53 protein-coding genes and 1 tRNA gene (1 of these 54 cut by a window edge) are annotated in these 55,112 nt (G+C 67.4%); 31 read left to right on the top strand and 23 right to left on the bottom strand.

Annotation, left to right across the window (positions count from 1 at the left end; translation table 11 throughout):
• Both ACMGEZ_RS08165 and ACMGEZ_RS08160 read right to left on the bottom strand, forming a co-directional pair.
• A protein-coding gene (locus tag ACMGEZ_RS08165; protein ID WP_436821753.1) for an FUSC family protein crosses the window boundary here: on the bottom strand, positions 1 to 1,046 show its 5' portion. The gene continues 1,189 nt to the left of window position 1, outside the view; only the first 1,046 of its 2,235 coding nucleotides appear in the window; its start codon is at positions 1,044 to 1,046; its stop codon lies beyond the left edge, outside the window.
• The gene (locus ACMGEZ_RS08160) at positions 1,046 to 2,074 is read right to left on the bottom strand and encodes an inositol monophosphatase family protein (protein WP_436821752.1); all 1,029 of its coding nucleotides are present in this window, start codon (positions 2,072 to 2,074) and stop codon (positions 1,046 to 1,048) included. The genes ACMGEZ_RS08165 and ACMGEZ_RS08160 overlap by 1 nt, the downstream gene beginning before the upstream one ends.
• Before the next feature lie 124 nt (positions 2,075 to 2,198).
• Between ACMGEZ_RS08160 and ACMGEZ_RS08155 the strand changes: the two genes are divergently transcribed.
• Complete coding sequence (locus ACMGEZ_RS08155; RefSeq protein ID WP_436821751.1) at positions 2,199 to 2,963, top strand: RNA methyltransferase; 765 nt, start codon at positions 2,199 to 2,201, stop codon at positions 2,961 to 2,963.
• Between the two features lie 36 nt (positions 2,964 to 2,999).
• Entirely contained in the window at positions 3,000 to 3,773 is a 774-nt protein-coding gene (gene cysE, locus ACMGEZ_RS08150; RefSeq protein ID WP_436821750.1) for a serine O-acetyltransferase, read from the top strand.
• A gap of 12 nt (positions 3,774 to 3,785) precedes the next feature.
• Here the strand turns inward: cysE and mog are convergent, their stop codons facing one another.
• Entirely contained in the window at positions 3,786 to 4,385 is a 600-nt protein-coding gene (gene mog, locus ACMGEZ_RS08145; RefSeq protein ID WP_436821749.1) for a molybdopterin adenylyltransferase, read from the bottom strand.
• Positions 4,382 to 5,038 carry a ribosome biogenesis factor YjgA gene (gene yjgA / locus ACMGEZ_RS08140; RefSeq protein ID WP_436821748.1) on the bottom strand — a complete coding sequence of 219 codons (657 nt, stop codon included), beginning with the start codon at positions 5,036 to 5,038 and terminating at the stop codon, positions 4,382 to 4,384. The genes mog and yjgA overlap by 4 nt, the downstream gene beginning before the upstream one ends.
• A gap of 66 nt (positions 5,039 to 5,104) precedes the next feature.
• On the opposite strand from yjgA, the gene pmbA reads away from it, so the two are divergent.
• Positions 5,105 to 6,475 carry a metalloprotease PmbA gene (gene pmbA, locus ACMGEZ_RS08135; RefSeq protein WP_436821747.1) on the top strand — a complete coding sequence of 457 codons (1,371 nt, stop codon included), beginning with the start codon at positions 5,105 to 5,107 and terminating at the stop codon, positions 6,473 to 6,475.
• A 3-nt stretch (positions 6,476 to 6,478) separates the two neighbouring features.
• Here the strand turns inward: pmbA and ACMGEZ_RS08130 are convergent, their stop codons facing one another.
• The 12 genes from ACMGEZ_RS08130 to nirB form a co-directional block, all read right to left on the bottom strand.
• A complete protein-coding gene (locus ACMGEZ_RS08130) occupies positions 6,479 to 7,207 on the bottom strand; it encodes an alpha/beta fold hydrolase (protein WP_436821746.1) in 729 nt (242 codons plus the stop codon).
• A gap of 94 nt (positions 7,208 to 7,301) precedes the next feature.
• Entirely contained in the window at positions 7,302 to 8,258 is a 957-nt protein-coding gene (locus ACMGEZ_RS08125) for an AraC-like ligand-binding domain-containing protein (RefSeq protein ID WP_436821745.1), read from the bottom strand.
• Between the two features lie 68 nt (positions 8,259 to 8,326).
• Positions 8,327 to 8,773 carry a GatB/YqeY domain-containing protein gene (locus tag ACMGEZ_RS08120; RefSeq protein ID WP_436821744.1) on the bottom strand — a complete coding sequence of 149 codons (447 nt, stop codon included), beginning with the start codon at positions 8,771 to 8,773 and terminating at the stop codon, positions 8,327 to 8,329.
• Positions 8,774 to 8,882: 109 nt separating this feature from the next.
• Entirely contained in the window at positions 8,883 to 9,095 is a 213-nt protein-coding gene (gene rpsU / locus ACMGEZ_RS08115; protein WP_007833691.1) for a 30S ribosomal protein S21, read from the bottom strand.
• 98 nt (positions 9,096 to 9,193) lie between these two features.
• Complete coding sequence (locus tag ACMGEZ_RS08110; RefSeq protein ID WP_436821743.1) at positions 9,194 to 10,438, bottom strand: BaiN/RdsA family NAD(P)/FAD-dependent oxidoreductase; 1,245 nt, start codon at positions 10,436 to 10,438, stop codon at positions 9,194 to 9,196.
• Positions 10,438 to 11,568 (bottom strand): sterol desaturase family protein, encoded by a 1,131-nt coding sequence (locus tag ACMGEZ_RS08105; RefSeq protein ID WP_436821742.1) that lies wholly within the window; start codon positions 11,566 to 11,568, stop codon positions 10,438 to 10,440. The genes ACMGEZ_RS08110 and ACMGEZ_RS08105 overlap by 1 nt, the downstream gene beginning before the upstream one ends.
• Before the next feature lie 79 nt (positions 11,569 to 11,647).
• Positions 11,648 to 12,442 carry a uroporphyrinogen-III C-methyltransferase gene (gene cobA / locus ACMGEZ_RS08100; RefSeq protein ID WP_436821741.1) on the bottom strand — a complete coding sequence of 265 codons (795 nt, stop codon included), beginning with the start codon at positions 12,440 to 12,442 and terminating at the stop codon, positions 11,648 to 11,650.
• The gene (gene ybiB / locus ACMGEZ_RS08095; protein WP_436821740.1) at positions 12,439 to 13,353 is read right to left on the bottom strand and encodes a DNA-binding protein YbiB; all 915 of its coding nucleotides are present in this window, start codon (positions 13,351 to 13,353) and stop codon (positions 12,439 to 12,441) included. Before ybiB ends, cobA begins: the two co-directional genes overlap by 4 nt.
• Before the next feature lie 98 nt (positions 13,354 to 13,451).
• A complete protein-coding gene (locus ACMGEZ_RS08090) occupies positions 13,452 to 16,247 on the bottom strand; it encodes a nitrate reductase (protein WP_436821739.1) in 2,796 nt (931 codons plus the stop codon).
• Positions 16,240 to 16,356 (bottom strand): hypothetical protein, encoded by a 117-nt coding sequence (locus ACMGEZ_RS08085; RefSeq protein WP_436821738.1) that lies wholly within the window; start codon positions 16,354 to 16,356, stop codon positions 16,240 to 16,242. The genes ACMGEZ_RS08090 and ACMGEZ_RS08085 overlap by 8 nt, the downstream gene beginning before the upstream one ends.
• Before the next feature lie 18 nt (positions 16,357 to 16,374).
• Entirely contained in the window at positions 16,375 to 16,800 is a 426-nt protein-coding gene (gene nirD, locus ACMGEZ_RS08080) for a nitrite reductase small subunit NirD (protein WP_436821737.1), read from the bottom strand.
• Positions 16,801 to 16,812: 12 nt separating this feature from the next.
• Positions 16,813 to 19,269, bottom strand: a complete 2,457-nt coding sequence (gene nirB, locus ACMGEZ_RS08075) for a nitrite reductase large subunit NirB (RefSeq protein ID WP_436821736.1) — start codon at positions 19,267 to 19,269, stop codon at positions 16,813 to 16,815.
• Positions 19,270 to 19,336: 67 nt separating this feature from the next.
• Between nirB and ACMGEZ_RS08070 the strand changes: the two genes are divergently transcribed.
• Entirely contained in the window at positions 19,337 to 21,103 is a 1,767-nt protein-coding gene (locus ACMGEZ_RS08070) for a bifunctional protein-serine/threonine kinase/phosphatase (protein ID WP_436821735.1), read from the top strand.
• Between the two features lie 32 nt (positions 21,104 to 21,135).
• Here ACMGEZ_RS08070 and ACMGEZ_RS08065 read toward each other — a convergent pair whose 3' ends face one another.
• Positions 21,136 to 22,413 (bottom strand): MFS transporter, encoded by a 1,278-nt coding sequence (locus ACMGEZ_RS08065; protein WP_436821734.1) that lies wholly within the window; start codon positions 22,411 to 22,413, stop codon positions 21,136 to 21,138.
• 266 nt (positions 22,414 to 22,679) lie between these two features.
• Between ACMGEZ_RS08065 and ACMGEZ_RS08060 the strand changes: the two genes are divergently transcribed.
• Complete coding sequence (locus tag ACMGEZ_RS08060; protein WP_436821733.1) at positions 22,680 to 23,963, top strand: type IV pili methyl-accepting chemotaxis transducer N-terminal domain-containing protein; 1,284 nt, start codon at positions 22,680 to 22,682, stop codon at positions 23,961 to 23,963.
• A gap of 142 nt (positions 23,964 to 24,105) precedes the next feature.
• Here ACMGEZ_RS08060 and ACMGEZ_RS08055 read toward each other — a convergent pair whose 3' ends face one another.
• From ACMGEZ_RS08055 to ACMGEZ_RS08040, 4 genes are all read right to left on the bottom strand, one after another.
• On the bottom strand, positions 24,106 to 24,912 hold the full coding sequence (locus ACMGEZ_RS08055; RefSeq protein WP_436821732.1) for an ABC transporter ATP-binding protein: 807 nt from the start codon (positions 24,910 to 24,912) through the stop codon (positions 24,106 to 24,108).
• Positions 24,909 to 25,838 carry a nitrate ABC transporter permease gene (gene ntrB / locus ACMGEZ_RS08050; protein ID WP_436821731.1) on the bottom strand — a complete coding sequence of 310 codons (930 nt, stop codon included), beginning with the start codon at positions 25,836 to 25,838 and terminating at the stop codon, positions 24,909 to 24,911. Before ntrB ends, ACMGEZ_RS08055 begins: the two co-directional genes overlap by 4 nt.
• Positions 25,839 to 25,848: 10 nt before the next feature.
• Complete coding sequence (locus tag ACMGEZ_RS08045) at positions 25,849 to 27,093, bottom strand: CmpA/NrtA family ABC transporter substrate-binding protein (RefSeq protein WP_436821730.1); 1,245 nt, start codon at positions 27,091 to 27,093, stop codon at positions 25,849 to 25,851.
• A gap of 326 nt (positions 27,094 to 27,419) precedes the next feature.
• A complete protein-coding gene (locus ACMGEZ_RS08040) occupies positions 27,420 to 28,709 on the bottom strand; it encodes a nitrate- and nitrite sensing domain-containing protein (RefSeq protein WP_436821729.1) in 1,290 nt (429 codons plus the stop codon).
• A gap of 91 nt (positions 28,710 to 28,800) precedes the next feature.
• On the opposite strand from ACMGEZ_RS08040, the gene tsaD reads away from it, so the two are divergent.
• Positions 28,801 to 29,853 (top strand): tRNA (adenosine(37)-N6)-threonylcarbamoyltransferase complex transferase subunit TsaD, encoded by a 1,053-nt coding sequence (gene tsaD / locus ACMGEZ_RS08035; RefSeq protein WP_436821728.1) that lies wholly within the window; start codon positions 28,801 to 28,803, stop codon positions 29,851 to 29,853.
• On the opposite strand, the gene ACMGEZ_RS08030 is transcribed toward tsaD, so the two are convergent.
• Complete coding sequence (locus ACMGEZ_RS08030) at positions 29,798 to 30,544, bottom strand: alpha/beta hydrolase (protein ID WP_436821727.1); 747 nt, start codon at positions 30,542 to 30,544, stop codon at positions 29,798 to 29,800. The genes tsaD and ACMGEZ_RS08030 overlap by 56 nt on opposite strands.
• A gap of 207 nt (positions 30,545 to 30,751) precedes the next feature.
• A complete protein-coding gene (locus ACMGEZ_RS08025; RefSeq protein ID WP_436821726.1) occupies positions 30,752 to 31,111 on the bottom strand; it encodes an Hsp20/alpha crystallin family protein in 360 nt (119 codons plus the stop codon).
• Between the two features lie 120 nt (positions 31,112 to 31,231).
• Between ACMGEZ_RS08025 and ACMGEZ_RS08020 the strand changes: the two genes are divergently transcribed.
• The 25 genes from ACMGEZ_RS08020 (at position 31,232) to ACMGEZ_RS07900 (ending at position 55,099) form a co-directional block, all read left to right on the top strand.
• Positions 31,232 to 32,515 carry a branched-chain amino acid ABC transporter substrate-binding protein gene (locus ACMGEZ_RS08020; RefSeq protein WP_436821725.1) on the top strand — a complete coding sequence of 428 codons (1,284 nt, stop codon included), beginning with the start codon at positions 31,232 to 31,234 and terminating at the stop codon, positions 32,513 to 32,515.
• Positions 32,475 to 33,704: a pyridoxal phosphate-dependent aminotransferase gene (locus ACMGEZ_RS08015; protein WP_436821724.1), complete on the top strand. Its 1,230-nt coding sequence runs from the start codon at positions 32,475 to 32,477 to the stop codon at positions 33,702 to 33,704. The genes ACMGEZ_RS08020 and ACMGEZ_RS08015 overlap by 41 nt, the downstream gene beginning before the upstream one ends.
• Before the next feature lie 111 nt (positions 33,705 to 33,815).
• On the top strand, positions 33,816 to 34,082 hold the full coding sequence (gene rpsO / locus ACMGEZ_RS08010) for a 30S ribosomal protein S15 (protein WP_007837783.1): 267 nt from the start codon (positions 33,816 to 33,818) through the stop codon (positions 34,080 to 34,082).
• A gap of 220 nt (positions 34,083 to 34,302) precedes the next feature.
• Positions 34,303 to 36,603, top strand: a complete 2,301-nt coding sequence (gene pnp, locus ACMGEZ_RS08005) for a polyribonucleotide nucleotidyltransferase (RefSeq protein WP_436821723.1) — start codon at positions 34,303 to 34,305, stop codon at positions 36,601 to 36,603.
• Between the two features lie 79 nt (positions 36,604 to 36,682).
• Entirely contained in the window at positions 36,683 to 37,681 is a 999-nt protein-coding gene (locus tag ACMGEZ_RS08000) for an NAD(P)H-quinone oxidoreductase (RefSeq protein WP_436821722.1), read from the top strand.
• 14 nt (positions 37,682 to 37,695) lie between these two features.
• On the top strand, positions 37,696 to 38,448 hold the full coding sequence (tpiA, locus tag ACMGEZ_RS07995) for a triose-phosphate isomerase (RefSeq protein ID WP_436821721.1): 753 nt from the start codon (positions 37,696 to 37,698) through the stop codon (positions 38,446 to 38,448).
• Between the two features lie 38 nt (positions 38,449 to 38,486).
• On the top strand, positions 38,487 to 38,921 hold the full coding sequence (gene secG, locus ACMGEZ_RS07990; RefSeq protein WP_436821720.1) for a preprotein translocase subunit SecG: 435 nt from the start codon (positions 38,487 to 38,489) through the stop codon (positions 38,919 to 38,921).
• 158 nt (positions 38,922 to 39,079) lie between these two features.
• Positions 39,080 to 39,164 (top strand) — tRNA-Leu (locus ACMGEZ_RS07985).
• A gap of 57 nt (positions 39,165 to 39,221) precedes the next feature.
• Complete coding sequence (locus ACMGEZ_RS07980) at positions 39,222 to 39,581, top strand: NADH-quinone oxidoreductase subunit A (protein ID WP_068678761.1); 360 nt, start codon at positions 39,222 to 39,224, stop codon at positions 39,579 to 39,581.
• Positions 39,582 to 39,593: 12 nt separating this feature from the next.
• Positions 39,594 to 40,073 (top strand): NuoB/complex I 20 kDa subunit family protein, encoded by a 480-nt coding sequence (locus ACMGEZ_RS07975; RefSeq protein ID WP_021008163.1) that lies wholly within the window; start codon positions 39,594 to 39,596, stop codon positions 40,071 to 40,073.
• A gap of 13 nt (positions 40,074 to 40,086) precedes the next feature.
• On the top strand, positions 40,087 to 40,695 hold the full coding sequence (locus ACMGEZ_RS07970) for an NADH-quinone oxidoreductase subunit C (protein WP_436821719.1): 609 nt from the start codon (positions 40,087 to 40,089) through the stop codon (positions 40,693 to 40,695).
• Positions 40,696 to 40,702: 7 nt separating this feature from the next.
• The gene (locus tag ACMGEZ_RS07965; RefSeq protein ID WP_436821718.1) at positions 40,703 to 41,956 is read left to right on the top strand and encodes an NADH-quinone oxidoreductase subunit D; all 1,254 of its coding nucleotides are present in this window, start codon (positions 40,703 to 40,705) and stop codon (positions 41,954 to 41,956) included.
• An 8-nt stretch (positions 41,957 to 41,964) separates the two neighbouring features.
• Positions 41,965 to 42,495, top strand: coding sequence for an NADH-quinone oxidoreductase subunit NuoE family protein (locus ACMGEZ_RS07960; protein ID WP_436821717.1), 531 nt, complete (start codon positions 41,965 to 41,967; stop codon positions 42,493 to 42,495).
• Positions 42,492 to 43,835 carry an NADH-quinone oxidoreductase subunit NuoF gene (gene nuoF / locus ACMGEZ_RS07955; RefSeq protein WP_436821716.1) on the top strand — a complete coding sequence of 448 codons (1,344 nt, stop codon included), beginning with the start codon at positions 42,492 to 42,494 and terminating at the stop codon, positions 43,833 to 43,835. The genes ACMGEZ_RS07960 and nuoF overlap by 4 nt, the downstream gene beginning before the upstream one ends.
• Before the next feature lie 15 nt (positions 43,836 to 43,850).
• A complete protein-coding gene (gene nuoG, locus ACMGEZ_RS07950; protein ID WP_436821715.1) occupies positions 43,851 to 46,007 on the top strand; it encodes an NADH-quinone oxidoreductase subunit NuoG in 2,157 nt (718 codons plus the stop codon).
• A complete protein-coding gene (gene nuoH / locus ACMGEZ_RS07945; protein WP_436821714.1) occupies positions 46,004 to 47,080 on the top strand; it encodes an NADH-quinone oxidoreductase subunit NuoH in 1,077 nt (358 codons plus the stop codon). Before nuoG ends, nuoH begins: the two co-directional genes overlap by 4 nt.
• A gap of 11 nt (positions 47,081 to 47,091) precedes the next feature.
• Positions 47,092 to 47,610: an NADH-quinone oxidoreductase subunit NuoI gene (gene nuoI / locus ACMGEZ_RS07940; RefSeq protein ID WP_162586500.1), complete on the top strand. Its 519-nt coding sequence runs from the start codon at positions 47,092 to 47,094 to the stop codon at positions 47,608 to 47,610.
• A 38-nt stretch (positions 47,611 to 47,648) separates the two neighbouring features.
• A complete protein-coding gene (locus ACMGEZ_RS07935) occupies positions 47,649 to 48,296 on the top strand; it encodes an NADH-quinone oxidoreductase subunit J (protein ID WP_436821713.1) in 648 nt (215 codons plus the stop codon).
• A complete protein-coding gene (gene nuoK / locus ACMGEZ_RS07930; protein WP_286371385.1) occupies positions 48,293 to 48,601 on the top strand; it encodes an NADH-quinone oxidoreductase subunit NuoK in 309 nt (102 codons plus the stop codon). The genes ACMGEZ_RS07935 and nuoK overlap by 4 nt, the downstream gene beginning before the upstream one ends.
• Before the next feature lie 10 nt (positions 48,602 to 48,611).
• On the top strand, positions 48,612 to 50,639 hold the full coding sequence (nuoL, locus tag ACMGEZ_RS07925; RefSeq protein WP_436821712.1) for an NADH-quinone oxidoreductase subunit L: 2,028 nt from the start codon (positions 48,612 to 48,614) through the stop codon (positions 50,637 to 50,639).
• Positions 50,640 to 50,663: 24 nt separating this feature from the next.
• Entirely contained in the window at positions 50,664 to 52,142 is a 1,479-nt protein-coding gene (locus ACMGEZ_RS07920) for an NADH-quinone oxidoreductase subunit M (protein WP_436821711.1), read from the top strand.
• A gap of 24 nt (positions 52,143 to 52,166) precedes the next feature.
• Complete coding sequence (gene nuoN, locus ACMGEZ_RS07915; RefSeq protein ID WP_436821710.1) at positions 52,167 to 53,654, top strand: NADH-quinone oxidoreductase subunit NuoN; 1,488 nt, start codon at positions 52,167 to 52,169, stop codon at positions 53,652 to 53,654.
• Between the two features lie 4 nt (positions 53,655 to 53,658).
• A complete protein-coding gene (locus tag ACMGEZ_RS07910) occupies positions 53,659 to 53,964 on the top strand; it encodes a DUF2818 family protein (RefSeq protein WP_436821709.1) in 306 nt (101 codons plus the stop codon).
• Positions 53,965 to 54,053: 89 nt separating this feature from the next.
• Complete coding sequence (locus ACMGEZ_RS07905) at positions 54,054 to 54,644, top strand: NUDIX domain-containing protein (protein WP_436821708.1); 591 nt, start codon at positions 54,054 to 54,056, stop codon at positions 54,642 to 54,644.
• An 11-nt stretch (positions 54,645 to 54,655) separates the two neighbouring features.
• Entirely contained in the window at positions 54,656 to 55,099 is a 444-nt protein-coding gene (locus ACMGEZ_RS07900; RefSeq protein WP_436821707.1) for a DUF1178 family protein, read from the top strand.
• Positions 55,100 to 55,112: the final 13 nt, after the last annotated feature.

The raw sequence follows: 55,112 nt of genomic DNA, 5'->3' as shown, positions 1-55,112 counted from the left end.
CGGCTGGCCAGGCCGCGCGCGAGCATCGCAGGCGTCGGCCCGGCGGCGGGGGCGGGCCGCGCCGCATCGCCTTCGAGATGGATGGCCGCGAGCTCCGGGCGGCGATCGGGCACGGGGTCGGGTCGGCGGCCGAGCAGCAAGGTGTCGGCTAGCGCGACCGTCTCGTCGGCCAGTTCGTCGAGGATGCGCTGCATCTCGCGCAGCGCCGCGGCATGGCCGGGGTGCGCCTTGAGCGCGTCGAGGTCGAGCTCGCTGGCCAGCAGCATGTCGCGCAGTTCGAGGACGGTGACCAGCATCCCTGCGAGCCGTTGGCGGCGCGGCGTGCGGGGCGATTCGAGCACGATGTCGCGCGTTGCCTGCAGCTGGTCGGCCAGCGCCGCCTGCGCGCGCAGCAACTGGCCCAGCAGCGGCGCGGGTACTTCGCGCACGTCGCCGGATTCGTCGCGCGGCGTGAACTGGCGGGCCTCGGTGCGCATCAGCGCGGCCAGCGAGAACAGCAGGTCGGCCATCGCCTGCACGCGGTAGCGGCCGTTGAGCGCATGGTTCGCGAGCAGCGCGTAGATCACGTAGAGCCCGGCGCCCAGGCCGAAGTGCAGCGTGCGGTCGACGATCTCGTGCATGCCGGTGGGCGCCGGCGTGGCCATCGAGAAGATCATCGAGAACATGATCGCGATGGCGATCGGGATGCCGCGCTTGCCCCATGCCATCGCCACGAAGGCCAGGAAGGTCGCGGGCACGAGCAGCAAGCCGAGGCGCAGCGGCGCGGAATGCAGCAGCTGCACGCAGAAGAAGAGCGGCAGGCCGACCAGCGGCGAGGGCACCATCTGCCAGAACTTGCCGCGGCGCGGGCCGGGCAGGTCGGGCGGTGCGGTCACGATCACGCCCACGCCGGCTGCTGCCGCGGCGGCGCTGCCAAGCGCCAGGTGGACACCGCCCGAGATCAGCAGCAGCCCGAAGGCAACCGAGAGCCCGTTGGCGATGTAGTGGGAGAGCACCACGCGCAGCGCGGCGCGGCCCCGTTCGGTGGCGGCGCGCTGCGCCTGCATCACTCGGCGGCGTCGTCGCCCGCGGCCGGCGTGACCGGGCTTTCTTCACGGCGCAGGCGGGTGAGCTTGCGCGGGGCCGGGGTGGCGGCGGGTTGACCATCCAGTGCTGCTTCGACGTCGCTCGATGCGCCGGGCACGGTGCTGCGCGCGTAGACGCTGCCGGCGGAGGGGTCGACCTCGCGCGCGCGCTCGCTGGCAGCGAACTTGTCATCGACGCTTGCGAACTTCGAGTACTTGGCCAGGAGCGGGACCAGCTGGCCGTAGATCTTCGGCGCTCCGGCGAGGCATTCGCGCTGCTCGAGAAAGTCGGGTTCGCCGGTGAAGTTGCCGATCAGTCCACCGGCTTCCGTCACCAGCAGCGAGCCGGCCGCCACGTCCCAGATGTTGAGGCCGGTCTCGAAGAAGGCGTCGCTGAAGCCGGCGGCGACGTAGGCCAGGTCCAGCGCCGCGGAGCCCGGGCGGCGCAGCCCGGCAGCGCGCGGCATCAGGTCGGCCATGATGGCCAGGTACTGCTTGAAGTTGTCGCCGGTGCGGAAGGGGAAGCCGGTGGAGATCAGGCACTCGTTCAGCCGGATCCGCTTGCTCACGCGGATGCGGCGCTCGTTCATATAGGCGCCGCGCCCGCGGGTGGCGGTGAAGAGGTCGTTGCGGGTGGGGTCGAAGATGACGGCCTGCTCGACCTTGCCCTTGATCGCGAGCGCAATCGAGACGCAATAGACCGGGAAGCCGTGAATGAAGTTGGTGGTGCCGTCCAGCGGATCGATGATCCACACGTAGTCGGAATCGCGGGCGCCGTGCTCGGTGCCCGATTCCTCGGCCAGGATGCCGTGCCCCGGATAGGCGCCGAGCAGCGTCTCGATGACGGCCCGCTCGCTCGCGTGATCGACTTCGGTCACGAAGTCGTTGACCTGCTTCTGCGAAACGCGCACCGCCTCGATGTCGAGCGCGGCGCGATTGATGATGGCGCCGGCGGCGCGGGCGGCCTTGACGGCCACGTTGAGCATGGGGTGCAGGTTGGGAGACGGCATCGGATTGGGGGAAGAACGGCGGGCGGGGCCCTGGGGAGGCGGCCCGGCGATGCAGGCGGCGAGAATCGTGGATTTTACCGGGTCGGACCCCGGCCTTCGGGCCCGCTCCCTTTTGGCCTTCCCCATGCGCACCCGCTTCATCCTGATCCAGACCAGCCATGCCGGCAATGTCGGCGCCGCCGCGCGCGCCATGAAGACCATGGGCTTCGACGAACTCGTGCTGGTGGCCCCGCGCTGGGCCAACGTGCTGCGGCGGGACGAAACCATCCAGCGCGCGAGCGGAGCACTCGACGTGCTGGAGCGGGCCCGCATCGTCGATACGCTGGACGAGGCGCTCGATGACGTCACCCACCTCTGCGCCACCGCGATGGTGCCGCGCGACTTCGGTCCGCCGACGCGCACGCCGCGCGAGCACCTGGTGCCGCTGGCCCAGGGCGAAGCGCAGCACGTGGCCTTCCTGTTCGGCTCGGAGCGCTTCGGCATGCGCAACGAGGACGTGTACCGCTGCCATGTGGCGCTCACCATTCCCACCGACCCGGCCTTCGGCTCGCTGAACCTGGGCGCGGCGGTCCAGGTGATCGCCTACGAATGGCGCCTGGCGCTGGGTGGCTTCGAAGTGCGCGAGGCCGCCGAGCCGGTCCGGGCGGCCGACGCGCGGGCCGTCGCGGGCATGCTGGAGCACTGGGAACGCTCGCTGGTGCAGATCGGCTTCCTCGATCCCGAGGCGCCCAAGAAGCTGATGCCACGGCTGCAGCAGCTCTTCAACCGCGCCCAGCCGACGCCGGAAGAGATCCACATCCTGCGCGGCATCGCCAAGGCCATGGCCGACGCGGCGGCGGGCGGCAGCTACAAGACCCCATCGCCTGCGCGCGATGATCCGAGCCCTTAGACTGCGCAGCCCATATCGTCATAACAAGAACATCCCATGTTCTCGCGACTGCGCTCCGACATCCAGTGCATCCTCGACCGCGATCCGGCGGCGCGTTCGCGCTGGGAAGTGCTGACCCTCTATCCCGGCCTGCATGCCCTGGTGCTGCATCGCATGGCGCACTGGTGCTGGGGCCACGGCCTGAAGTGGGCGGGGCGCTTCGTTTCGTACGTCTCGCGCTGGCTCACCGGCATCGAGATCCATCCGGCCGCGGTCATCGGCGATCGCGTGTTCTTCGACCATGCGATGGGCGTGGTGGTCGGCGAGACTGCCGAGATCGGCGACGGCTGCACCATCTACCAGGGCGTCACCTTGGGTGGCACCTCGCTCTACAAGGGCGCGAAGCGGCACCCGACGCTCGGCAAGGACGTGGTGGTGAGCGCCGGTGCGAAGGTGCTGGGCGGCTTCGTGGTGGGCGATGGCGCCAAGATCGGAAGCAACGCGGTGGTGATCAAGCCCGTGCCTGCGGGCGCGACCGCCGTGGGGATCCCGGCGCGCATCATCCCCGCCAAGGCTGCGGCCGGTGGCGCATCGACGGGCAGCGCCGGGAAGTTCGAGGCCTACGGGATCACGCAGGAAGACGATCCGCTGTCGCTCGCCATGCGCAGCCTGATCGACAACGCGTCGAGCCAGGAGCACCAGATCGCGCTGCTGTGGCGGGCGATCGAGACCTTGTCTGCACAGCCAGGCAAGAAGGATTGCGTGCCCGGGGATGCCGCGACCAAGGAATGCTTCGAGGCGCAGCGCCTGACCGAGCTCGTCGGCAAGTGACGGTCTTGCGCCTCAGGGCGTCGAAGGGCGGATCGCCGACTTCGGCCTGAAGGCCTTGCAGACCGAATCGTCGGTTTCCAGGTACGGCCCGCCGATCAGGTCGATGCAATAGGGCACCGCCGCGAAGATGCCTGGCACCACCTGCGTGCCATCGGGGTTCTTCAGCCCTTCCAGCGTCTCCGCGATGGATTTCGGCTGCCCGGGCAGGTTGATGATGAGGCTCCGGTCGCGGATCACCGCCACCTGCCGCGACAGGATGGCGGTCGGCACGAAGCGCAGGCTGATCTGGCGCATCTGTTCGCCGAAACCCGGCATTTCCTTGTGGGCGACGGCCAGCGTGGCTTCGGGCGTCACGTCGCGCAGGGCCGGACCGGTGCCCCCGGTGGTCAGCACCAGCGAGCAGCCGGCATCGACCAGTTCGATCAGCGCGGCGCTGATGGCGGCTTGCTCGTCCGCGATGAGCCGCGGCTCGAAATCGATGGGGTTGCGCAGCGCGCGCTTCAACCATTCCTGCAGCGCGGGCAGGCCCTTGTCCTCGTACACGCCGCTCGACGCACGGTCGCTGATCGAGACGATGCCGATGCGCACCGGGTCGTAAGGATGGCTGGTCATGCGTCTTCCTCGCGTGCTTGCGCAGCGGCTTCGGCCGCATGGTCTGCGGCGCCATGGACTTCGAGGTGCGCGCGCAGCAGCTGGAACAGCTCCCGGTAGGCCTTGCCCTGGCGCGGCGCCTCCCCGGGCGGGCCTTCCTTGAGATCCTTGCGTGCCTGGCGCACCAGCGCGCGCAGTTGCTGGGCGTCGGTGCCGGGGTGGGTTTCGATCCAGCCGCCCAGAGCGTCGTCGTCGGCGATCAGCCGGTCGCGCCAGCGCTCGGCGTCGTGCAGGATCGCGGCTTCCTGCGCCGGACCGCGGTTCTGCTCGTCGAGCGCCGCGCGGATGGCATCGAGCGTGGCGGCGTCGAGGCCGCGCATCAGCTTGCCGATGAACTGCATCTGGCGGCGCTTGCCCTCGAAGTTGGTGATGCGCTTGGCCTCGTTGATGGCGTCGCGCAGCTTGTCCCCGAGTTCCAGCTTGTCGAACAGGCCGGCGCGCAGGCCCAGCAGGGCCTCGCCCAGGGTCTGCAGTTCGGCGCTCTCGCGCTTGAGGTCGGTCTTGCTCGCCGCGTCGGTGCCTTTGAGCTCGCGCTTGAGCTCGAGGTCGAGTTCGCTGCCTTCGGCGACAAAGGTGCCGCGGACGAAGTAGCCTTTCTTGGGTTTGCGGGGCATGGAGGCAATCGTTAGGCCGTAAGCCGCTCCATCGAAAACGGAGGGCGCAAGTATCATAGCCGCCACATGAGCACCTCTTCCTCGCGCGCCGACTCCGGCTTCGCCTACAGCCGTTCCTTCTTCGAAAACCTGGTCGACTCGGCCCTGGCCCATGCCAGGAAGCTCGGCGCCACCGACGCCGGCGCGGAGGCCTCCGAGGGCTGCGGCCTCAGTGTCTCCGTGCGCAAGGGCGAGCTCGAGAACGTCGAGCGCAACCGCGACAAGTCGCTGGGCGTCACGGTCTACGTGGGCCACCGCCGCGGCAATGCCAGTACCTCCGATTTTTCCGAAGCGGCCATCGCCCAGACCGTGCAGGCCGCCTACGACATCGCGCGATTCACGGCCGAAGACCCAGTCAGCGGACTGCCCGACGAGGCCGATATCGCGACCGAGCAGCCCGACCTGGATCTCTTCCATCCCTGGGACATCAGCAGCGAGCGGGCGGCTGCGCTGGCGCTGGAATGCGAGGCCGCGGCCCTGTCGACCGACAAGCGCATCACCAACAGCGAGGGCGCCGGGGTCTCGGCGCAGCAGAGCCACTTCTTCAGCGCGCACACCCGCGGCTTCCGTGGCGGCTATGCGAGCTCGCGGCATTCGATCTCGGTGGCGCCGATCGCGGGCAAGGGCAACGACATGCAGCGCGACGCCTGGTACAGCTCGATGCGCTCGGCGCAAGAGCTCGCGAGCCCCGAGGCCGTCGGGCGCTATGCCGCAGAGCGGGCGCTGAGCCGCCTCAAGGCGCGCAAGATCAAGACGACCGAATGCCCGGTGCTGTTCGAGTCGCCGCTGGCCGCCGGCCTGCTCGGCGCACTGGTGCAGGCCACCAGCGGCGGCGCGCTCTACCGCAAGAGCAGCTTCCTGCTCGACTCGCTGGGCAAGCCCGTGCTGCCCTCGCACATCGACGTGCTGGAAGACCCGCACATCCCGCGCGGCAAGGGCAGCTCGGCCTTCGACGACGAGGGCGTGGCCACCCGCAAGCGCAAGGTGGTCGACGGCGGCCGGCTCGAAGGCTACTTCCTGAGCACCTATTCCGCGCGCAAGCTGGGCATGAAGACCACCGGCAATGCCGGCGGCTCGCACAACCTCACGCTGAGCTCGCGCAAGACGAAGAAGAGCGACGACCTCGACGCCATGCTCGCGAAGCTGGGCACCGGCCTGTTCGTGATCGAGCTGATGGGGCAGGGCGTCAACTACGTGACGGGCGACTATTCGCGCGGCGCAAGCGGCTTCTGGGTCGAGAACGGGAAGATCGCCTTTCCGGTGCAGGAGATCACCATCGCCGGCAACCTGAAGACCATGTTCATGGGCATCGAGGCGGTGGGTGCCGACGCCTACAACTACGGGGCCAAGACCACGGGCTCGGTGCTGGTCAACCGAATGAAGGTGGCCGGCAGCTGATCGCTAGTCTCGCCCGGCTTCGACGATCTTGCGCGCCAGCAGCGCGGGGTCGGTGAAGCACAGCTCGTGGCTGCCGGGGCATTCGACCAGCCGGTAGAGGCCCAGGCGCTCCGACAGGCGCGGATGCCAGGGCAGGCTATGCGGCAGCGCGATGTCCTGCTGGCAGTTCAGGTAGGACTTGCCCACCGGGAGCTCCGCCAGCTCGGCGGGGAGGGCTGCGGGATCGGTGAACGTCCGGTAGGGATGCGGATTGAGCAGCCCGTAGGCGCGTTCGGCCGTGGCCAGGTCGGCATCGTTGATGAAGGCATCGCGCCAGATCGGAAAGGGTAGCGTGATCGCACCGTCGTTCTGCGCTGCGATCTCGTCGAACATGGCCTTGTAGCGGGGCGGCACCAGGTCGACCAGGGCTTCGCCGCGAAGCGGCACGAAGGCATTCCAGTACACCAGCCGGCGCACACGTTCCGGCACCAGGCTCATCGCGCCCGAGATCACCATGCCGCCGTAGCTGTGGCCGACCAGGCGCACATCGCGCAGGTCGCTCTGTCGGATGAAGTCAGCCAGCGACTGCACCGCCTCGGCCAGCCCGGTGGTCGCGCGCGAGTCGCCCGGCCGGTTGCCGGCCAGCGTCGGGCAATGCACGGTATGGCCCTGGCCCCGGATGGTCTCGGCCACGGGCTCCAGCAAATCGCCCGTGTGCCATGCGCCGTGAACGAGAGCGTAGGTGTCCGCCATTTCAGTCTCCTCGTGGTTGTGAACAGGGTCGGAAGGTAGCTGCGACGGACTCGGGCCGCTGGCCGATGCGTGCCGCGCGCGTAGCCGTTGCGCGTCAGCCGGGTGCGCCGGCAAGCGATCGACGCCAGGCGCCGGGCGCGAGGCCGTGTCCGCCGCGGAAATGGCGCACGAAATGCGAGGCGTCGAGGTAGCCGCAGCGGCGCCCGATCTCGGCCACACCGAGGCGCGCGAAACGCCCGCAGCCCAGCAGGCGGGCGGCCTCTTCCATTCGCAGCCGGCGCAGCGTGCGGGCGAAGCTCTCGCCCGGCGTGAAGGCCCGGTGCAGGCTGCGCAGGGAAACGCCAAGGGCGTCGGCCACGTCCTGGCCGCTGAGGCCAGGCTCGCCCAGGCGCTGGCGCAGCAGGTCGGTGGCAAGCCGGCGAAGGCTCTCTGCATGGCGCTCGGGGCCTGCGGCCGGCCCTGGCACCGCCAGGCTCAGCAGCACCCCGAGCTGGTCGACGATCAGCGCGGGCGGCAGCCCCGGCGCGGCGGCGAATTCCGGCGACAGGTTATGCAGCAGGCCGCGCAGCGCCAGGCCCCAGCCCGTGTCGCCGGGGATGCGCCGCGCCACGCCTTCCGGGCCTGCCGGCAGCCAGCGCTCGACCCAGTCGATGGGCAACTGCATCGAGGCGCAGTGCACGCCCTCGCGAAAGTGGAATTGATAGCGCTCGCGCGAATCGACCAGCACCGCGTCCCCGGCGGCAAGTGCCGCACTGCGCCCGCCCTGTGCCGCGCCCCAGGGCCGGTCGAACTGGCTGATCAGGTAGTAGAAGTTGTGACGGCTGCGGCCGATGGCCGCGTGAGTGCGGTAGACGTCCTGCGCGCTGGCGCGGACCCGGTTCACCGCGATCGGGCCGAGCGGCTGGTGCAACAGGCTGGCATCGAAGCCCTCCGGCTGCGAGCTCGTGACGTCCATCTCGAGAAAGGCCTCGCAGACCGCGCCCACCCAGTAGTCCAGGCGACGCGAGCGGGGCACGGCATCCGTGCTCCATCGGCGGTGAGGGATTTCCATGCGCGCACTTTCCGGCCGGTGTGGACGTCCGGACTATAGGGCGCGCCCATGCGAAAGCCAACTCTCCACTAGGAAGCGAGTGCGCTCTTGACGGCGGCGCTGACCAATCCCATGTCGGCCTTGCCGGCCAGCCGCGTCTTGACGGCGCCCATCACCTTGCCCATGTCGCCGGGGCCCTTGGCGCCCAGCTCCGCAACGATCGCCTTGACCTCGGCCGTGATCTCCTCGGCGCCCATGCGCTGCGGCAGGTAGGCCTCCAGCACCTTGATCTCGGCCGTTTCCTTGTCGGCCAGGTCGGTGCGCCCGCCCTGGGTGAAGGCTGCGACCGAGTCCTTGCGCTGCTTCACCATCTTGTCGACGATGGCGACGACCATCGCATCATCCAGCTCGACGCGCTCGTCGACTTCTTTCTGCTTGAGCGCCGCCATCAGCAGGCGGATGGTGCCCAGGCGCTCCGAGTCCTTGGCGCGCATGGCGTTCTTCATGTCTTCGGTGATCTGATCCTTGAGGCTCATGGCTTTGCTTTCTGGGGCGGAAATGACAAGAGCCGCGGCAGGGTTTCCCTGGCGCGGCTCGGAGGCTCGAACTGGGCGTCGGTACGAGTCCGACGCGGCGGGTGCCAGCTCAGTACAGCTTCTTGGGAAGCTGCATGCTGCGCACGCGCTTGTAGTGGCGCTTGACCGCAGCGGCCTTCTTGCGCTTGCGCTCGGCGGTCGGCTTCTCGTAGAACTCGCGGGCGCGCAGGTCGGTCAGCAGGCCGAGCTTTTCGATGGTGCGCTTGAAGCGGCGAAGCGCGACGTCGAAAGGCTCGTTTTCTTTAACGCGGATAGTGGTCATTTAAAAATCGGTTGCTTGATTTTTGGCTTGGGGAAGATCGGGCCCCGGGCCGGGTTTCCTCAACACGAAAGGGGTAGGCCGTTGAGGGGTGGCCAAAGTTAGCCGGGCATTATAGCCTGATCGGAGCGTGCCGCCAGTGCCTGCGCGCAGGCATGCGCGCTGGCCCAGGCCCACTGGAAGTTGTAGCCGCCCAGCCAGCCAGTTACATCCACCACCTCGCCGATGAAATACAGGCCCGGCTGCTTCGATTCCATCGTTTGCGAGGACAGGTCGCGGGTATCGACGCCGCCGGCCGTGACTTCCGCCTTCTTGTAGCCCTCGGTCCCGCTGGGCGTGATCTGCCAGCGCGCGATGCGCTCGGCCAACGCCGCCAGCGCCCGGTCGGCCGCCTCGTTGATCGGGCGCTGCAGCGCAGCGTCCTGCCCGACCCAGGCGTCGGCCAGCCGGGCCGGCACCAGGCCGGCGAGCTCGTTGGCGATGCGCTTGCGCGAGCGCTGCTTGGCCTCGGCCAGCGCGGCCTGCATGTCCACGCCGGGCGCGAAGTCGATGTCGAGCGGGGCGCCCGGCTGCCAGTAGCTGGAGACCTGCAGCACCGCGGGGCCGGAGAGGCCGCGATGGGTGAACAGCAGGTCCTCGAGGAATACCGCTCGGGCCTTCTTGCTCCCCGTCGCGATCTGCACGGGCAGCGCGAGGCCGGCCAGGTCGGCATACGGTGCCCAGGCTTCGCCGCCGAAGGTCAGTGGCACCAGGGCAGGGCGGGGCGGGACCACGCGCAGGCCGAATTGGGCCGCCAGCCGATAGCCGAAGTCGGTCGCGCCGATCTGGGGAATGGACAGGCCGCCGGTCGCCACCACCAGCCGGGGCGCACCCACCTCGCCGCGGCTGGTCTGGAGGCGATAGCCCTCGTCCGGCGCAAAGGCGGCTTCCCCGACGCTGCAAGGCTGCCAGTGCGTCACGCCCCCGGCCGCGCACTCGGCCAGCAGCATGTCGATGATCTGCTGCGACGAACCGTCGCAGAAGAGCTGTCCCTTGTGCTTCTCGTGGTAGGCGATGCCGTGGCGCTGGACCAGCTCGATGAACTGCTGCGGCGTGTAGCGCGACAGCGCCGAGCGGCAGAAGTTCGGGTTCTCGCCGATGAAGTGGCGCTGCGGTGCGCGCACGTCCAGGTCGCGGTTCGTGAAATTGGCGCGGCCGCCGCCGGAGATGCGGATCTTCTCGGCGATGCGCTCGGCATGATCGATCAACAGCACCTTGAGCCCGCGCTGGCTCGCCAGTCCCGCGCAGAACAGGCCGGCCGCGCCGGCACCGACCACGATGGCGTCGAACGTGCTCGATGCCGCCATCAGCCCTTCCACAAGAACGGAAACTTCAGCTGCTTGAAGAACCCGTTGGGCACGTAGTCGCCGACCACCCCGTAGCGCTCGGGCCAGAGCCGCGTGCTCTTCACCGCGGTGCCGAAGAGATAGTCGAGGAAGGCAAAGTGCGCGGCATAGTTCTTGTCGATTGCCTCGTCGTCCTGGCTGTGGTGCCAGTGGTGGAAGTTGGGCGTGGCGATCACATAGCGCAACGGCCCGAGGCGCACGCTAACGTTGGCATGGTTGAACACGGCCTGGAAGCCCACCACCACGATGTAGGCGTCGATCACTTCCTTGCTGAAGCCCAGCACGTAGATCGGCGCCAGCACCAGCGTGCGGGTGATCAGCAGTTCGAGGATGTGCTGGCGCGAGCCGGCCAGCCAGTCCATGCTCTTCACGCTGTGGTGCACCGCGTGCAGGCGCCACAGCAGCGGCACCTCGTGGTAAGCGCGGTGCGTCCAGTACTGCACCAGGTCGGCCACCAGGATGATCAGCAGCAGTCCGGCCCAGAACGGCAGCCCCGCGATCCAGCCGCGGATGCCGTCGTTGGCGGCCCAGCCGAAGAGCTTGTGCACCAGCAGGTTGGTGGCCAGCAGCACGAAGCCCACGATCATGTGGTTGACCACGAAGTGGTGGAAGTCGGTCTGCCATTCGGCGCGGAACACCGGCTGTTCCTTGCGGTGGGCGAACAGCTTCTCGATGAAGATGAAGATCAGCGAGGAGCCCAGCAGGTCGAGGATGAACCAGTCCAGCCCGATGTAGGGCGTGTTGTCCGCGAAGTCGTTGACCGGCACCTTGTGCCCGCCCAGCAGCGCCGCCGCCGCCACCAGCAGAAACGCGAAAGCTGACAGCCAGCGCGAGCGGTTGAAGATGATGTTGACCAGCGCCAGCCCGCCGGCCACCACCATGGCCGCGAGCAGCACCATGCGCATCACGTCGACGTCGTAGCTGCGGCGCAGCTCGGGCGTGCTCAGGTATTGCGGGAAGTGAAAGACCAGCACGCCCAGGAAGCAGAGGACGCCCAGCGAGAGCGCGATGGTGCCGGTGACCAGGCCGCGGCCGCGCTGCAGTTCGCCGTGGCTCTCGACGAATTCGTTGAGCTTCTCGAGTTCCAGCATGCCCATCTCCGCCCGTTGTTCTTCAGGCCGGAGATTCTAGGGCGCTGGCCTGGATGTGCCGACTGGCCGAATGGCTGGTTCAGGTGCCGAACCGCGTGACCGGAAGGCCCGCAGCCGCCAGGCCGCGCAGCACGTCGCCCACGACGATCACGGCCGGGCTGCCCAGCCCGGCGGCCGTCAGGTCTTCGGGCAGGCGCGCCAACGTGGTCGCCACATGGCGCTGCTGCGGCAGGCTGGCGTGCTGGATCACTGCTACCGGCGTCTCGCCTCCGAGGCCGTGCAGCAGCTCGTGCTGGATATGCGCCACCCCGCTCACGCCCATGTAGATCACGAGCGTGAGGCGTGCGTCGCGCGCCGTCACGGCCAACTGGCGCCAGTCGGTAGGGTGTTCATGGGCCGCGTGCCCGGTCTTGGCATGGCCGGTCACGAAGACCACGCCCTGCGCATGATCGCGGTGCGTGAGCGGCACGCCCAGCGCGGTGACCGCGGCAAGGCCGGCGGTGATGCCGTTGATCACCCGCACTTCGATGCCTTCCTCGCGCAGATGCTCCACCTCCTCGCCGCCGCGGCCGAAGATGAAGGGGTCGCCGCCCTTGAGGCGCACCACGGTCTCGCCCTCGCGCACCGCGGTGATCATCAGCCGCTCGATGAAGGCCTGCGGCGTGCTCTTGCAGCCGCCGCGCTTGCCCACGTGGACGATGCGCGCCACGGGCCGGGCGTAGCTGGCCAGGATCTCATCGCTCACCAGGTCGTCGACCAGCAGCACCGTGGCAGCCTGGATCGCCCTGACGGCCTTGATGGTCAGCAGCTCGGGGTCGCCGGGGCCGGCACCGACCAGGGTGCAGCTGCCTTGCGAAAAGGAAAGAAGGCTCATGCGTGCTCCATGCCATGGGTCAGTTGCAGGACTTGCTGCACCTGTTGGGTGATGGCCGCCGGCGCCGGCGTCGTGCCGTCCAGAACGCGCCTCGTGTAGTCGGCCGTGGTCTGGACATCGATTTCCGCCGGCAGGCCCGGAACCTCGGACTGCGTTCCGGGCTGCTGCGCCTGCAGCGAGATGCGCCGTCCCCGCACGAAGCCGTCGACCTGCGCGGTGCGGCGCGGGTCCGCCACGCTCTCGCCCTCCAGCCCGCGCGAGAGCAGGGCGTTCATGTCGAGCAGCTCGAAGGTGGCGGCCATCGACTCCGCATAGGCCGGGTGGGTATAGCTGCCGACCACGATGCAATCGCCTTCGCAGGGCTGCATCAGCTTGACCACGCTGTGGCCGGGATTGCGCAGGCCCACCACGCGGCGCACGTCGAGCAGGCGCTTGAGGCCGGGGCTCAGCAGCCCGGTCGGCGCGAACACCACCTCGCCGTCGGCGATGGGCCGCACGCGCTCGAGCGGCTGCACGTCGAGGGCGGCAAGCACGCTGGAAGCGAGGACCCGCGCGGACTCGGTGGCAGCGCCGTGCACCAGCACGGGCAGCCCTTCGCGTGCCAGCAGCAGCGCGAGCAGGGGCGTGAGCACGGGCAGCCGGCGTGCGCCGTTGTAGCTGGGCAGCACCACCAGCGGCCGGCCCGTGGCCGGGAAGCGCGCGAGCCGGGCGTGCGTTGCATCGAGGAAACCCGCCATCTCCTCGGGCGTCTCGCCCTTGATGCGCATGGCCAGGCAGAAGGCGCCGGTCTCCAGGTCGGTCACGCTGCCGTCGAGCACCTGACCGAAGAGATCGCAGGCCTGCTCGCGGTCGAGTGGTTTCGCGCCGCGCGCGCCGCGGCCGATTTCCTTGATGTAGTGGCTGATTCCCATGGGTGCGCGAATTGTCCTGCAAGCCTTATGCCGCACGGCGCGGTCGCTTATGCCCCGGCGTGCAGCAGGGGCGAGGGGTGCGCCGTGCATCGAAAGCCTCATGCGGCCCTCGCCAGCGCCGGGCTCGCCCGCACCATGCGCTTGAGCTCGGGCAGGCAGGAGCCGCAGTTGGTGCCGCACTTCAACGCGGCCTGCAGCGCGCCGAGGCGCTCGCCGTCCGAGCCCTGCGTGTCCGCCAGCGTCGCCTCGATGGCGGTCTGCGTAATGCCGAAGCAGCTGCAGATGATCTTGCCCCGCGCTGCAACGCCGGCCGGGGCCGTGGCGCCCGGCTTCAGCAACTGGCGGCCGTACGCCTGGGCGGGCAGCCCGTCCTGGAGGATCGCCTTGATCCAGGCCTCGGCCCGCGTATCGCCCGCCAGCAGGAAGGCTTCGAGGCGCGCGTCCTCGCCATCGCGCACCAGCCGCGCCGCCCGGCGCTGACCGTGCTTCCTGTCGGCATAGCGCAGGCTGTCGGCGCCGTCGAGCGCGAGCAGCGCCTCGATGCGGGCCAGCAGCTCGTCGGGAGGCGCCTCGTACGCGGCGGCGCGCAGCAGCACGCCGGTGCGTTCCGGTCCGCTGCCCTGCAAGGCGCCGCCGGCGCCGAAGGGCACGCAGCTCGCGAATGCGAAGGAGGGCATCAGCGCGCGCAAGGCCTCTTGCACCCGCAAGGCTGCATCCTCGGGCAGCCAGCCCACCGCCAGCAGGGACCAGGGCAGCTCGGCCTTGAGGATCTTCACGGCCGCGTGCTTGAGCTCGGGCTGCTTCGAATCGGGGCAGAAGGCCGGCGTGGTGAGCACGTTGACCCCGGCCAGCCGCTCGCCGGTGCTGGAGCGGCCGCTCAGGTATTCACTGCCCCAGTGCATGGCGATGAAGGCCTGGCTCAGGCCGAGGTCCGTGCTGCCGGCCACGGGCAGCACGATCGAGCCGCGCCGCGAGGTGACGTGCACCAGCTCGCCTTCGCGCAGCTGCCGGCGCGCCATGTCCTGCGGGTGCATCTGGACCGAAGGCTCCGGCACGTGGCCGAACAGGCGGCCCAGGGTGCCGGTGCGGCTCATGCCGTGCCACTGGTCGCGCAGCCGGCCGGTGGTGAGCGAGAACGGATGGCGCGCATCGCGCGGCTCGGCCACCGGCTTGTAGGCGACGTCGGCGAAGCGCGCGCGGCCGTCGGGCGTCGGGAACACGCCGTCCTCGTAGAGCCGCGCGCGGCCGGTGGATTCGCCTTCGCGCAGCGGCCACTGCCGTGGCGCGGCGTCCAGCATGGCGTAGCTCATGCCGGTGATGTCGAGGTCGCGGCCGCGGGTGCTTTCGCGATGCTCGTTCCACACCGACTCGGCGTCGGCGTACGGAAAGAGCGTGTCGGTGCGCCCGAGCCGCGCTTCGAGCCGGCGCGCGAAGTCGACGGCGATCGCCCAGTCGTCGCGCGTCTCGCCGGGGCGCGCCACGGCGTTGCGCACGCGCGAGATGCGGCGCTCGCTGTTGGTGACCGTGCCGTCCTTCTCGCCCCACGTGGTGGCCGGCAGCAGCAGGTCGGCGTAGTCGCAGGTGGCGGTGGTCAGGAAGGCCTCCTGCACCACCACGAACTCGCAGCGCTCGAGGGCGCGCCGCACGGTGGCCTGGTCGGGCAGGGACTGGGCGGGGTTGGTGCAGGCGATCCAGAGCGCGCGGATCTCGCCGTCAGCTGCGGCCTGGAACATTTCGATCGCGGTCTTGCCGGGTTTCTCCGGCACCGACGGCACGCCCCACAGCGCGGCCACCTCCGCGCGGTGCGCGGGGTTGGCCAGATCGCGGTGTGCCGACAGCAGGTTGGCCAGCCCGCCGACTTCGCGCCCGCCCATCGCGTTCGGCTGGCCGGTCAGCGAGAAGGGGCCGGCGCCCGGCTTGCCGATCTGGCCGGTCGCGAGATGCAGGTTGATCAGCGCCGCATTCTTGGCGGTGCCCGAACTGGACTGGTTGAGGCCCTGGCAATAGAGGCTGAGCGTCGTGGCCGAAGTGGCGAAGAGGCGCGCGGCCTCCAGCAGGTCCTCCTTGGCGATGCCGCAGACCTGTGCCACGCGCTCGGGCGTGCAGTCGCGAACCGTGCGCTTGAGTTCGTCGAAGCCGCTGGTGTGGGCCGCGATGTAGGCCGCATCGGTCCAGCCTTCCCACAGCATCAGGTGCAGCATGCCGTGGAAGAGCATCACGTCGGTGCCGGGCTGCAGCGCGAGGTGCAGGTCGGCGATCTCGCAGGTGTCGGTGCGGCGCGGGTCGGCCACGATGATCTTCATCGCAGGGTTGGCCGCCTTCGCATCCTCGATGCGGCGAAACAGGATCGGATGCGCCCAGGCCGTGTTGCTGCCGGTGATGAAGAGGCACTGCGCGTGCTGGAAGTCGTCGTAGCAGGCCGGCGGCGCGTCCGCGCCCAGCGTCTTCTTGTAGCCGGCCACCGCGCTGCTCATGCACAGGCGCGAGTTGGTGTCGATGTTGTTGGTGCCGATCAGGCCCTTGGAAAGCTTGTTGAAGACGTAGTAGTCCTCGGTGAGCAGCTGGCCGGAGACGTAGAAGCCGACCGCGTCGGGGCCGTGCCCGTGGATGACCTGCGCAAATTTGTCCACGGCTGCGTCGAGTGCCGTATCCCAGCCGATGGGCTGCGGCGTTGCGCCGCGCTGAGCACGGCGCATCGGCTGCAGGAGGCGCGTCTGCATCGTGACCGCCGCGCTGGCGGTGAGATGCAGGGTCGAGCCCTTGGTGCAGAGCCGGCCGAAGTTGGCAGGATGATCCGGATCGCCGCGCACGCCGGTGATCTGGTCGCCTTCAGATTGAATGACGACGCCGCAGCCCACGCCGCAATAGGGGCAGGTGGATCGTGTTTCAGTCATGGCAATCGACGTACAGGCTGCGGCGTTCACATGCACCGCGAAGCGGACCGCCGAAGGCGTGTCCGCAGCCCACGCCGCAGTACGGGCAGGTGGAGCGGGTTTCTTTCATAGCCGTATGCCCTCTGCCCTACGCGCTGTGGGGCGCCTGCACGTCGAAGCTCTCGTCGCCCAGCTTGCCGGCCGTTGCAGCGCCGGGGCCCGCGCGTGGCGGGGCCAGGTCCAGCGCCAGCGTTGCCAGTTCGCGTGCGTCCAGCATGACCTGGTCGCCTTCGACCTTGCATGCGAAGCGCGGCGTGCAGCCGTCGTCGGGGGATTTCGCGCAGCCGTCGTCCAGGCCAACCGTCCAGTTGTGCAGCGGGCAGGCCACGCTGGTCCCGAACACGATGCCCTGCGACAGGGGGCCGCCCTTGTGCGGGCAGCGGTCGAGCAGCGCGAACACCTGGTTGTCGGCATTGCGGAACACCGCGATGTCGACGCCCACGGGCCGCGCCACGCGGCGTGCGCCGAGCACGGGGATGTCGTCGACGCGACAGATGACTTTCCATTCGCTCATGGTGTCTCCCCTTCAAGCCGGCTGGGCGGCGTTGTCCACCACGGCCACCGGCGTGAACTGCCGCACGTCGACCGAGGCCTGGCTGGACTCGAACCACGGATCGGGCTCGCCGTCGAGCGCGAACTGAAGCCGCTCCCACAGGGCCTGGCGGCCCTCCGCGTCCTCGACGATGCGCTTCTTCACGTAGTCCAGGCCCACGCGCCCGATGTAATGCACCGTGCGCTCCAGGTACCAGCCCTCCTCGCGGTAGAGCTGAAGGAAGGCGCCCGCGTACGCCATTACTTCCTCCGAGGTCTTGAGCTTGACCAGGAACTGCGCCACCTCGGTCTTGATGCCGCCGTTGCCGCCCACGTAGATCTCCCAGCCGGAATCGACGCCGATCACGCCCACGTCCTTGATGCCGGCCTCGGCGCAGTTGCGCGGGCAGCCCGAGACCGCGAGCTTGACCTTGTGCGGCGCGTACATGGCCCACAGGGCGCGCTCCAGGTCCTTGCCCATCTGGGTCGAGTCCTGGGTGCCGAAGCGGCACCACTCGCTGCCCACGCAGGTCTTTACCGTACGCAGCGACTTGGCGTAGGCGAAGCCCGAGGGCATGCCGATGTCCTTCCACACGTTCGCCAGGTCCTCCTTCTTCACGCCCAGCAGGTCGATGCGCTGGCCCCCGGTGACCTTGACGGTCGGGATCTTGTACTTGTCCGCCGCGTCCGCGATGCGGCGCAGCTCGTCGGGCGTGGTGTGGCCGCCCCACATGCGCGGAATCACCGAGTAGGTGCCGTCCTTCTGGATGTTGGCGTGGCTGCGCTCGTTGATGAAGCGGCTCTGCGGGTCGTCCTTCGCCTCCTTGGGCCAGGTCGAGATCAGGTAGTAGTTGATTGCGGGCCGACAACTGGAGCAGCCGTTGGGCGTGCGCCATCCCAGGCCGCGGTAGACCTCCGCGTGGGTGAGCCAGTGCTCCTTGCGGATGGCCTCGCGCACGTCCTGGTGGCTGGTGTCGGTGCAGCCGCAAAGCGCCTTCTTCTTGGGCGCGGCCGAGTAGTCGCCGCCGGCGGTGAACATCAGGATCTGCTCCACCAGCCCGGTGCAAGACCCGCAGGAGGCGCTGGCCTTGGTGTGCTTCTTGACTTCTTCCAGCGTGAACAGGCCCTTGTCCTTGATCGCCTTGCAGATGGTGCCCTTGTTGACGCCGTTGCAGCCGCAGACCTCGGCGTCGTCCGGCATGCTGGCCGCCTTGCTGTGCCCCTCGTGGCCCGTGTCGCCGATGTTCGACTCGCCGAACATCAGCTTGTCGCGGATGTCGTGCACGCTGCGGCCGTCGCGCAGCAGCTTGAAGTACCAGCTGCCGTCCACCGTGTCGCCGTAGAGGCAGGCGCCGACCAGCTTGTCTTCCTTGATCACGAGCTTCTTGTAGACGCCGCCGAAGGGGTCGCTCATCACGATCTCCTCGCAGCCCTCGCCGCCCATGAAGTTGCCGGCGGAGAAGAGATCGATGCCGGTCACCTTGAGCTTGGTGGAGGTGAGCGAGCCCGAGTAGCGCCCGATGCCGAAGTGCGCCAGGTGGTTGGCCGCCACCTTGGCCTGCTCGAACAGCGGCGCCACCAGCCCGTAGGCGATGCCGCGATGGGCCGCGCATTCGCCGACCGAGTAGATGCGCGCATCGGTCACCGTCTGCATGGTGTCGTTGACCACGATGCCGCGGTCGCAGTGCAGGCGCATCTTCTGCGCGAGCTCCACGTTGGGGCGGATGCCGACCGCCATCACCACCAGGTCGGCCGCGACTTCGGTGCCGTCCTTGAAGCGGATCGCCCTGACGCGGCCGTCCTCGCCGCCGACCAGCTCCTGCGTCTGCGCGCCGATCAGGAACTTCAGCCCACGGTCCTCCAGCGACTTCTGCAGCAGCTTGCCGGCAACGTCGTCGAGCTGGCGCTCCATGAGCCACGGCATAACGTGCACCACCGTCACGTTCATGCCGCGCAGCATCAGGCCGTTCGCGGCTTCCAGGCCCAGCAGGCCGCCGCCGATGACGACCGCGTTCTTGTGCGTCCTGGCCGTCTCGATCATGTAGTCGGTGTCGGCGATGTCCCGATAGGCGATCACGCCCTTCAGGTCCTTGCCGGGCACCGGCAGCATGAAGGGGTTGGAGCCGGTGCACATCAGCAGCCGGTCGTACTCGGCCTCGGTGCCGTCCTCGGCGCGCACGATGCGCTTGACGCGGTCGACCTCGGTGACCTTCTTGCCGGCATGCAGGGTGATGTTGTTCTCGGCGTACCAATCCCAGCTGTTCAGGATGATCTCGTCCACCGTCTGCTCGCCGGCCAGCACCGGGGACAGCAGGATGCGGTTGTAGTTGGGATGCGGCTCGGCGCCGAAGACGGTGATGTCGTAGAGCTCGGGCTCGATCTTGAGCAGCTCCTCGACGGTGCGCACGCCGGCCATGCCGTTGCCGACCATCACGAGTTTCATCTTCTTCATGGGGTGGACCTTTCTGGACTCAAGCAAGTTGGGTGTGCATGGCGTACTGCGTGGACAATCGCGCGCCATGAGCTTCGAGGTGGAAATCGGCTACAGCAGCCATCGCGGGCCGCGCCCGCAGAACGAGGACTTCGCCGGCGCGGTGCATGCGCCGCGCGGCGAGGAGTCGCGCGGGCTGATCGCAGCCATTGCCGATGGCGTGTCTTCCGGCGGCCATGGGCTGGAGGCGGCACAGACCACCGTGATCGGCCTGCTGGGCGACTACTTCGCCACGCCCGACACCTGGGAGCCGACCGCGGCCATGGACCGCCTGATCGCAGCCCAGAACGCCTGGCTCGCCGACCACAACCGCCGCCGCCGCCAGGACAGCGCCATGACCACGCTGACAGCGCTGGCCCTGCATGGGCAGAGCTACACGCTGGCCCACGTGGGCGACACGCGCGCCTGGCGCGTGCGCAAGGGGGAGGGCGCGGCCACGCCGCTGACCGTCGACCATGCGCTGGACCATCCCGATTTGCGCAGCCGCCTGACGCGCGCCGTGGGCCTGGACGACTACGTGCGGGTCGACTACCTGCAGGGCGAGCTGCGCGTGGGTGACTGCTTCGTGCTCAGCACCGATGGCGTGCACGGCGTGCTCAAGCCGGCGCGCGTGGCCGAGCTCGCGCTCGCCGCCGGCGCGCAGCAGGCCAGCGATGCGCTGGTCGACGCCGCCATTGCGGCCGGGACCCGCGACAACGCGACCGCGCTGGTCATCCGCGTGCTGGGCCTGGATGCGCGCCAGCTGCATGACGAGCTCGGTGATGCACACCGGCTGGCGCCGCCCGCGGCGCTGAAGGTGGGCGATGTACTGGACGGCTACGCGATCACCGCGCTGGTGGCCGACACCGGCGTGCACCGGCTCTACCAGGCGCGCCATCTGCAAAGCCGCGCGCTGGTGGCGATCAAGACCCTGCACCCCTCGCGTGCCAGCGATCCCGAGGAACGCGCCATGCTGGCGCACGAGGCCTGGCTGGGCTTGCGCGTGGGCGCCGCCCGGCCGACCGAAGGCGCTCGCACGGCGGCCGAAGGCAAAGGTGATGCATCGAACGCGCGCGGCGAGCGAGGCTTCGTGCGCGTGCACGAGCGGGCCGCCGACGCCAGCGCGCTCTACACCGTGTTCGACTGGCATGGCGGCCGCACCATCGAGCAGATGCTGCAGGCCGGCACGCGGCCCGCGGTCGCCGAGGTGGTCGCGGCAGCGGTCCAGATCTGCAAGGCCCTGGGACGGCTGCACCGCCACGGCGTGGTGCACCGGGACATCAAGCCCGGCAACCTGCACCTGGGCGAGGACGGCTGCTGGCGCATCCTCGACCTGGGCGTTGCGCTCTCGGGCCGCGAGGGCGCGGCGCAGCGGGAGCTGCATGCGGGCACGCCCAGCTTCATGAATCCGGAGCAATGGGAAGGCGCTGCGGCCGACGCCGGCAGCGACCTGTTCGCGCTCGGGGTGGTGCTTTACCAATGGCTGGGCGGGCGCCTGCCTTACGGCGAAATCGAGCCTTACCAAGTGGCGCGCTATCGGCGCGACCCGGTGGCCCTGTCGCGCATCCGGCCCGACGTGCCGATCTGGCTCGACCACCTGGTGCGCAAGGCGGTGGCCCGCGATCCGCACCAGCGTTTCGAGACCGCCGAGGAAATGCTGCTGGCGCTGGAGCGCGGCGCCGCGCGGCCGGTCAGCGCGCCGGCCGCCACGCCGCTCGTGCGCCGCGATCCCGCCTTGCTGTGGAAGATCGGGCTGGCCGCGTCGCTGCTGTTCAACGCGCTGCTCGTCTACTGGCTGCTGTTCCTGCCGCGCTGAGCGGGGGAGGGAAGCGGCATGGCGCATGGTCGTCACCGTCCGGCGCTGCGGCGCATCGGGCGAACCGGCCGGTCGGCCTCGTGGCTCGCGGGGTTCGGGCTGGTGCGCGCGCGGCCGCCTTTTTCTGCCCAGGTCCGCGTCCAGCGGATCTGCATGACCCGCATCACGCCGAGCATCACCACGGCCAGCACCGCGAACAGCACGAAGCCCCAGGTGTAGCTGCCGAGGTACTGCTTCGACAGGCCCATCGCATTGGGCACCAGGCCGCCGCCGAGCGCACCGATCTCGCCGATCATCGAGCCGGCAACCGCCGTGGTGGTGGGCCAGCGCAGCGGCACCAGCTGGAACAGCGCGCCGTTGCCCGCGCCCAGGGCAGCGAAGCAGACGATCAGCAGCAGCGTGGTCAGCACCAGCGAGCTCGATGTGAAGCCGATCAGCGCCAGCGTGACGGCCGACACCACCAGCACCAGTGTCAGCGTGTTGACCCCGCCCCAGCGGTCGGAAATCCAGCCGCCCATCACGCGCACCGCCGCGCCCATGAAGGCCGCCAGCATCGTCAGCTGGCCCGCCTGCACCTTGCTCACGCCGAACTGGTCGTAGTAGTAGGAGGGCAGGAAGGTGGTGAGGCCGATGAAGCCGCCGAAGGTGATGCCGTAGATCAGGCTGAAGGCCCAGCCATCCTTTTCGAACAGGCAGGCCACGTGCTCGCGCAGGCTGGCGTGGCTGTCGACGTCCGGCGGCTCCTGCGCGAACAGCACCATGACCGCCATCGGGATCAGGATGGCGACCGCCGCGACGCCGTAGACGGCCTGCCAGCCGAGCCATTGCGCCAGCGGCGGCGCGACCAGCACCGACAGCGCCGTCCCCACGTTGCCGGCGCCCACCAGGCCCATGGCCAGGCCCTTGTTCTGCGGCGGAAAGGAGCCCGATCCGAGGGACAGCGCCACGCCGAAGCTGGCGCCGGCGATGCCCAGCAGCACGCCCATGGCCAGCAGGTCGTTGAAGCTGTGCACCATGAAGAAGCCGAACAGCATCGCCAGCGCGATCAGCCCCATCTCCACCAGCGTCGCGTTCTTGCGGCCGATGTACTGGGACAGGATGCCGAGCGGAAAGCGCATCAGTGCGCCGGCGATGATCGGGATCGACAGCATCAGCCCCTTCTGCGCGGCGTTCAGCTGGAAGCTCTCGCTGATGAACGGGGCCATCGCACCGTTCAGCACCCAGATGCAGCACGAGAACATGAAGTAGAAGAAGGCCGCGAAGAGGGTGGGGGCGTGCCCGGAGCGCAGGAAAGACTTGAAGCTGGTCATGGCTGTGGCAGTGCGAAAAGCATCCGCGCAGCCTTGGCGCGACCGCGTGGATGGACGATGAAAAGGGAGCGTCCCGCCGGGAGCTGGCGGAATGGACTGGGGGTGAGCGGGTCCTGTCGGGGACCCGGGCCGGCATGGAGGCCGACGACTTCACCAAAGCGGTGCTTCGTTACACCGCCCTCGTCGTTACGCAAGACACGTGCCTGCAGCCGCGCCACCGCTTCGCCTATGCTGCGACCGCCTGCCTTGTTCGCAATTCGCCTTTCATGATCCGACTGCTGCTCGTTCTTCCCGACCCCGTTCCCGATGCCGAGGGCCCGCCCGAAGCGCTGCGCCAGGTCCTGGCCGACGCGGATGCGGCGGCGATCGGATGGGCGAGCTGCGACACGATGGTGCAGGAGGCCGCGATGCTCGCACCGCAGCAGGTGCTGTTTCACAGGCCTGCGTCGATGGCCCGCCTGCAGGCGGCGCTGCAGGCCTGGGCCGGCGCGCCGCCGCAGCCGGTCGTCGTGATCAGCGAGCCGCTCTCGCCGCAGGTGCACGAGGAGCTGGTAGGCCTGGGTGTGCACGCCTGGGTCTGCGCGGACGCACTGGATGCAGCGGGTCTGCGCGCCGTATTGGCACGGGCGCAGGCGCGCTGGCAGCGCGAGGCCGCGCTGCGCGACACCTTGGCGCGCTCGCTGGCGCACCTGGACGAGCGCAAGTGGGTGGACCGCGCCAAGGGCCTGCTGATGTCGGCCCGCGGCATCGGCGAGGACGCCGCCTTCGGCCTGCTGCGCGGCGCCGCGATGCACGCCAACCTTCGCGTCGGCGAACTGTCGCGCTCGGTGGTGGAAGCGGCCCAGTGGGCCGAGGCCATCAACCGCGCCGGGCAGCTGCGCATGCTGTCGCAGCGGCTGGTGCGGCTCGCGGCGCAGGCGCTGGCGGGCGTCGAGGTGCGGCGCAGCCGCGCGCTGCGCACGGAGTCGATCGAGCGCGTGAAGGACAACCTCGATCATCTGGGCGGCCTCCCGCTGGATACGGCAAGCGGGCAGGCGCTGGCGGGCGTGCGTTCGGCCTGGGAGGCCCTGGACAGCGCGCTGTCGGTGCGGCTGTCGCCGGCCTCGCTGGCGGCGGTCGATGCGAGCGCCGAGGCGCTGCTGAGCGCGGCCGAGGCGCTCACCGACGCGCTCGAATCCTCGGCTGGCCGCCGGGCGCTGCGCATCGTCAATCTCTGCGGCCGGCAGCGCATGCGCGTGCAGCGGCTGGCCAAGGATGCGTTGCTCGGCGCGATGCTGCCGGGCGGCGCGTGGAGCGCGCACCTGGCCTCGACCATGGACGCCTTCGAGGCCTCGCTGCTGGAGCTGGAACGCGCACCGCTGAGCTCGCCCGAGATCCGCGCGGCACTCAGCGGCGCGCGCGACGAGTGGCTGAGGCTGGTGCGCGGCGTGCGCCAGGCCGAGCGGGCCGAGGGCCGTGCCGAACTGGTGCGCGCCAGCGAGGTGCTGGTCGACACCTTCGACCGGCTCACCGCTTCATACGAACACAGCCTGCAGGTCATCATGTCCTGACGAAATGGGCTCGCCCCCAGGTTGGCTCACTTCGTGTAGCCGCCCACTCCCTACCGGGGGCAACTCCAGCGGCCCGGCAAAGCCGGTTCCGCGGTGTTCCCCGAACAGGACCGGCTTCGTCGGCCGCGGATTTCATGGCTGATCAGGCCGCAACCTTCTCCACGTGCGCCTGGCGCGTGTAGAGAAAGTCGATCACGGCCTTGCGGGCGTGGACGTAGACCGGGTCCTCCGCGAGCTCCACGCGGTTGCGCGGGCGCGGCAGGTCGACCGCCAGCACCTCGCCGATGGTGGCGGCCGGGCCGTTGGTGAGCATCACGATGCGGTCGGACAGGAGCACCGCCTCGTCCACGTCGTGCGTGACCATGACCACCGTGCTGTGCGTCTTCGCGACGATGGCCAGGAGCTCGTCCTGCAGCTTGGCGCGGGTGAGCGCGTCGAGGGCGCCGAAGGGCTCGTCCATCAGCAGGACCTTGGGTTCCATCGACAGCGCACGGGCGATGCCTACGCGCTGCTTCATCCCGCCCGAGATCTCGCCGGGGCGCTTCTGCGCGGCGGCCGTGAGGCCGACCAGCGCGAGCGCGGCCTCGGTGCGCGCCTTGAGCTGCGCCTTGTTCTCGGTGGCCGAGAACACGCGCTCGACCGCGAGGTACACGTTCTCGTGGCAGCTGAGCCAGGGCAGCAGCGAATGGTTCTGGAACACCACCCCGCGCTCGGGGCCGGGGCCCTTGACCTCGCGGTTGGCACACAGCAGCGATCCCTGCGTGGGCGTGGTGAGTCCGGCGATCAGGTTCAGCAGCGTCGACTTGCCGCAGCCCGAGTGCCCGATCAGCGTGATGAACTCGCCCTTGGCGACGCAAAGGTTGATGTCGCGCAGCGCGAGGAAGCTGCCTTTGGGTGTCTTGAATCGCTGCTCGACGCCATGAATTTCGATGTACTTCGAGTCACTCATGACTTCACCTCTTCGAACGTGAATGCCGTGGCGATCCGGATCAGGGCGAACTCGAGCACCAGCCCGACGATGCCGATCACGAAGATCGCGATGATGATGTTGGCGACGTTGAGGTTGTTCCACTCGTCCCACACCCAGAAGCCGATGCCCACGCCGCCGGTCAGCATCTCGGCGGCGACGATCACCAGCCAGGCGGTGCCGACCGCGAGGCGCACGCCGGTCAGCATGTAGGGCAGCACCGCGGGGAACAGGATCCGGGTGAGGATCTTCCACTCGGAAAGATCGAGCACCCGCGCCACGTTCATGTAGTCGCTGGGCACGCGCTGCACGCCCACGGCGGTGTTGATGATCATGGGCCAGATCGAGCAGATGAAGATGGTCCAGATGGCAGCCGGGTTGGCGCCCTTGAAGACCAGCAGGCCGATCGGCAGCCACGCCAACGGCGACACCGGGCGCAACAGGCTGATCAGCGGATTGAACATGCGCGCGAGGAAGCCGAAGCGCCCGATCGCGAAGCCGGCCGGGATGCCGACCACGGCGGCCAGTCCGAAGCCCAGCGCCACGCGCTGCAGCGAGGACAGCACGTTCCAGCCCACGCCCTGGTCGTTGGGGCCCTTGCTGTAGAACGGATCGCTGAACACGGTCAGCGCCTGCTGCCAGACGGCACCGGGCGAAGGGAAGCCGGTGGTGCTTTTCAGCGCCACCAGTTCCCAGATCAGGATCAGGAGGGCGAAGCCGAGGATCGGCGGCAGCACGCGCAGCCAGATCCAGCTGAAGTCGCGTGGCGCGCCGGCCGGGACGTCGGCTTGCGGCGGCACGGACGCGGCAGCGGCGGGGGCCGCCGGCGCAACGTTCCTGGCGACCGCGGGGGCGGCGACATGCCCGGCAGTGGCTTCGAGCGGGGAGTGAAAGACGGCACTGACCATGGGGTGCTCCTCAGACATTCAGCTTGAAGGAATCGGCGTACTGCTTCGGGTTCTTCCCGTCCCACACCACGCCGTCGATCAGCTTGCTGGTGCGCAGCAAGTCCTTGGGCACCGGGGTCTTGCTGGCCGCAGCGGCCTGCTTGTAGACATCGACGCGGTTGATCTCGGTGGCCACCTTGAGGTAGTCGGGGTGTTCCTTCAGCAGGCCCCAGCGCTTGTGCTGCGTCAGGAACCACATGCCGTCGGACAGGTAGGGGAAGGTCGCCGCCCCGTCGTTGTAGAACTTCATGTGGTTGGGGTCGTCCCAGTTCTTGCCCAGGCCATTGGTGTAGCGGCCCAGGATGCGCTGGTTGATGGCGTCCACGCTGGTGTTCACGTAGCTCTTGTCGGCGATGGTCTCGGCCATCTTGTTCTTGTTCTGCAGGCCGGTGTCGATCCACTTGCCGGCTTCGAGAATCGCGGCCGTCACTGCGCGTGCGGTGTTGGGGTATTTCTTGACGAAGTCGCCCGTGGTGCCGAGCACCTTCTCCGGGTGGTCCTTCCAGATGTCCTGCGTGGTCACGGCGGTGATGCCGATGCCGTCCATGATGGCGCGCTGGCCCCAAGGCTCGCCGACGCAATAGCCGTCCATGTTGCCCACGCGCATGTTGGCGACCATCTGTGGCGGCGGTACGGTGATGACCTTGGCGTCCTTCAAGGGGTTGATGCCGTTGGCCGCCATCCAGTAGTAAAGCCACATCGCGTGGGTGCCGGTCGGGAAGGTATGGGCGAAGGTGTATTCGCCTTTCTCGGTGCGCATCACCTTGGCCAGCGAGGCACCGTCGACCGCGCCCTTGTCGGCCAGCTTCTTCGACAGCGTGATCGCCTGGCCGTTGTTGTTGAGCGTCATCAGGATGGCCATGTCCTTCTTGGGGCCGGCCGTGCCGAGGTGCACGCCGTAGATGAGGCCGTACAGCACGTGGGCGAAGTCCAGCTCGCCGTTGACCAGCTTGTCGCGCACGCCGGCCCAGCTCGCTTCCTTGCTGGGCACGATCTTCACGCCGTACTTCTTGTCGATGCCCAGCACCGAGGCCATCACCACGCTGGCGCAGTCGGTCAGCGGGATGAAGCCGATCTTGACTTCCTCCTTTTCGGGCTTGTCCGAGCCCTGGGCCCAGACGGCGGCGCGCAGGGCCGGGTCGAGCCCGACGGCGCCAACAGCAGCAGCCTGCAGGACGCGGCGGCGGCTCAGTTTCGGTTTCAGCAGATCGTTCATGGGCGCACTCCGAGGATGAAAGACGGGAAGCAAAAACAAGAAAGGCGTCCGCACCACGCACGGGCCGCTCGAAACGAGCCCTTTGCGGGATGGGGACGCCTTTGTCCGATTCGGTGGCCGCACCCGCCGTTGGGTGCCGCCTGCCTGAGGCCTCGCGGCCCTACGCGAGTTCTCTACGCAAAGTGCATGCCAGGGGTGATGCACCCTGGATTGCTATCCGTTCGATAGCGCGAGCGGCCGATGTCGAAAGGAGCGCCCGCTGAAATTGCTTGCTGCCCGGGGCCGGGCACTCTTGTTGTGCAGCGCACCATATGGGACCGCGGCGCTCAGCGCACGGGCTCGCCGGGCAGGTACTCGGCCATCGAGAGCACCGATTCGGCCACCTCGACCAGCCGCCGGCCCTGGCTCATCGCGGTCCGCCGCAGCATCTTGTGAGCCTCTTCCTCGCTGAGCCGGCGGTGCGCCATCAGGAGGCCCTTGGCGCGCTCCACCAGCTTGCGTTCATTGAGGGCAGCGCGCACGGTCTCGAGCTCGTCGCCCATGGCCTGCAGCCGATGGGATTGCTCCTGCACCATCTCGAGTACCGAGCGTTCCAGCTGGCGGCCGAGGGGAGAAGTCGCGGCCAGGCCGCGCGGCTGGCTGCTGCACATGTGGCTGGGCGGCAGCTCGTCGAGGAAGGCGGCTGCGGCCGCGCCAGGCTCGACCGCCAGCTGGGCGAGCAGCTGTTCGTGGACTCGCAACTCGGCCCGGGCGCGCATCGTCTTCTGCTCGCAAAGCAGGCGCAGGTCCGCGGCCAGGCGCTCCTCGATGGCCTGCATGGCGTCGATGCGAAGGGAGCAGCAGTCGAACCAGACGTGGCTCAGCTCCGCATCCAGGCTCACGCCCGCGGGCGCCGCGCAGGCGACGCGCCGCAGGCGCTCCTGCTCGGCCAGCTGCGGCGCCGACTGGCTGGCGCGCCACAGTTCGGCCAGCGTCGCGCCCGAGAACTCGCTGAAGACCTGGAAGCAGCGCTCCTGCGACTCGATAAGGTGAAGCCATTGCTGCTGGCGCGCGCCGTCGTTGCAGCCGGAGGCGAAGGCCGCGGCCCCGCAGGCGCGTTCCTGGCCGGCGAATTCCTTGCCCTGCATGAAATGGAACATCGCGACCAGCAGGCGCGAGATCTCCGGGTCGGTGGCGCCGTCGGCGGCCTCGAAGACCACCGCGAGCAGCCCGGAGACCAGCTTGACGAAGGCAGCGGTGGCGTCGGCCGCCGAGAGTTCCATCGCGCCGATGCGCCGGCGCAGCTCGGGCAGCGCGTCCAGGCCCGGCAGGACCCAGGCAATGCGGCTGAACAGACGCGCGCCGTTGCCGATGCGAACCGCCTCGGTGTCCAGTTGGTCGAAGGCGCTGCGCACGGCCCGCTCCGCGCGCAGGCAGGCCGCGATCTGCGCTTCGCGCTGCGCCACGAAGCGCCGGCCGTTCGAGGCCAGCAGCACGTTCGAGATGCCGCGCTCGCGCTGCAGCGCGTGAACGAGGCGGCCGATGGTCGCCACGAGCTCGCTGGTGCGCGCGAGTTGATCGAGCTCGTCGATCTCGCAGCGCAGCGCGGCGATCAGAAAACTCAGGCCGGACTTCATCGTGGGTGGGAGCAGGGCGGGCCGGTGGCCCATCCCAAGGACATGCAGCAACAATCGTGCCCCCGCTGCGCCAGGCCCCTAAACTCGCCGCATGCTTGTACTGGGAATCGAATCGTCGTGCGACGAGACCGGCGTGGCACTGGTCGAGTCGGAGGTCAGCGGTCTGCCGCGCCTGGCCGCCCACGCGCTGCACAGCCAGATCGCGATGCACCAGGCCTATGGCGGCGTGGTGCCGGAGCTGGCGAGCCGCGACCATATCCGGCGTGTGCTCCCGCTGGCGCAGCAGGTGCTGTCGGAAGCCGGGCGCGGGTTGCCGGATATCGACGTCGTCGCCTACACACGCGGGCCGGGCCTGGCGGGCGCGCTGCTGGTGGGTGCAGGCGTGGCTTGCGCCCTGGCAGCCGCCCTGGGCAAGCCGGTGCTGGGCGTGCATCACCTCGAAGGCCATCTCCTGTCGCCCTTCCTGAGTGCCGACCCGCCCGAATTTCCTTTCGTCGCGCTGCTGGTATCCGGCGGCCACACGCAGTTGATGCAGGTGGATGGCGTGGGGCGCTACGAGCTGCTGGGGGAGACCATCGACGACGCGGCCGGCGAGGCTTTCGACAAGAGTGCCAAGCTGATGGGCCTGCCTTATCCGGGCGGCCCTTGGCTGGCCAGGCTGGCGGAGCAGGGCGATCCCGCCGCCTTCAAGCTGCCGCGGCCGCTGATGCACAGCGGCGATCTCGACTTTTCATTTGCCGGGCTCAAGACGGCGGTGCTGACGCAGGTCCGCAAGCTCGGCGACGCGTTGGAAGCGCGCAAGGCCGACTTGGCGGCTTCGACCCAGGCGGCCATCGTCGAGGTGCTGCTGAAGAAATCGCTCCGCGCCCTCGAGCAGAGCGGGCTGCAGCGCCTGGTGGTCGCCGGCGGCGTGGGCGCGAATCGCGAACTGCGCGCGCAACTTGATGCAGCCTGCGCCAGCCGCGGCGTGCGGGTGCACTACCCGGAGCTGCATCTTTGCACCGACAACGGCGCCATGATCGCGATGGCCGCCGCGATGCGGCTACAGGCCGGGCTGCAGGCAGCGACGGACCGCTACGCCTTCGACGTCAAGCCGCGATGGCCATTGGCCTCGCTGGGTGTGCCGGAGCCGCAGTTCGGCTAGGCGCATGCCTGCGGGCGCTATGCGCAGGCAGCGGCAGCACGTCGAGCATCTTGCGCCAGAGCTGTGACCACTGTGGCCAATCGTGGCCACCCTCGGTGGTGAACACGCGTCCGGCCGGCAGGGCGTCGGCCAGCAGGCGGTGGTTGGCAGCGAAGCGGTCGGCCAGTCCGAAGCCCAGGTACAGCGGCGGCAACTCCTTGGCCGGCTGGGCGGCGGCGTATTGCTGCAGCCAGGGCCAGAGCTTGCGGTCGACCTCCTGGTCCGGCGGCGGGCCTTCGGGCGCCTTCCAGGCGCGCAGGCCGCCAGCCTTGTGGATCTCGGCGCCCAGCGGGCGTCGCCCCAGGTAGGGAGCCAGCGTCACGATGCCGTCGACGGTGCCGGGCTTGGCGAGTTCGTGGATCAGGGCGCCGAAGCCGCCGATCGAGATGCCGATCAGCCAGAGGGACTTGTAGCCCAGGGCGCGCTGGGGTTGAAGGATGTCATCGTGCAGCCGCTCGATGAAGGTCTGGTCGTAGTAGTACGAGACGTCTGCATCGACCAGCAGGGCGTCCGCCGCCAGGTCGCGTTCCCTGACCGCGCTGATGAAGCCTTCGCGTTCGAATTCTTCCGGCTTCAGGAAAGCCCCCGGCAGGAACACCAGCAGGGTGTCCGAGCGCGCATCGTTGCTGGCAAGTTTCAGGTGCGTTTTCATGGGTGCTTCATCAGGGCTTGTGATTTTTTTTGCCGCGTTCGCAGCCGGTTCAGCTTGCGAATCAGGACCAAAAGCATCGAAGATGCGCCACCAATGTGACGTTCTTGGCACATATTTTGTATTCAAGAACGAAAAAAGCCGGCAACAAAGAGTTACCGGCTCATTCAGCTTGTTGTGTTTCAGCGCTTCTGAAACACCCGTGCCCACTCAGTGGATTGGCAGCTGGGTCACATTGCTGACCGGGACCTGCTTGCCGAGCTTCAGCGTCAGGACGCCGTTCTCGAGCTTGGCCTCGCTGGCAGCGGCATCGATGTCCTGCGGCAGCTCGTAGGCGGCCTTGAACTTGCGCTTGGCCTCGGCCTTGCTCTCGATGCGGACGACCGCGCCTTCGATGCCGATCGTGAGGTCTTCGCGTGCGAAGCCGGGAACGTCGAGGGTGACGGTCCAGCTCTTGTCGTCCTGTTCGACATTGAGCGAACGGCGCGCGGCGACGAAGGCGTCGGAGACGAAGCGATCGTACGTATGGGGCACGAAGCGGGGGGCGCGAAGAACGGGGGCGAAGAACATGAGGGTGGTACTCCTGGATGAACACAATGGGGACAGGAAATGTGTGTCCCTTACACTGCGCGGCCTTTCAACAGAGTGCCGCTTGCCACCTCAATTTGGCGCGGCGGCACGCGTTTCAAGATGAGTCCTTCCAGCTTTATTTGCCGTCGCGCGGCCTTGAAATTCGCGGCTGCGGCGCTATGCGCGGCCGCGGCATCTGCGGCGCATGCGCAGCCCGGCGGGCCGATCCGGCTCGCGCTGATCGAAAGCATGAGCGGGCCCTTCGCCAACACCGGCGAGGCGGTGTTCCGCAATCTGCTCTGGGCCGTGGAGCGTGTGAACGCGCGCGGAGGCGTCAAGCTGCCGGGCGGCGCGCGCTTCCTGCAGCTGGACCGCTATGACAGCAAAGGCCAGAACGAGGAGGCGCTGTCGGCGCTGCGCGCGGCAATCGACGACGGCGCGCGCATCGTGCTGCAGGGCAATTCGTCGGCCACGGCGGCAGCGCTGCTGGATGCGATCGAGAAGAACAACGAGCGCGACAGCTCCCGCCGCGTGCTCTTCCTCAACTACTCGGCGGTCGACCCGGTGCTCACCAACGAGCGCTGCAGCTTCTGGCACTTCCGCTTCGACGCCCACGCCGACATGCGCGTCACCGCGCTGATGGACGTGATGAAGAACGATGCCGCGCTCAAGCGCATCTACCTGATCGGCCAGGACTATAGCTTCGGCCAGGCGGTCCTGCGCGAGTCGAAGCGCCAGCTCGCCCAGCTGCGGCCCGACGTGCAGATCGTGGGCGAGGAACTGCATCCGATGGGCCGCGTGAAGGACTTCGCGCCCTACGCGAGCAAGATCCTCGCGAGCGGAGCGCAGGCCGTGGTCACGGGCAACTGGGGCAACGACCTCACGCTGCTGGTGAAGGCGGCGCGCGAGGCGGGCTTCAACGGCAGTTTCTACACCTTCTATGGCAATGCGCTCGGCGCCCCTGCGGCCATCGGCGATGCCGGCATCGGCCGGGTGGTCGCGGTCGCCGACTGGCTGCCCAATGTGCAGACGCGCGAGTCCGAGAGCTTCTACCGTGCATTCCGGGAGCGCTTCCCCAAGCCGGCCGACGACTACGTGCACATGCGGATGCAACTGCTCGTCGAGGCGCTGGCGCAGGCCCTCGAGCGAGCCGGCAGCGTCGACACCGTGGCGGTCGCCCGCGCGCTCGAGAAGGCCGAAGTCAGCCTGGCCGGCCAGAGCGGCCGCATGCGCGCCGCCGACCACCAGTTCCAGCAGGCCCTGGTCGTGGGCGTGATGGACCGGCAGGGCAGCCCGGGGGTGAAGTTCGACGTCGAGGGATCCGGTTACGGCTTCCGCGTGGTGCGCACCATCCCTGCCGAGCGTGCCGAGATGCCCACCAGTTGCAAGATGCAGCGTCCCTGAACAGCAAGGAAAGAACCCAAAGATGCGCGAAGCCATTCACAACCTCGAAGCTTCCAAGATCCGCGAGGTCGCCAATGCCGGCATGGGCCGCGCCGACGTGCTGGCCTTCTGGTTCGGCGAAGGCGACGAGGTGACGCCGGAACCGATCCGCCAGGCGGCCATCGAGTCGCTGCAACAAGGTGAAACCTTCTATGCCCACAATCTTGGGCTGCCCGAGTTGCGAGAGGCGGTGGCGCGATACATGAGCGGGCTGCATCCGGCCATCGATGCGGGGCGCATCGCCATCACTTCCGGCGGCGTGAGTGCCCTGATGCTGGCCGTGCAGGCCCTGGTCGACGCAGGGGACGAGGTCGTCGCGGTCACGCCGGTGTGGCCCAACCTGACGGCGCAGCCCGCGATCCTGGGTGCGCGCCTGCGCAGCGTGCCGCTGGTGCCGAGGGAGGGCGAGTGGACGTTGGACCTGGATGCGCTGCGCGCAGCCGTGACGTCCGCGACCAAGCTCCTGATTCTCAATGCGCCCAACAACCCGACCGGCTGGACCCTGACGCGCGCCGAGCAGCAGGCGATCCTCGACCATTGCAGGCAGACGGGCACCTGGATCCTGGCTGACGAGGTCTACGAGCGCCTCTACTACGAGGCAACGTCCAACGGATGCGCACCGAGCTTTCTCGACGTGGCGGCGCCGGATGACCGGCTGGTGGTGGTCCACAGCTTTTCCAAGAGCTTCCTCATGACCGGCTGGCGCCTCGGCTGGCTGGTGCTGCCGCCGGCGATGGTGGACGGCATGGGCAAGCTGATCGAGTTCAACACCTCCTGCACCAGCGTGTTCACCCAGCGCGCGGGCATCGCGGCGCTCGCGCACAGCGCGGAGATCACGCCGCGCGTGGTCGCGCATCTGAAGACCTGCCGCGACACGCTGGTGCCCTTGCTGGCCGCGCTCCCCGGCGTAAAGGTCGCGCCGGCGCGCGGCGGCATGTACGCCTTCTTCCGGCTGGAGGGCTTCGACGATTCCCTGGCGCTGGCAAAGCGCCTGGTCGCCGAGGCCGGGCTCGGCCTGGCACCCGGCAACGCCTTTGCGCCGCAGGCGCAGGGCTGGTTGCGCTGGTGCTTCGCGTCCCAGGACCCGCAGCGCCTGGTAAGGGGCGTGGAGCGGCTGCAGGGCTGGCTCTCAGCGCAGGCCCGGGCCTGATCGGGGGCGCCGATATATAATCCCAAGGCTTTGCATGCCGCAAGGCGCACGGCGAGTGCAGTTCCAGTGCCCGCCGCAAGTCAAACATCCCGGAACAGGAAATTCATCGAAATGATCGCAGCCTCCATCAAGGCCGAAGTTGTCAAGGACAACGCCCGCGCCGCCAACGACACCGGCAGCCCTGAAGTGCAAGTCGCACTGCTGACCGCCCGCATCAACGAACTCACTCCGCACTTCAAGACGCACGCCAAGGATCACCACGGTCGCCGCGGCCTGCTTCGCATGGTGAGCCGCCGCCGCAAGCTGCTGGACTATCTGAAGTCCAAGGACGCCGACCGTTACACCGCGCTGATCGCCAAGCTGGGTCTGCGCAAGTAAGCAGATTCGCATGAAGGAACGCCTGGGTTAGTCCGCTAGCTCAGGCGTTTTTTACTTCGCGAATCGAATCAGGAGTGCCGTACAGAGCGAAGCTGTGTCATTCCAATGGAGCTTTTTCTCCGAGCTTCCCTGGAATGGCATCGTGTTCTGAAAAGCGCCCCATCCCGCGGAACCTGCGATTGCCGCAGGCCGAACCGCCCACAAGAAACAGGAGCTAGACATGAGCCTCTTCAACAAAGTCACCAAGACCTTCCAGTGGGGCGACAAGACCGTTGTCCTCGAAACCGGTGAAATCGCCCGCCAGGCCAGTGGCGCTGTCCTGGTCGATATCGAGGGCACCGTGGTGCTGGCGACGGTGGTCGCCTCCAAGTCTGCCAAGCCGGGCCAGGACTTCTTCCCGCTGACCGTGGACTACATCGAGAAGACCTATGCAGCCGGCAAGATTCCCGGCAGCTTCTTCAAGCGCGAAGCCAAGCCCAGCGAACTGGAAACCCTGACCTCGCGCCTGATCGACCGCCCGATCCGTCCGCTGTTCCCCGAAGGCTTCCTGAACGAGGTGCATGTGGTCATCCACACGCTCTCGCTCAATCCTGAAGTCGATGCCGACATCGCCGCAATGATCGGCGTGAGCGCCGCACTCTCGATTTCCGGCATTCCCTTCAACGGCCCGATCGGCGCTGCGCGCGTGGGTTACGTCAACGGCCAGTACGTGCTCAATCCGGGCCAGACTGCCCGCAAGGAATCGCAGATGGACCTGGTCGTGGCCGGCACCGAAGCGGCCGTGCTGATGGTCGAGTCCGAAGCGCTGCAACTGAGCGAGGAAATCATGCTCGGCGGCGTCGTGTTCGGCCACGAGCAGGCCGGCGTTGCGATCAACGCGATCCACGAACTCGTGCGTGAAGCCGGCAAGCCCGTCTGGGACTGGCAGCCGCCGGCCGAGGACGAGGCCTTCGTGGCCAGGATCAAGGCCCTGGCCGAGGAAAAGCTGCGTGCCGCCTATCAGATCCGCAGCAAGCAAGCCCGCACGCAGGCTCTGCGCGAAGCCAACGCCAGCGTGATGGAGTCGCTCAAGGAAAGCGGCGAGGCTTTCGACACGGGCAAGGTCAGCGACCTGCTGTTCGCCATCGAATCGAAGATCGTGCGCAGCCAGATCCTGTCGGGCGAGCCGCGCATCGACGGCCGCGACACCCGCACCGTGCGACCCATCGAGATCCGCAACGGCGTGCTGCCGCGCACCCATGGCTCGGCGCTGTTCACGCGCGGCGAGACGCAGGCGCTCGTCGTGACGACCCTGGGCACCGAGCGCGACGCGCAGCGCATCGACGCCTTGGCCGGCGAGTACGAAGACCGCTTCCTGTTCCACTACAACATGCCTCCCTTCGCCACCGGCGAAGTGGGCCGCATGGGCTCGACCAAGCGTCGCGAAGTCGGCCACGGCCGCCTTGCCAAGCGCGCCCTCGTGGCGTGCCTGCCGACCAAGGAAGAGTTCCCTTACACCATCCGCGTGGTGTCCGAGATCACCGAGTCGAACGGCTCCTCGTCGATGGCTTCGGTCTGCGGGGGCTGCCTCGCGATGATGGACGCCGGCGTGCCGCTGAAGGCGCATGTGGCCGGCATCGCCATGGGCCTGATCAAGGAAGACAACCGCTTCGCGGTGTTGACCGACATCCTGGGCGACGAGGACCACCTTGGCGACATGGACTTCAAGGTGGCCGGCACGACCAACGGCATCACCGCGCTGCAGATGGACATCAAGATCCAGGGCATCACGAAGGAAATCATGCAGGTCGCCCTGGCCCAGGCCAAGGAAGCCCGCATGCACATCCTGGGCAAGATGCAGGAAGCGATGGGCGAGGCCAAGGCCGAGGTGTCCAGCTTCGCGCCGCGTCTGTTCACGATGAAGATCAACCCCGAGAAGATCCGCGACGTGATCGGCAAGGGTGGCTCGGTGATCCGCGCGCTGACCGAGGAGACCGGCACCCAGATCAACATCGACGAGGACGGCACGATCACCATCGCCTCCACCGATCCGGTCAAGGCGGAGGAGGCCAAGAAGCGCATCGAGCAGATCACGGCGGAAGTCGAGATCGGCAAGATCTACGAAGGACCGGTCACCAAGATCCTGGACTTCGGCGCGCTGATCAACCTGCTGCCCGGCAAGGACGGGCTTCTGCACATCAGCCAGATCGCCCATGAGCGCGTGGAGAAGGTGACCGACTACCTCAGCGAAGGCCAGATCGTGAAGGTCAAGGTGCTGGAGACGGACGACAAGGGCCGCGTCAAGCTGTCGATGAAGGCGCTGATCGAGCGTCCGGCCGGCATGGAGTTCAGCGAGCGCCCGCCGCGCGAGGAGCGCGGCGAGCGCGGTGAGCGCGGTGACCGGCGCGAGCGCGGCGATCGTCCGCCTCGCGGCGAGCGTGCACCGCGCATGGACAGTGGCGAGCCGGCAGGCGAGCAGGCCGTGGCCGTCGAGCAGGACTCGCGTCCGCAAGAGCCCACCGGCGGGGACCGCCAGGCTTGAGAGGCGAGGGCGGTGACATCGTTGCCGTCGTTCAATCCTGCGCTCGCCCGCGAGGGTGGGCGTTTCAGCCGAGAAAAGCATGAAAGCCATTGAAATCACTTCCTTCGGCGCACCCGAGGTGCTGCGCATGGCCGAGCGGCCTGCGCCGGCCGCCGGTACTGGCGAACTGCTGATCCGCGTGGCCGCCAGCGGCGTGAACCGGCCTGACGTGCTGCAGCGCACCGGCAACTATCCTGTGCCGCCGGGCGCGTCGGACCTGCCGGGCCTCGAGGTCGCCGGCGAGATCGTCTCGGGCGACGCCGCGGCCATGAAGGAGGCCGGCTTCGCGGTCGGCGATCGCGTGTGTGCGCTGGTCGCCGGCGGCGGCTATGCCGAGCTCTGCGTGGCGCCCGTGGCCCAGTGCCTGCCGGTGCCCAAGGGCTGGAGCGATGCCGAGGCTGCCTCGCTGCCGGAGACCTTCTTCACCGTGTGGAGCAACGTGTTCGACCGCGGCCGCTTGCAAAAGGGCGAGACCTTGCTGATCCAGGGCGGCACCAGCGGCATCGGCGTGACCGCGATCCAGCTCGGCAAGGCCTTTGGCGCCACCGTGATCGCAACTGCGGGCAGCGACGAGAAGTGCGAAGCCTGCAGAAAGCTCGGCGCCGATCATGCGATCAACTACAAAACCGCCGATTTCGCCGAAGAGGCGAAGCGCCTGACCGGCGGCAAGGGCGTCGATGTCATTCTCGACATGGTGGCCGGGGCCTATGTGCCGCGCGAAGTCGAATGCCTGGCCGAGGACGGCCGGCTGGTGATCATCGCGGTGCAGGGCGGCATCAAGAGCGAGTTCAACGCGGGCCTCGTGCTGCGTCGGCGGCTGACCATCACCGGTTCGACCCTGCGGCCGCGGCCAGTCGCATTCAAGGGCGCGATCGCCAGGTCCTTGCGCGAGAAGGTGTGGCCGCTGCTCGAGAGCGGCGCCGTCAAGCCCGTGATTCACAGCGTGTTCGCCGCGCAAGGCCAGCCTAGCGGTGCCGCCCAAGCTCACGTGCTGATGGAGTCCAACCAGCACATCGGCAAGATCGTGTTGACCTGGTAAACGACGACAAAGACATGACGACGAAGAAGAAACTCATCGCCGGCAACTGGAAGATGAACGGCAGCCTGGCTGCCAACGAATTGCTGGTGAAGGCGCTGCTGCAGGGCGTTGGCACCCCGGCCTGCGAGGTGGCGGTGTGCGTGCCTGCGCCATACCTCGCTCAGGTGCAGGCGCTGCTGGCCGGCTCCCCAATCGCGCTCGGCGCCCAGGACCTGTCGGCCCACCCGCAGGGCGCGTTCACCGGCGAACAATCCGCCGCGATGCTGAAGGACTTCGGCGTGCGCTACGCGATCGTGGGTCATTCGGAGCGCCGCCAGTACCACGGCGAGACGGATGAAGCGGTCGCGGCCAAGGCCGCTGCCGCGCTCGCCAACGGCATCACGCCGATCGTGTGCGTCGGCGAGACGCTGGCGCAGCGCGATGCGGGGCACACCGAAGAAGTCGTCAAGCGCCAGCTGGCCGCGGTCATCCATGTCAACGGCCATTGCATCAGCGAGATCGTGGTAGCTTACGAGCCGGTATGGGCCATCGGCACCGGCAAGACCGCGACGCCGGAGCAGGCACAGTCGGTGCACGCGCTGCTGCGCGCGCAACTGCACCATGCGGCAAACGAACATGCCGCGGCCATCCGCATCCTGTACGGCGGGAGCATGAACGCGGCCAACGCGCCCGAGCTGCTGGCCCAGCCCGACATCGACGGCGGTCTGATCGGCGGCGCATCCCTCAAGGCCCCCGACTTTTTGCAGATCATTGCTGCGGCGCGCTGAACAGGCGCTGCTTCGAACGAATTTAGGAGTTAGAACGAATGAACGTGGTCCTCAACATCCTCGTGGGCGTGCAGATGCTCACAGCGCTTGCGATGATCGGGCTGATCCTGATCCAGCACGGCAAGGGCGCCGACATGGGCGCCGCTTTCGGCAGCGGCAGCGCGGGCAGCCTGTTCGGTGCGAGCGGCAGCGCGAATTTCCTTTCGCGCACCACCGGCGTGCTGGCCGCAGTCTTCTTCGCGTGCACCCTGCTGCTGGCCTACTTCAGCCATGCGCGTCCGAGCGGCGGCGACAGCTTGCTCGAGCGGGCCGCGATCGGTACGCCTGCACCGGCACCGACACCGGCACCTGCGCCGGCCGCATCGGGTGCGGCGTCGCAGATTCCTGCGGGCAACGCGCCTGTCGCGCCGCCCGCTGGTACACCGGCGCCGGAGGCACCGCCTTCGGGCGCTGCGCAGATCCCGACCAAGTGAACCGGAGCCCTTTGGACCGCAGGGATCGCGACTGGAAGTTCCTCGTCGTTTTCAGTGCGCCTCCAAAAGAAAACGGCTCCGTTTCAGGGTAAACTCTAAAGCTGTCCGGAAAGCCAAAACCTCACAGGTTCCTCATGCCATCCGGACATGCAAACACCGCCGTCGTGGTGAAATTGGTAGACACGCTATCTTGAGGGGGTAGTGGCGAAAGCTGTGCGAGTTCGAGTCTCGCCGACGGCACCAAATCTCGCCGACAGGAGGCTTCATCTTCCTGTCGGCGTTAAGCGGTAAAAGACCCCGATGAACCTCGATTCCTACCTTCCCGTCCTGTTGTTCATTCTGGTCGGAGTCGGTGTCGGTGTAGCACCTCAGGTTCTCGGTTACATCCTCGGCCCCAATCGGCCGGACGCCCAAAAGAATTCGCCCTACGAATGCGGCTTCGAAGCCTTCGAAGACGCGCGCATGAAGTTCGACGTGCGCTATTACCTCGTGGCGATTCTCTTCATCCTTTTCGACCTCGAAATCGCCTTTCTCTTCCCGTGGGCGATCGCGCTCAAGCAGATCGGTCCGGTCGGCTTCTGGGCCATGATGATTTTTCTCGCCATCCTCGTCGTGGGCTTCGTCTACGAATGGAAAAAGGGTGCGCTCGATTGGGAATGACAAGGAACCACGATGGCCATTGAAGGCGTCATGAAAGAAGGCTTCGTCACCACCACCTACGACTCGGTGGTGAACTGGGCCAAGACGGGATCGCTCTGGCCGATGACCTTCGGCCTCGCCTGTTGCGCGGTGGAGATGATGCACGCGGGCGCCGCTCGCTACGACATCGACCGCTTCGGCATGCTGTTCCGTCCGAGCCCGCGCCAGTCCGATCTGATGATCGTGGCCGGCACACTGTGCAACAAGATGGCGCCGGCCCTGCGCAAGGTCTACGACCAGATGCCCGAGCCGCGCTGGGTGCTCTCGATGGGCTCGTGCGCCAACGGCGGCGGCTACTACCACTACAGCTACTCGGTCGTGCGCGGCTGCGACCGCATCGTGCCGGTCGATGTCTATGTGCCGGGCTGTCCGCCCACCGCGGAGGCCCTGTTGTACGGGATCATCCAGCTGCAGCAGAAGATCCGCCGCACCAACACGATCGCGCGTGCCTGAGAAACGAGAGACGATGACCGACTTTGCGATTTCTCCCGAGGCACTGCATGCCCAGATCACCGAGACGCTCGGCAACAAGGCCAAAAGCGTGACCGTCGCGCTCGGCGAAGTGACAGTGGTGGTTCCTGCTGCCGACTACCTCGAGGCCGCGCGGCTGTTGCGCGATGCGCCCGGCTGCAAGTTCGAGCAGTTGATCGACCTCTGCGGCATGGATTATTCCGACTACCGCGAAGGCGAGTGGGGAGGCGAGCGTTTCTGCGTGGTCTCTCACCTGCTGTCCGTGAGCCTCAACCAACGCGTGCGCCTGAAGGTCTTCGTGCCCAACGAGGACCTGCCCGTGGTGGATTCGCTGACCGGCATCTGGAATGCCGCGACCTGGTTCGAGCGCGAAGCCTTCGACCTCTACGGCATCGTGTTCGAAGGCCACAACGACCTGCGCCGCATCCTGACCGATTACGGCTTCATCGGCCATCCCTTCCGCAAGGACTTCCCGGTCTCCGGCCACGTCGAGATGCGCTACGACGCGGAGCAGAAGCGCGTGATTTACCAGCCGGTCTCGATCGAGCCGCGCGAGATCACCCCGCGCGTGATTCGCGAAGACAACTACGGCGGATTGCACTGAAACCGATATGGCCGACATCAAGAACTACACGCTCAACTTCGGACCCCAGCACCCTGCGGCACACGGCGTGTTGCGCCTGGTGCTCGAGCTCGACGGCGAGGTGATCCAGCGCGCCGATCCACACATCGGCCTGCTGCACCGCGCGACTGAAAAGCTCGCCGAGACCCGCACCTATATCCAGTCGCTGCCCTATATGGACCGGCTGGACTACGTCTCGATGATGAGCAACGAGCACGCCTACTGCCTCGCCATCGAGCGGCTGCTGGGCCTCGAGGTGCCGCTGCGCGCGCAGTACATCCGCGTCATGTTCGCCGAGATCACGCGCCTGCTGAACCACCTGTTGTGGCTGGGCGCGCACGGCCTGGACTGCGGTGCGATGAACATGCTCATCTACTGCTTCCGTGAGCGCGAGGACCTGTTCGACCTGTACGAGGCGGTGTCCGGTGCTCGCATGCACGCCGCCTACTTCCGCCCGGGCGGCGTCTACCGTGACCTGCCGGACGCGATGCCGCAGTACAAGGTCAGCAAGATCAAGAACGCCAAGGCGATCGAGAAGCTCAACGAGAACCGCCAGGGTTCGATGCTCGATTTCGTCGACGACTTCTGCAAGCGCTTCCCCAAGATGGTCGACGAGTACGAGACGCTGCTCACCGACAACCGCATCTGGAAGCAGCGCACCGTCGGCATCGGCGTCGTCACGCCCGAGCGCGCACTCAACCTGGGCTTCACCGGCCCGATGCTGCGCGGCTCCGGCGTCGAATGGGACCTGCGCAAGAAGCAGCCCTACGACGTCTACGACAAGATGAAATTCGACGTGCCGGTCGGCAAGACGGGCGACTGCTACGACCGCTACCTGGTACGTGTCGAGGAGATGCGCCAGGCCAACCTCATCATCCAGCAGTGCTCGGCCTGGCTGCGCACCAACCCCGGCCCGGTGATCACCGACAACCACAAGGTGGCAGCCCCCGCGCGCGAATCGATGAAGGCGAACATGGAGGAGCTGATCCACCACTTCAAGCTCTTCACCGAAGGTTTCCACGTGCCCGAAGGCGAGGCCTATGCGGCGGTCGAGCACCCCAAGGGCGAGTTCGGCATCTATCTCGTGAGCGACGGCGCCAACAAGCCCTACCGCCTGAAGATCCGTGCGCCCGGCTTCCCGCACCTGGCAGCGCTCGACGAGATGTCGCGCGGCCACATGATCGCCGATGCGGTCGCGGTGATCGGCACCATGGACATCGTCTTCGGCGAAATCGACAGGTGAGCGAACGAATGACTTCCGACACCACCCACAGCACCCAGGCGCCGCTGTCCGACGCCACCCTGGCGCTTTTCGCGCGCGAGGTCGCCAAGTACCCGCCCGCCGGCAAGCAGTCGGCCGTGATGGCCTGCCTCGCCATCGTGCAGAAGGAAGAGGGCTACGTCAGCATGCAGCGCGAGCGCGAGATCGCCGCCTACCTCGGCATGGCACCGATCGCGGTGCACGAGGTCACGACCTTCTACAACATGTACAACCAGCAGCCGGTGGGCAAGTTCAAGCTCAACGTCTGCACCAACCTGCCGTGCCAGCTGCGCGACGGCGCGGTCGCACTGGCGCACCTCGAGAAGAAGCTGGGCATCAAGATGGGCGAGACCACCGCCGACGGCATGTTCACCCTGCAGCAGAGCGAGTGCCTCGGCGCCTGCGCCGATTCGCCTGTGATGCTGGTCAACGACCTCACCATGTGCAGCTTCATGAGCAACGAGAAGCTCGACCAATTGGTCGACGGCCTGCGCGGTGCGAAGGCGGAGGGCACGCAATGATGACGCCCGAGCAAGTGCTCTCGCAGTTCCAGGCCACCGGCGTCCAGACCTGCTTCCACGATCGCCACATCCAGCCCCAGATCTACGCCGGCCTCGACGGCACCAACTGGCGTCTGGCGGACTACGAGGCGCGCGGGGGCTACAAGGCGCTGCGCAAGATCCTCGGCGAGGGCCTCACGCCCGAGCAGGTGATCGCAGAGGTCAAGGCCTCGGGCTTGCGCGGCCGCGGCGGCGCGGGCTTCCCGACCGGCCTGAAGTGGAGCTTCATGCCCCGCCAGTTCCCCGGGCAGAAGTACCTGGTCTGCAACTCGGACGAGGGCGAGCCCGGCACCTGCAAGGACCGCGACATCCTGCAGTTCAACCCGCACATCGTGATCGAGGGCATGGCCATCGCGGCCTACGCGATGGGCATCACCGTGGGCTACAACTACATCCACGGCGAGATCTTCCAGACCTACGAGCGTTTCGAAGAGGCGCTGGAAGAGGCGAGGGCGGCCGGCTTCCTCGGCGACAACATCCTGGGCAGCAGCTTCAGCTTCCAGCTGCATGCCTCGCACGGCTTCGGCGCCTATATCTGCGGCGAAGAGACGGCCCTGCTGGAATCGCTCGAAGGCAAGAAGGGCCAGCCGCGATTCAAGCCGCCGTTCCCGGCCAGCTTCGGCCTCTACGGCAAGCCGACCACCATCAACAACACGGAGACCTTCGCGGCGGTGCCGTGGATCATCGTGAACGGCGGCCCGGCGTATCTCGAGTGCGGCAAGCCGAACAACGGCGGCACCAAGATCTTCTCCGTGAGTGGCGACGTCGAGCTGCCCGGCAACTACGAAGTGCCGATGGGAACGCCTTTCTCGAAGCTGCTCGAACTCGCGGGCGGCGTGCGCAAGGGGCGCCAGCTCAAGGCCGTGATCCCCGGCGGCTCGTCGGCGCCGGTGCTGCCGGCCTCCATCATGATGGAGTGCACGATGGACTACGACTCCATCGCCAAGGCCGGCTCCATGCTGGGCTCCGGCGCGGTGATCGTGATGGACGACAGCCGCTCCATGGTCGAGTCGCTCAAGCGCCTCTCCTACTTCTACATGCACGAGTCCTGTGGCCAGTGCACCCCCTGCCGCGAAGGCACGGGCTGGCTGTGGCGCGTGGTGGACCGCATCCACAACGGCCATGGCAAGCCCAGCGACATGGACCTGCTGAACTCGGTGGCCGACAACATCCAGGGACGCACCATCTGTGCACTGGGCGACGCCGCCGCAATGCCGGTGCGAGCCATGATCAAGCACTTCCGGCACGAGTTCGAAGCCTTGATTCCCGGGTACGTGCCCACGGCACCGGTCAAGGCCTGAGCGAGAAAACAAGACATGGTTGAAATCGAACTCGACGGCAAGAAGGTCGAAGTGACCGAAGGCAGCATGGTGATGCATGCGGCCGACAAGGCGGGCACCTATATCCCGCACTTCTGCTATCACAAGAAGCTCAGCATCGCGGCCAACTGCCGCATGTGCCTGGTCGACGTCGAAAAGGCGCCGAAGCCCATGCCGGCCTGCGCCACGCCCGTGACGCAGGGCATGATCGTGCGCACCAAGAGCGACAAGGCCATCAAGGCCCAGCAGTCGGTCATGGAGTTCCTGCTGATCAATCACCCGCTCGACTGCCCCATCTGCGACCAGGGCGGCGAGTGCCAGCTGCAGGATCTGGCCGTGGGCTATGGCGGCTCCTCCTCGCGCTACGAGGAAGAGAAGCGCGTGGTCTTCCACAAGGACGTGGGCCCGCTCATCAGCATGGAAGAGATGAGCCGCTGCATCCATTGCACGCGCTGCGTGCGCTTCGGCCAGGAAGTGGCCGGCGTGATGGAGCTCGGCATGACCCAACGCGGCGAGCATTCCGAGATCGAGACCTTCCTAGGCGATTCGGTCGACTCCGAGCTGTCGGGCAACATGATCGACCTTTGCCCGGTGGGCGCGCTGACCAGCAAGCCCTTCCGCTACAGCGCCCGCACCTGGGAGCTGTCGCGCCGCAAGTCGGTGAGCCCGCACGATTCGACAGGTGCCAACCTGATCGTCCAGGTCAAGAACAACCGCGTGATGCGCGTGGTGCCGCTCGAGAACGAAGACGTCAACGAGTGCTGGATCGCGGACCGCGACCGCTTCTCCTACGAGGCGCTGAACGGGGCCGAGCGCCTGACGCAGCCCATGCTGAAGCAGGGTGGCCAATGGCAGGCGGTCGACTGGCAGACCGCGCTCGAATACGTTGCCAACGGTCTCAAGCAGATCAAGGCAGATCATGGCGCGCACAGCATCGGTACGCTGGCAAGCCCGCACAGCACGCTCGAAGAGCTGCACCTGGCCAAGCTGCTGATGCAGGGCCTGGGCAGCCCCAACATCGACCACCGCCTGCGCCATGCCGAGTTCCGCGCCTTCGAGGGCGTGCGCTGGCTGGGCACTTCGATCGCCTCGCTGTCGCAACTGCAGCGCGTTCTGGTGATCGGCAGCAACCTGCGCAAGGATCATCCGCTGTTCGCGCAGCGCATTCGTCAGGCCGTGCGCAAGGGTGGGGCGCTGAGCGCGCTCACTTCGCCCGAGCTGCTGGCCGACGATGAAGCCTGGGCCATGTCCGTCGCGAATGCCGTTCGCGTGCCGGCGCACGACTGGATCGACGCGCTCGCCGAGATTGCCGGCGCGATCGCCGCGACGACGGGAGCCGCCGCCCCGATCGCCCGCTCTGCCGAAGCCGGCGACCAGGCCAAGGCCATCGCTGCCTCGCTGCTCGGTGGCGAGCGCAAGGCCATCCTGCTCGGCAACGCCGCTGCCCACCATGCCGAAGCCGGCGCGCTGCTGGCGCTGGCGAACTGGATCGGTGCCCAGACCGGCGCCAGCGTCGGCTATCTGACCGAGGCCGCCAACACGCTCGGCGCCCAGCTCGTCGGCGCATTGCCGATGGATGCGGGGCTGAACGCGGGCGAGATGCTGTCGGGTGCGCTCAAGGCCGTGCTGCTGCTCAACACCGAGCCGGTCTTCGACTCGGCGGCCGGCACCACGGCGGCCGATGCGCTCACGCATGCCCAGATGGTCGTGACCTTGAGCCCCTTCAAGGCCAATCTCGAATTCAGCGACGTCCTGCTGCCGATCGCGCCCTTCAGCGAAACGCCGGGCAGCTTCGTCAATGCCGAGGGCCGCGTGCAGAGCTTCCATGCCGTGGTGAAGCCGCTGGGCGAGACGCGCCCGGCCTGGAAGGTGCTGCGCGTGCTGGCCAACCTGCTGGGCCTGCCGGGCTTCTCTTTCGAGTCGGTGGCGGACGTGCAGGCCGACATCGGCCTGGGTCACGGATTGCTGCCGGCCGACAGGCTGAGCAACGCCACTGCGGCGCGCCCTGACGGCGAACGTGCCGCATCGGCCGCGGCACCCGTCGTCGCCTCGATCTACCAGCTCGATTCGATCGTGCGCCGTGCGCCTTCGCTCCAGCTCACCGCCGACGCACGCGCCGCACTTGTCGGGGCTGCGCAGGAGGTGCTCGCATGATCGACACCCTTCATGGCTTCGGCCTCGGCCTGGTCGCGGCGCCGTGGTGGAGCTCCGTCGCCTGGCCGGTGATCTGGACGCTGATCAAGATCGTCGTCGTCGTGCTGCCGCTGATGGGCGCCGTGGCCTACCTCACGCTGTGGGAGCGCAAGGCCATCGGCTTCACGCAGATCCGGCTGGGCCCGAACCGCATCGGTCCGCTCGGCCTGCTGCAGCCCATTGCCGATGCGCTCAAGCTGCTGACCAAGGAAATCATCCTCCCCACGGTCGCCAACAAGGGCCTGTTCCTGCTCGGGCCGATCATGACCATCATGCCGGCGCTCGCCGCCTGGGCCGTGATCCCCTTCGGCCCCGAGGTCGCGCTGGCCAACATCAACGCCGGCCTGCTCTTCGTCATGGCCATCACCTCGCTCGAGGTGTACGGCGTGATCATTGCCGGCTGGGCCTCGAACTCCAAGTACGCCTTCCTCGGCGCGCTGCGCGCCTCGGCGCAGATGGTGAGCTACGAGATCGCGATGGGCTTCTGCTTCGTCGTCGTGCTGATGGTGTCCGCCAGCCTCAACATGACCGACATCGTCTTGGGGCAGGGCAAGGGCCACTTCGCATCGATGGGCATCGGCTTCCTGTCGTGGAACTGGCTGTCGCTGCTGCCGATCTTCGTCGTCTACTTCATTTCCGGCCTCGCCGAGACCAACCGCCATCCCTTCGACGTGGTGGAAGGCGAATCGGAAATCGTCGCCGGCCACATGATCGAGTACTCGGGCATGAGCTTCGCCATGTTCTTCCTGGCCGAGTACGCCAACATGTGGCTGGTCTCGATCCTGTGCGCCGTGCTGTTCCTCGGCGGCTGGCTGCCACCCTTCGATTTCCTCGGCTTCATCCCCGGCTGGATCTGGCTCGGCCTCAAGACCTTCGTCGTGGTCACCATGTTCCTGTGGGTCCGCTCGACCTTCCCGCGCTTCCGCTACGACCAGATCATGCGTCTGGGCTGGAAGATCTTCATCCCGGTCACGCTGGTGTGGCTGGTGGTGGTCGGCGCCTGGATGCAGACCCCGTTCAACATCTGGAAATAACTGGAATCGCCATGGCTGCGACCACTGCAACTACGAACGCCCCGTTCTCGCTCAAGGACTTCCTGTCCAGCTTCATGCTGGTCGAGCTGTTCAAGGGCCTGGCGATCACCGGCAAGTACGCCTTCAGCCGCAAGATCACGGTGCAGTTTCCGGAAGAGAAGACGCCGCTCAGCCCGCGCTTTCGCGGCTTGCACGCGCTGCGCCGGTACGAGAACGGCGAGGAGCGCTGCATCGCCTGCAAGCTCTGCGAGGCGGTGTGCCCGGCGCTCGCTATCACCATCGAATCGGACGTGCGTGACGATGGCTCGCGCCGCACCACGCGCTACGACATCGACTTGACCAAGTGCATCTTCTGCGGCTTCTGCGAGGAAAGCTGCCCTGTCGACTCCATCGTCGAGACCCACATCTTCGAATATCACGGCGAGAAGCGCGGCGACCTGTACTTCACCAAGGACATGCTGCTGGCCGTGGGCGACCGCTACGAAAAAGAAATCGCCGCCAACAAGGCGGCCGACGCCAAGTACCGCTGAGGCGGACCTGGCCCGATAACAAACAACGAAACCGATCCATGGACGTCAAGACCGGTCTGTTCTACCTGTTCGCCGCGGTGCTTCTGTTCGCGGCCTTCCGGGTCATCACCTCGCGCAACCCCGTGTATGCGGCGCTGTACCTGGTGCTGGCCTTCTTCCAGGCATCGGCCATCTGGCTGCTGCTGCGTGCCGAGTTTCTCGCCATCTCGCTGGTGCTGGTCTACGTCGGCGCGGTGATGGTGCTGTTCCTGTTCGTGGTGATGATGCTCGACATCAACGTCGACGCACTGCGACAGGGCTTCTGGAAGCACTTCCCGCTCGCCGCGGGGGTGGGGGCGCTGATCGCGCTGGAGATGGCCGCGGTGCTGATGGGCGGCTTTCGCCTCGCCGAGCCGAGGCGCCCCATGGCCACCGGGCCGGAGACTTCCAACACGCTGGAGCTCGGCAAGCTGCTCTACACCGAATACCTCTACCCGCTGGAGATCGCGGCCGTCATCCTGCTCGTCGCCATGGTCGCCGCCATTGCGCTCACGCTGCGCAAGCGCAAGGACAGCAGGTACGTGAACCCCTCGGACCAGGTGCGCGTGAAGGCGCGCGACCGCGTGCGCATCGTGCAGATGCCGGTGACGCAGGCCGCGCAACCGGTAGCCAATGAAGCGCCCGCAGCCGGGGAGACCAAGGCATGACCCTCACGCTCGGACACTTTCTCTCGCTCGGGGCGATGCTTTTCGCGCTGTCGGTGATCGGCATCTTCCTGAACCGCAAGAACCTGATCGTTCTCCTGATGTGCGTCGAGCTGATGCTGCTCGCCGTCAACATGAACTTCGTCGCCTTCTCGTACTTCCTGGGCGACATGCATGGCCAGATCTTCGTGTTCTTCATCCTGACCGTGGCCGCGGCGGAATCCGCGATCGGGTTGGCGCTGCTGGTGCTGCTGTTCCGCAACAAGTCGAACATCAACGTCGACGAACTCAACGCGCTCAAGGGTTAAAGGCAATCACATGAGCGCAACACTCTCCGCATCCGCGCTGCTCGCGGTTCCCCTGGCGCCGCTCGTCGGTTCGCTGCTGGCCGGCCTGTTCGGCACCAAGTTCGGCGGCAACCGCTTCGGCCGCCGTGCCTCGCACTCGCTGACCATCCTCGGCGTCTTCATCGCCTTCGTGATCTCGGCCATGACGCTCAAGAGCGTCGTGGTCGACGGTGCCCGCTTCAATGCCACCATCTACGAATGGATGGTGGTCGGCGGCATCAAGATGGAAGTCGGCTTCCTGGTCGACGGCCTGACGGCCATGATGATGTGCGTCGTGACCTTCGTCTCGCTGATGGTGCACATCTACACCATCGGGTACATGGAGGAGGACGAGGGCTACAACCGCTTCTTCGCCTACATCTCGCTCTTCACCTTCTCCATGCTGATGCTGGTGATGAGCAACAACATGCTCCAGCTTTTCTTCGGCTGGGAAGCCGTGGGCCTGGTGTCCTACCTGCTGATCGGCTTCTGGTACAACAAGCCTAGCGCCATCTTCGCCAACCTCAAGGCCTTCCTGGTCAACCGCGTGGGTGACTTCGGCTTCATCCTCGGTATCGGGCTGATAGCCGCCTATGCCGGCACGCTGAACTACGGCGAGGCATTCGCCAAGGCCGATGAACTGGCCAAGCTGGGCTTCCCCGGCACCGACTGGATGCTGATCACCGTGATCTGCATCTGCCTGTTCATCGGCGCCATGGGCAAGAGCGCGCAGTTCCCGCTGCATGTGTGGCTGCCCGACTCGATGGAAGGCCCGACCCCGATCTCGGCGCTGATCCACGCAGCGACCATGGTCACGGCCGGCATCTTCATGGTGGCGCGCATGTCGCCGCTGTTCGAGCTGAGCGACACGGCCCTGTCCTTCGTGCTGGTGATCGGCGCGATCACGGCGCTCTTCATGGGCTTCCTCGGCATCATCCAGAACGACATCAAGCGCGTGGTGGCCTACTCCACGCTCTCGCAGCTGGGCTACATGACGGTGGCGCTGGGCGCCTCGGCCTACTCGGTGGCGGTGTTCCACCTGATGACGCACGCTTTCTTCAAGGCGCTGCTGTTCCTGGGCGCGGGCTCGGTGATCATCGGCATGCACCACAACCAGGACATCCGCTGGATGGGCGGCGTGCGCAAGTACATGCCCATCACCTGGATCACCTCGCTGCTGGGCTCGCTGGCGCTGATCGGCACGCCGCTGTTCGCCGGTTTCTACTCGAAGGACAGCATCATCGAGGCGGTGCACGAAAGCCACCTGTGGGGCGCGGGCTTCGCCTACTGGGCGGTGCTGGCGGGCGTGTTCGTGACCGCCTTCTACTCCTTCCGCATGTACTTCCTGGTCTTCCACGGCAAGGAGCGCTACGACCAGAATCCGGACCAGCATGCGCCCGACGAGGAGCCCGACCATGGCCACCACGACAATCATTCCAAGCCGCACGAGTCTCCCTGGGTAGTCTGGCTGCCGCTGGTGCTGCTGGCCATCCCCTCGGTCGTGATCGGCTACATGACCATCGAGCCGATGCTCTACGGCGAGTTCTTCAAGGACGCGATCTTCGTCGATGCCGACAAGCATCACGCGATGAAGGAACTGGCCGAGGCCTTCCACGGCCCCATGGCCATGGCCCTGCATGGCCTGACCGCGGCGCCGTTCTGGCTGGCGCTGGCCGGCGTGGTGCTGGCCTGGTACATGTACCTCGTCAACCCGGCGCTGCCCGAAGCCATCAAGCGCGCCTTCGGCCCGGTCTACCGGCTGCTCGAGAACAAGTACTACATGGACTGGATCAACGAGAACCTCATCGCGCGCGGCACGCGCGCCCTGGGCATGGGCCTGTGGAAGGGCGGCGACCAGGGAATCATCGATGGTGCCATCGTCGACGGCTCCTGGAAGGCCATAGGCCGTGTTGCCGGCGTCGTCCGCTGGATGCAGTCGGGCTACATCTATCACTACGCCTTCGCGATGCTCCTGGGCATCTTCATCCTCATGACGTATTTCGTCTGGTTCAACAGATAAGCGCGCTGCTGGAGAAAAACAAAAATGGGTCTGTTGAGCCTTGCCATCTGGGTGCCGATCGTCTTCGGCGCCGTGCTGCTGGCCATCGGTCGCGAGCAGCACGCGAGCATCGTGCGCTGGATTGCGCTCGTCGGTTCGGTCGTGAGCTTCCTGGCCACCGTGCCGCTCTACACGCGGTTCGAGAACGGCACCGCCGCAATGCAGTTCGTCGAGAAGAGCGGCTGGATCGAGCGCTTCAATGTCAACTACCACGTCGGCCTCGACGGCCTGTCGCTGTGGCTGGTGCTGCTGACGTCCTTCATCACCGTCATCGTGGTGATCTCGGCCTGGGAAGTGATTACCGAGCGCGTCAACCAGTACATGGGCGCCTTCCTGATCCTCTCCGGGCTCATGATCGGCACCTTCTCGGCGTTGGACGGGGTGCTGTTCTACGTCTTCTTCGAGGCGACCCTGATCCCGATGTACCTGATCATCGGCATCTGGGGCGGTCCCAAGAAGATCTATGCCGCCTTCAAGTTCTTCATCTACACGCTGCTCGGCTCGCTCCTGACGCTGGTCGCGCTGATCTACCTGTACAACCGCTCGGGCGGCAGCTTCGACATCCTGAGCTGGCACGAGCTGCCGTTGACGGCCAGGGAGCAGACCTTCCTGTTCTTCGCCTTCTTCGCGGCCTTCGCGGTCAAGGTGCCGATGTGGCCGGTCCACACCTGGCTGCCTGACGTCCACGTCGAGGCGCCCACCGGCGGCTCGGCCGTTCTGGCGGCGATCATGCTGAAGCTCGGCGCCTACGGCTTCCTGCGGTTTTCGCTGCCCATCGCGCCCGACGCCGCGCACGAATGGGCCTGGCTCATGATCGCGCTGTCGCTGATCGCGGTGATCTACGTCGGCCTCGTGGCGCTGGTGCAGCAGGACATGAAGAAGCTGGTGGCCTACTCGTCGGTGGCCCACATGGGCTTCGTCACGCTGGGCTTCTTCATCTTCAACGAGATCGGGATCTCGGGCGGCATCGTCCAGATGATCGCGCACGGCTTCGTCTCGGGCGCCATGTTCCTGTGCATCGGCGTGCTGTACGACCGCGTGCATTCGCGCCAGATCGCCGACTACGGCGGCGTGGTCAACACCATGCCCAAGTTCGCCGCCTTCGCCTTGCTGTTCGCCATGGCCAACTGCGGCCTGCCCGCGACCGCCGGCTTCGTCGGCGAATGGATGGTGATCATCGGCGCGGTGCAGGCCAACTTCTGGCTGGGCGTGGGCGCGGCGACGGCACTGATCTTCGGCGCGGGCTACACGCTGTGGATGTACAAGCGCGTCTACCTGGGCCCGGTGGGCAACGACCACGTGAAGGCGCTGGACGACATCAACGCCCGCGAGTTCCTCATGCTGGCGCTGCTCGCGATCGCGGTGCTGTGGATGGGCCTGTATCCCAAGCCCTTCACCGATGCAACCAATGCCTCCGTGAGCGAGCTGCTGCGCCACGTGCAGACGTCCAAGATTCCAGGCTGAGTAGCCAAGCCCCAAGAGAACGAGATGATTGACAAACTCAGCTGGATGACGATCTACCCCGAGGTGGTGCTGCTGGTCATGGCCTGCATCATTGCCCTGGTGGATCTGTCCACGACCGACACCCATCGCACGCGCACCTACGTGCTGACCCTGCTGACGCTGGCCGTGGTGGCCGTGCTCACCGGCATGCAGGCCACCGACGCGACGAGCCACTACGGCTTCGGCGGCATGGTCGTGAGCGACCCGATGGGCAACTGGCTCAAGTGCTTCGCCTCGGTCGCCCTGATGGTCACGCTGGTCTACGGCCGGCCCTACGCGGCCGACCGCGGCATGCTGCGCGGCGGCGAGCTCTTCACGCTGAGCATGTTCTCGCTGCTGGGCATCTTCGTGATGATCTCGGGCAGCAACTTCCTGGTGATCTACCTCGGCCTGGAGCTGCTCACGCTGTCGAGCTATGCGCTGGTCGCGCTGCGGCGCGACAACGCCGTGGCCAGCGAAGCCGCGATGAAGTACTTCGTTCTCGGCGCCATGGCCAGCGGCTTCCTGCTCTACGGCCTGTCGATGATGTACGGCGCCACCGGCTCGCTCGACACCACCGAGGTCTTCAAGGCCATCGCCAGCCGCAAGGTCAACCACCAGGTGCTGGTCTTCGGGCTGGTGTTCATCGTGGCCGGCCTGGCTTTCAAGGTCGGCGCGGCGCCGTTCCACATGTGGGTGCCCGACGTCTACCAGGGTGCGCCGACCGCGATCACGCTGATGATCGGCGCGGCGCCCGAACTCGCGGCCTTCGCCATCATCATCCGCCTGCTGGTGGAGGGGCTGCTGCCGCTCGCGATCGACTGGCAGCAGATGCTCGCGCTGCTGGCCATCGCCTCGCTGCTGGTGGGCAATCTGGCGGCCATCGCGCAGACCAACCTCAAGCGCATGCTGGCTTACTCGACCATCGCGCAAATGGGCTTCATGTTGCTGGGCATGGTCGCGGGCGTGGTCAACAACAGCACCTACAACGCCCAGTTCGCGTACAGCGCCGCGATGTTCTACATCGTGACCTACGTGCTGACCACGCTGGCCAGCTTCGGCATCATCCTGCTGCTGGCGCGCGAGGGCTTCGAGAGCGAGGAGATCACCGATCTCGCCGGCCTCAACCAGCGCAGCCCGCTCTATGCCGGCGTGATGGCCATCGCCATGTTCTCGCTGGCGGGCATCCCGCCGCTGGTCGGCTTCTACGCCAAGCTGGCGGTGCTGCAGGCGCTGATCGCCTCGGGCCAGGGCCTGTATATCGCGCTGGCGGTGTTTGCGGTCGTGATGTCGCTGGTCGGCGCGTTCTACTACATCCGCGTGGTCAAGGTCATGTACTTCGACGCCCCGGTGACGGCGAGCACGGTCTCGGCGCCGCGCGACGTGCGCGCCGTGCTGGCGCTCAACGGCGCGCTGATCCTGATCCTGGGCATCGTGCCCGGCGGCCTGATGGCGCTGTGCGGCCGGGCCATCGTGGCCACCTTGGCCGGTTGATTTCGTGTTGCAGGGGGCGTCCGTCTGGGTGGTGCTGCTGGTCGCGCTGCTCGCGGCCAACCTGCCCTTCCTGAACGAGCGCCTGTTCGGCGTGGTGCCGCTGGCAGGGCGCGCCAAGTCGCTGGCCCTGCGGCTGGGCGAGCTGGTGATCCTCTATTTCGTAGCTGGCGGCATCGGGCTCCTGTTCGAGCGCCGCGCCGGCCAGATCGCGCCGCAGGGCTGGGAGTTCTACGCGGTGACCGCGGCGCTCTTCGTCGTGCTCGCCTTCCCGGGCTTCACCTGGCGCTACCTTCTCAAGCATCGGAAATGACATGAGCCCCCACGCTTTTCACTTCGTGTATTCGCTGCCCCCGAGGGGGTCGAAGGCCTCCCTTGGGGCGGCCCGGCCGGAGGCCTGACATGGACGACGCGCATCTGAAAGAAGAGGGCACTGCCAGCGAGCAGCTCTTCAAGGGCAACTTCCTGCATGCCAAGCGGGACACCGTACGCCTGCCCAATGGCAAGAGCGCGACGCGCGAGTACATCGTTCATCCCGGCGCGGTGGTGGTGGTGCCGCTGCTGGACGACGGGCGCGTGGCGATGGTGCGCCAGTACCGCTACCCGATCGATCGGGTAATGACCGAGTTTCCAGCCGGCAAGCTCGATCCCGGCGAGGACCCCTTGTTCTGCGGCCAGCGCGAGCTGCAGGAGGAAACCGGCTACACCGCACGCGAGTGGGCCCATGCCGGGGCCATGCACCTGGCGGTGGCCTATTCGACCGAGATCATCCACATCTACTTTGCGCGCGGCCTCACGGTGGGCAGCCAGCAGCTCGATCACGAGGAGTTCGTCGAAACGACCACGGCTACGCCCGCGCAGCTGATGGACTGGTGCCGCGACGGCACCGTGTCCGATGCCAAGACCCTGACCTGCACGCTGTGGCTGCAGAACGTCCTGTCCGGCGCGTGGGTGCTCGACTGGCAAAGCACTGCTTTGCCCGCGGGCGGCTGATAATCCGCCCGATGAAGGTCCTCAATCTCCAATGCGCGCACGGCCACGGCTTCGAGGGCTGGTTCGCGTCCAATGACGACTTCAACACCCAGCTCTCCGGTGGCCTGGTGTCCTGCCCCATGTGCGGTGACACCGCCATCACCAAGCTGCTCACCGCGCCACGCCTGAACCTCGGCAGCGCCAAGCCGCCCGCCGAGGCCGCCCCGGTGCCCGTTGCCGCCCAGAACGACTCGCCGGAGGCGCGCTGGATGCGCGCCGTGCGCGAGGTGATGGCCAAGACCGAGGACGTCGGCGACCGCTTCGCCGCCGAGGCCCGCAAGATGCACTACGGCGAGGCCGAGGAGCGCGGTATCCGCGGCCAGGCCACGCGCGAGGAGGCCCGCGATCTGCTCGAGGAGGGCATTTCGGTCTTCTCGCTGCCGCTGCCGCCGGCCCTGAAGGAAACGCTTCAGTAGGCGGCCGCGCGGC

Origin of the sequence: Variovorax stachyos, assembly GCF_051400855.1 — a bacterium.
Classification (GTDB): Bacteria; Pseudomonadota; Gammaproteobacteria; order Burkholderiales; family Burkholderiaceae_C; genus Variovorax.
Note: the sequence above shows the minus strand (reverse complement) of the source record. Positions and strands in the feature narration are given on the sequence as shown.

What these genes read in the sequence shown, in the direction of transcription:
- ACMGEZ_RS08160 (WP_436821752.1), bottom strand. Translation starts at nt 2,074, where the DNA reads ATGCCGTCTCCCAACCTGCACCCCATGCTCAACGTGGCCGTCAAGGCC.
- ACMGEZ_RS08155 (WP_436821751.1), top strand. Translation starts at nt 2,199, where the DNA reads ATGCGCACCCGCTTCATCCTGATCCAGACCAGCCATGCCGGCAATGTC.
- cysE (WP_436821750.1), top strand. Translation starts at nt 3,000, where the DNA reads ATGTTCTCGCGACTGCGCTCCGACATCCAGTGCATCCTCGACCGCGAT.
- mog (WP_436821749.1), bottom strand. Translation starts at nt 4,385, where the DNA reads ATGACCAGCCATCCTTACGACCCGGTGCGCATCGGCATCGTCTCGATC.
- yjgA (WP_436821748.1), bottom strand. Translation starts at nt 5,038, where the DNA reads ATGCCCCGCAAACCCAAGAAAGGCTACTTCGTCCGCGGCACCTTTGTC.
- pmbA (WP_436821747.1), top strand. Translation starts at nt 5,105, where the DNA reads ATGAGCACCTCTTCCTCGCGCGCCGACTCCGGCTTCGCCTACAGCCGT.
- ACMGEZ_RS08130 (WP_436821746.1), bottom strand. Translation starts at nt 7,207, where the DNA reads ATGGCGGACACCTACGCTCTCGTTCACGGCGCATGGCACACGGGCGAT.
- ACMGEZ_RS08125 (WP_436821745.1), bottom strand. Translation starts at nt 8,258, where the DNA reads ATGGAAATCCCTCACCGCCGATGGAGCACGGATGCCGTGCCCCGCTCG.
- ACMGEZ_RS08120 (WP_436821744.1), bottom strand. Translation starts at nt 8,773, where the DNA reads ATGAGCCTCAAGGATCAGATCACCGAAGACATGAAGAACGCCATGCGC.
- rpsU (WP_007833691.1), bottom strand. Translation starts at nt 9,095, where the DNA reads ATGACCACTATCCGCGTTAAAGAAAACGAGCCTTTCGACGTCGCGCTT.
- ACMGEZ_RS08110 (WP_436821743.1), bottom strand. Translation starts at nt 10,438, where the DNA reads ATGGCGGCATCGAGCACGTTCGACGCCATCGTGGTCGGTGCCGGCGCG.
- ACMGEZ_RS08105 (WP_436821742.1), bottom strand. Translation starts at nt 11,568, where the DNA reads ATGCTGGAACTCGAGAAGCTCAACGAATTCGTCGAGAGCCACGGCGAA.
- cobA (WP_436821741.1), bottom strand. Translation starts at nt 12,442, where the DNA reads ATGAGCCTTCTTTCCTTTTCGCAAGGCAGCTGCACCCTGGTCGGTGCC.
- ybiB (WP_436821740.1), bottom strand. Translation starts at nt 13,353, where the DNA reads ATGGGAATCAGCCACTACATCAAGGAAATCGGCCGCGGCGCGCGCGGC.
- ACMGEZ_RS08090 (WP_436821739.1), bottom strand. Translation starts at nt 16,247, where the DNA reads ATGACTGAAACACGATCCACCTGCCCCTATTGCGGCGTGGGCTGCGGC.
- ACMGEZ_RS08085 (WP_436821738.1), bottom strand. Translation starts at nt 16,356, where the DNA reads ATGAAAGAAACCCGCTCCACCTGCCCGTACTGCGGCGTGGGCTGCGGA.
- nirD (WP_436821737.1), bottom strand. Translation starts at nt 16,800, where the DNA reads ATGAGCGAATGGAAAGTCATCTGTCGCGTCGACGACATCCCCGTGCTC.
- nirB (WP_436821736.1), bottom strand. Translation starts at nt 19,269, where the DNA reads ATGAAGAAGATGAAACTCGTGATGGTCGGCAACGGCATGGCCGGCGTG.
- ACMGEZ_RS08070 (WP_436821735.1), top strand. Translation starts at nt 19,337, where the DNA reads ATGAGCTTCGAGGTGGAAATCGGCTACAGCAGCCATCGCGGGCCGCGC.
- ACMGEZ_RS08065 (WP_436821734.1), bottom strand. Translation starts at nt 22,413, where the DNA reads ATGACCAGCTTCAAGTCTTTCCTGCGCTCCGGGCACGCCCCCACCCTC.
- ACMGEZ_RS08060 (WP_436821733.1), top strand. Translation starts at nt 22,680, where the DNA reads ATGATCCGACTGCTGCTCGTTCTTCCCGACCCCGTTCCCGATGCCGAG.
- ACMGEZ_RS08055 (WP_436821732.1), bottom strand. Translation starts at nt 24,912, where the DNA reads ATGAGTGACTCGAAGTACATCGAAATTCATGGCGTCGAGCAGCGATTC.
- ntrB (WP_436821731.1), bottom strand. Translation starts at nt 25,838, where the DNA reads ATGGTCAGTGCCGTCTTTCACTCCCCGCTCGAAGCCACTGCCGGGCAT.
- ACMGEZ_RS08045 (WP_436821730.1), bottom strand. Translation starts at nt 27,093, where the DNA reads ATGAACGATCTGCTGAAACCGAAACTGAGCCGCCGCCGCGTCCTGCAG.
- ACMGEZ_RS08040 (WP_436821729.1), bottom strand. Translation starts at nt 28,709, where the DNA reads ATGAAGTCCGGCCTGAGTTTTCTGATCGCCGCGCTGCGCTGCGAGATC.
- tsaD (WP_436821728.1), top strand. Translation starts at nt 28,801, where the DNA reads ATGCTTGTACTGGGAATCGAATCGTCGTGCGACGAGACCGGCGTGGCA.
- ACMGEZ_RS08030 (WP_436821727.1), bottom strand. Translation starts at nt 30,544, where the DNA reads ATGAAAACGCACCTGAAACTTGCCAGCAACGATGCGCGCTCGGACACC.
- ACMGEZ_RS08025 (WP_436821726.1), bottom strand. Translation starts at nt 31,111, where the DNA reads ATGTTCTTCGCCCCCGTTCTTCGCGCCCCCCGCTTCGTGCCCCATACG.
- ACMGEZ_RS08020 (WP_436821725.1), top strand. Translation starts at nt 31,232, where the DNA reads ATGAGTCCTTCCAGCTTTATTTGCCGTCGCGCGGCCTTGAAATTCGCG.
- rpsO (WP_007837783.1), top strand. Translation starts at nt 33,816, where the DNA reads ATGATCGCAGCCTCCATCAAGGCCGAAGTTGTCAAGGACAACGCCCGC.
- pnp (WP_436821723.1), top strand. Translation starts at nt 34,303, where the DNA reads ATGAGCCTCTTCAACAAAGTCACCAAGACCTTCCAGTGGGGCGACAAG.
- ACMGEZ_RS08000 (WP_436821722.1), top strand. Translation starts at nt 36,683, where the DNA reads ATGAAAGCCATTGAAATCACTTCCTTCGGCGCACCCGAGGTGCTGCGC.
- tpiA (WP_436821721.1), top strand. Translation starts at nt 37,696, where the DNA reads ATGACGACGAAGAAGAAACTCATCGCCGGCAACTGGAAGATGAACGGC.
- secG (WP_436821720.1), top strand. Translation starts at nt 38,487, where the DNA reads ATGAACGTGGTCCTCAACATCCTCGTGGGCGTGCAGATGCTCACAGCG.
- ACMGEZ_RS07980 (WP_068678761.1), top strand. Translation starts at nt 39,222, where the DNA reads ATGAACCTCGATTCCTACCTTCCCGTCCTGTTGTTCATTCTGGTCGGA.
- ACMGEZ_RS07975 (WP_021008163.1), top strand. Translation starts at nt 39,594, where the DNA reads ATGGCCATTGAAGGCGTCATGAAAGAAGGCTTCGTCACCACCACCTAC.
- ACMGEZ_RS07970 (WP_436821719.1), top strand. Translation starts at nt 40,087, where the DNA reads ATGACCGACTTTGCGATTTCTCCCGAGGCACTGCATGCCCAGATCACC.
- ACMGEZ_RS07965 (WP_436821718.1), top strand. Translation starts at nt 40,703, where the DNA reads ATGGCCGACATCAAGAACTACACGCTCAACTTCGGACCCCAGCACCCT.
- ACMGEZ_RS07960 (WP_436821717.1), top strand. Translation starts at nt 41,965, where the DNA reads ATGACTTCCGACACCACCCACAGCACCCAGGCGCCGCTGTCCGACGCC.
- nuoF (WP_436821716.1), top strand. Translation starts at nt 42,492, where the DNA reads ATGATGACGCCCGAGCAAGTGCTCTCGCAGTTCCAGGCCACCGGCGTC.
- nuoG (WP_436821715.1), top strand. Translation starts at nt 43,851, where the DNA reads ATGGTTGAAATCGAACTCGACGGCAAGAAGGTCGAAGTGACCGAAGGC.
- nuoH (WP_436821714.1), top strand. Translation starts at nt 46,004, where the DNA reads ATGATCGACACCCTTCATGGCTTCGGCCTCGGCCTGGTCGCGGCGCCG.
- nuoI (WP_162586500.1), top strand. Translation starts at nt 47,092, where the DNA reads ATGGCTGCGACCACTGCAACTACGAACGCCCCGTTCTCGCTCAAGGAC.
- ACMGEZ_RS07935 (WP_436821713.1), top strand. Translation starts at nt 47,649, where the DNA reads ATGGACGTCAAGACCGGTCTGTTCTACCTGTTCGCCGCGGTGCTTCTG.
- nuoK (WP_286371385.1), top strand. Translation starts at nt 48,293, where the DNA reads ATGACCCTCACGCTCGGACACTTTCTCTCGCTCGGGGCGATGCTTTTC.
- nuoL (WP_436821712.1), top strand. Translation starts at nt 48,612, where the DNA reads ATGAGCGCAACACTCTCCGCATCCGCGCTGCTCGCGGTTCCCCTGGCG.
- ACMGEZ_RS07920 (WP_436821711.1), top strand. Translation starts at nt 50,664, where the DNA reads ATGGGTCTGTTGAGCCTTGCCATCTGGGTGCCGATCGTCTTCGGCGCC.
- nuoN (WP_436821710.1), top strand. Translation starts at nt 52,167, where the DNA reads ATGATTGACAAACTCAGCTGGATGACGATCTACCCCGAGGTGGTGCTG.
- ACMGEZ_RS07905 (WP_436821708.1), top strand. Translation starts at nt 54,054, where the DNA reads ATGGACGACGCGCATCTGAAAGAAGAGGGCACTGCCAGCGAGCAGCTC.
- ACMGEZ_RS07900 (WP_436821707.1), top strand. Translation starts at nt 54,656, where the DNA reads ATGAAGGTCCTCAATCTCCAATGCGCGCACGGCCACGGCTTCGAGGGC.